This window comes from Rhodobacter capsulatus, assembly GCF_003254295.1.
Classification (GTDB): domain Bacteria; phylum Pseudomonadota; class Alphaproteobacteria; order Rhodobacterales; family Rhodobacteraceae; genus Rhodobacter; species Rhodobacter capsulatus.
The window spans coordinates 366730-423294 of sequence record NZ_QKZO01000002.1; the positions used below are offsets into that span (position 1 = coordinate 366730).

Consider the following 56565-nt stretch of genomic DNA (forward strand, 5'->3'; position numbering starts at 1 on the left):
CAGTCCCCATCCGCGGTGAACTTTGCCCGCGCCTCGGCTTCCGCGCCCCAATAGCCAAGGAAAAGCCCCGGATCGCTGCGATGCACCGACAGCACGCCCGGTTCGCCCCGGGGCACCGGGGCCCCCTCGGGCGACAGCACCGCGATCTGTCTGCCGGGTTGCGGCCAGCCCATCGTCCCCTCCGGCGCCGGATTGGCCGGGCAGGAAGAGATGAAGGTCGAACATTCCGACATGCCCAGCGCCTCGAAGATCGGGGTGCCGCTGGCCTCGGTCCAATGCTGCCGGGTCAGCCGGGGCAGCGCTTCGCCCGCCGAAAGGCCATGCCGCAGACGCGGCAGGTCAAGCGTTGCATGCTGCTTCAAAAGTTGCCGGTAAACACCTGGAACAGCCGCGAAAATTGTCACATCGAAGCGTCGCAGCAACAAGGGCAGCATGGCGGGCTCGACCCCCGGCGCAGGAATGAGCGCGGTGGCCCCGACCGTCCAGGGATCCATCAGCCCGGTGCCAAGCGTATAGGTCCAGTTGAACGCACCGGCATGCAAGATGCGGTCCGCGCCGCTCAGCCCATACCAGCCCTCGTGCATCATCTGCCGCGCCCAGATCGCACGATGGGCATGACAAACGGCCCGCGCAGAGCCCGACGTGCCGGAGGTGAAGATGATATAAGCAAGCCGATCGGCAGAACCGAGCGCATAATCACAGGGCGGCAGGGTCTCGAACCGCTTCAGATCGGCTTCGGTCAGGATCATCGGCGGATGATCGGGAAGCGAAACGCCGGTTCCGGCCACCACCGCGGCCGGGGCGATCTGCGCCGCCATCTTCGTGATCTCTTCCCCGGTTAGCTGCGCCGAGGTCGGCACCGGGATCAGGCCCGCTGCAATGGCCCCGAGGAAGGCCACCGGAAATTCGGGCGTGTTGCCAAGCCGCAAGAGCACGCGATCGCCGGGCACGAGACCCGCGCGCAAAAGCCCGGTCCCCGTGCCGCGCACCGCCGCGGCCAGACGGCCGAAAGACCAGCGTTCGGCCCCGGAAGGGCCGACGATCTGCAGCGCCGAGCGGTCGGCAAGCGCATCTGCGCGGGCAAGCACATGGGCCGCCATGTTGAAGGCGGCGGGCGGCGGGGCAAGCGGGGCGGAGGTATGGATCGACAGCATGCGTCTTGCTAAGCCGCGCCGCCTGCGGTTGCAAGCGGTGCGGGATCAGCTTGCCGTGCGCAGGATCATTCCTCGTCGCCGAAGCGCGAATCGTCGTCGTATTCGTCCTCGCCCTCGGGGACGTATTTTTTCGACAAGGCGATCGAGTGATTGTCGTGCCGCGGATCCATCACCACGTCCGAGGGCAATTCGCCGGTCAGCCATTCGCGGATCTCGGCCCGGGCTTCCTCGGGTTCCTGCCCGGTCAGCTCGATGATATAGGCGATGAAGGCGCGCTGATCGCCGTCGATCTCGTCAAGCTCGGCCTCGTCGGCATCGGGCCAACGGTCGATGATCGCCTCGAAGAAGGCAGGCCAGTTGTCCTGCACATGATGCCACTTCATCCCGACCTCCGTCTCCGAGCCCCTCCGCAGGGCTCGATCTTGCGCCGCAAATCGCGGTCTGAAAAGGGAAATTTCTGCCTGCGCCGCGGAATGCGGATCAGAACCAGCTTTGCACCTTGTGCGCGCCATCGGTCACGTCGGCGCCGACGCCCGCAACCGTGTTGCACCCCGCAAGCGCCGCGGCCAGCACCATCACAAGGATCGCTTTCTTCATTTCTTCGCCTCATGCCACCATGCATCGGGCGTCACGCCCGGCCAATCCCCGTATAGCGGACCCCGCGCCGGAAAGTGAAGCTCACGACTGTGTGCGACCCGCGCCACCGGCGCATACCAGATCGGAATCACGTAACGCCCCGCCGTCAGCACCCGATCGAGCGCCTGCACCGCGGCGGTGTAATCCTCGGGCGTCTGCGCGCCCAGCAGCGCCGCGATCATCGCATCGGCGGCCGGATCCTGCATCCCCATCAGGTTGCGCGATCCGGGCGCATCGGCGCCTTGCGCGCCCCAGTAAAGATATTGCTCGTTGCCGGGCGAGAGCGAGGTGGCGACGAACATCCAGGTCATGTCGAAATCGTAATCGGTCTTGCGCGCCTGAAACTGCGCGTCATCGACCACCGTCACCCGTGGGAAGATGCCCAGCCGCCGCAGCGACTCGAGATAGATGTCGACCACCGTCTGCGATTCGGAGGCGCCTTGCTGCAGCACGATTTCGAAGCGGAAAGGCATGCCCGCGGCGTTCTCCAAGACGCCGTCATCGCCCGCGGTCCAGCCCGCTTCCTCCAGCAATTGCGACGCCGCGCGCATGTTGCGCCGGTTTTGCGTCGTGCCATCGGCAACCGGCAGCGCATAGCCTTCCAGCGTGCCGGGCAGAAGATCCGTCGCGAAGGGGGCGAGCAGCTCGGCCACCTTGCCCGTCGCGGGGCCGGGCGGCATCGCCAGCGCCGAATTGGCGAAATAAGAGGAAATCCGCGGCTCGCGGCCGCCGGTCAGGGTCTTGTTCACGAATTCGAAATTGAAGGCGAGGATCATCGCCTGCCGCACCCGCCAATCGGCGAAAATCGGTTTGCGCGTGTTCATCACCAGCCCCTTGATCCCCGAGGGCAGCTGGTGGGCGATCTCTTCCTTGACGACCCGCCCCGCGGTCACCGCCGGGAAATCATAGTCGCTGTCCCAGTTCACGGCATTGGTTTCGCGGTAAAGGTCGATCTCGCCCGCCTTGAAGGCCTCGAACATCACGTTCTGATCGCCGAAATACTCCCAGCGCAGCTGATCGAGATGATGCAACCCCTGGGTGATCGGCAGATCCTTGCCCCACCAATCGGGATTGCGCCTGAGCGTGATCGACCGGCCCATGTCGACCTTTTCGATGACATAGGGCCCCGAGCCGATCGGGAACATCTGCATTTCAGACGCGAAATCATGGCCTTGCCACTGCTTCTTCGACAAGACCGGGCGCATCCCCATCAGCAGCACCAGTTCCCGGTTCGGCTCGGTGAAATCGATGCGCAGGCTGCGCGGCCCGGTCTGGCGGATCGATTTCACCTTTTTCCAGGCGGTCTGATAGCGCGGTCCGCCGCTGGTGCCAATCGTCTCGAAGGACCAGATCACATCTTCGACGGTGACCGGGCTGCCATCGGAAAACCGCGCCTGCGCGCGCAGGGTGAAGGCGACCCAGGAGCGGCTTTCATCGGTCTCGATGGTTTCGGCCAAGAGCCCGTAAAGGCTGAAGGGCTCGTCGAAACTGCGCAGCATCAGCGATTCGGTGACATAGCCGGAAATCCCCTGCGCCGGGCGTCCCTGCAGGATCCAGGGGTTGAGCGAATCGAAACTTCCCGATTCGCCCATCCGCATCCGCCCGCCGAAAGGCGCTTGCGGCTCGGCATAGGGCAGGTGCATCCGCCCGGGATCAAGCGCGGGCTGCCCCTGCATGGCGATTCCGCTCATTGGCCCGGCCTGCGCCGAAAAGCCTGCCCAAACCCCGCCAAAAGCCAATATCACAAGGGCGAGAGCGCGGAAAAACACCGATCCCTGCATCGCAACAATCTCCCGTTTGCCTGTCTTTTCAGGCGCCAAGCTAACGCCTGCCGATAGCCCAGGCAAACTTTTCCCTTGGAAGCAGCGCCGTGCGGGTCTATAAAGAGGTCACTGCTCGATAGGTTTCTTGCCTGTATGAAACCTGCCTCATGACTTGACGCCCGCCTTGCGCGGGCGTCTTTTTCTTTTTGCGCCGCTCTTCGCGGTTGCGGAACCGTGCGAGGGGGTTACTTCTTTCTGCGCAACAGCTGGAGGAGGGAACCATGAGCCTGAAGGGCAAGACGGCGGTGATCACCGGATCCAATTCGGGGATCGGGCTTGGGGTGGCGCGGGAACTGGCACGGGCCGGGGCCGATGTGGTGCTGAACTCGTTCACCGATCGTCCCGAGGATCACGCCCTGGCCGCGGCGCTGGCGAGCGAATTCGGGGTGACGGCGCGCTACATCAGGGCGGACATGTCGCAAGGCGCGGACTGCCGGGCGCTGGTGGCGCAGGCGGGGCGCTGCGACATTCTGGTGAACAATGCGGGCATCCAGCATGTGGCGCCGGTGGATCGGTTCCCGGCCGAGAAATGGGATGCGATCATCGCGATCAACCTCAGCTCGGCGTTTCACACCACGGCGGCGGCGCTGCCGCTGATGCGGGCGGCGGGTTGGGGCAGGGTGGTCAACATCGCCTCGGCGCATGGGCTGACCGCCTCGCCGTTCAAATCGGCCTATGTGGCGGCCAAACACGGCATTGTCGGCCTCACCAAGACGGTGGCGCTGGAAACCGCCGAGGAGCCGATCACCTGCAACGCGATCTGCCCGGGCTATGTGCTGACGCCGCTGGTCGAGGCGCAGATCCCCGATCAAATGAAGGTGCATGGGATGGACCGCGAGACGGTGATCCGCGAGGTGATGCTGACGCGCCAGCCCTCGAAACAGTTCGCGACGGTCGAGCAGCTGGGCGGGACGACGGTTTTCCTGTGTTCCGAGGCGGCGGCGCAGATCACCGGCACGACGATTTCGGTGGATGGCGGCTGGACGGCGTTGTGAGGGATTTCGCCTCGGGGCAAGCCCGAGGCGACCCGCCGGGGGCTCCGCCCCCGGACCCCCGAGGTATTTGAGGCAAGATGAAAGGACCGCGGCAGCGCGGAAGAAGGCCCTGCCTTTCCTTGGCAAAATACGCCGGGGGTGCGGGGGCGGAGCCCCCGTGAGTCGCCGCGCGCGCGGCGAAACCGGTTTCAGGCCGCCGCTTTCGGTGTCTTCGCTGACGGCTCCGCTTTCTTCTCCGACGGATAGACGAGACCGGCCGAGATGATCAGCTTGGCCGCATCCTCGACCGACATGTCGAGATAGGTGATCTGGCTTTCCGGCACATAAAGCAGAAAGCCCGAGGTCGGGTTCGGCGTCGTCGGCAGGAAGACCGAGATCAGCGGATCTTCCGGCGCGGCCTGCAGCGCGATCTCGCCCTTGGCCTTGGCCGAGACGAAGGCGATCGCCTTCAGCCCGGGGCGCGGATAGTCGATCATGCAGGCGCGGTCGAATTTCGTCTCGCCCTGGCTCAGCACGGTTTCGGCGATCTGCTTGACGCCGTTGTAGACCGAGCGCACCACCGGCATCCGGTCCACCAGCGCCTCGCCGAAGCGGATCACCGCGCGGCCGATGAAATTGCGCGCCAAGGCCCCCACCGTGAGGGTGAAGAGCAGGAAGATCACCACCCCCACGCCGCGCAGATTGGTGCCGACATAGGTTTCGGGGCGCATATGCGCCGGGATGAAGGGCAGCACCCAGCCATCGACCATGCCCGCCAGCGTCCACATCAGCCACAGCGTCGCGGCAATCGGCGCAATGACGATCAGCCCGGTCAGGAACGAGGCCCGCAGCCCGGCCAGAAATCCCCGCTTGTGCGGCTGCGGCATGAGCGAGAGCTGCTCTTGCGGCGTCGGATGCGGATCATGCTCGGTCATGCTGGGCCTCGTGTTTGCACCAGAGTTAGGATCGGCGGGCGGCGGAGGCAATGTGCCGGTCACCGCAAGGCCGCGATTTCGCGCGCGATGGCGGCGCCAAGGCGGGCGTTGTTCAGGACAAGGGCGATATTGGCCGCAAGCGAGCGTCCCTCGGTCAGCTCGAAGATCCGGGAGAGCAGGAAGGGGGTGACGGCTTTTGCCGCGATCCCCCGTGCCGCGGCCTCGGCCAGAGCGGTTTCGATGACGGGAAGGATGTCCTCGCGGGCGATCTCGGCCTCGGGCGGGATCGGATTGGCGACAAGCTGTCCGCCCGCAAGGCCGAGACGGGCGCGCAGCAGATGCGCTCGGGCGATCTCGGCGGCGGTCTCGGCGCGCAGCGGCGCGCGCAGGCCCGAGCTGCGCGACCAGAAGGCGGGGAAGTCGTCCTGGCCGAATGCGATTACGGGAACCCCATTCGTTTCAAGAACTTCCAGGGTTTTGTTCAGATCAAGGATGGCTTTGGCCCCGGCCGCGACGACGGTGACCGGGGTCAGGCCCAGCTCGGTCAGATCGGCCGAGATGTCGAAGCTGTCCTCGGCGCCGCGATGCACGCCGCCGATGCCGCCGGTGGCGAAGACCGCGATCCCGGCCAGATGCGCGCAGATCATCGTGGCGGCCACCGTGGTGGCGCCGATGCCCCCGGTGGCGAGGCAAAAGGCCAGATCGGCGCGCGAGAGCTTCATCACCCCCGTCGCCTGCGCCAGCGTTTCCAGCTCCGTCGCGGTCAGGCCGATGTGGATGCGCCCGCCCATCACCGCGATCGTGGCGGGGGTGGCCCCGGCGGTGCGGACCTCGGCCTCGACCCGGCGCGCGGTGTCGAGGTTTTGCGGCCAGGGCATGCCATGGGTGATGATCGTGCTTTCCAGCGCGACGACGGGGCGGCCCGCGTCAAGGGCGGCGCGGACTTCGGGGGAAAAGGCAAGCGGCAGGGCGGTCATATGGGTTTGTCTCCGGAGACGTAGCGAGCAGCGGCGGCAAGGGCGCGGTCAAGGGCGGTCTCGCGATCCGCGCCTTCGCGCTCGGCCACCAGATGGGCGGCCATGAAGGTGTCGCCCGCGCCGGTGACGCGGGTGACCAGCACGGGCGGCGGCGCGGCGGTGAGGACACCCGCGCCCTGCCGTCCGTCCGCCGCAGGCTTGCCGCCGTCGGTGACAAGCACATGACGGGCCCCGCGGGCGAGCAGGGCTTCTGCCGCGGCCCCGGCGCCCGCAAAGCTGCGCTGGCACAGGATCCCGGCCTCTTCGAGGTTCACATAGATCGTCGCATTGGGCTGCGAGAGCAGCGGCGCCAGCCGCTCCGCCTTGCCCGGGCTGGCCGGCGCCACCCGCAGATCGGCAGCGGCGAAGAGCGGCGAACGCGCGATCTCGGCCAGCAGCGCCTGGGTCAGGTTGCCGTCAAGCGCCACGGGCCCCGGCCAGGGCGCCGCGGCGCTGCCCAGACGGCCATCGCCGAGCGGGCGCAGAATCTTGTCGCCCGCCGCTTCAAGGCTGTGGGCATCGGCAATCGCCGCGACCAGACCATTCGCGCCCTCGATCGCCATGTAGCGATCTGTGGGCAGATCCTCCGAGCGATAGAGGAAGCGGCAGTCGATCCCCATCAGTTCGGCGGATTGAACCAGCTCCGCCCCCTGCGTGTCGCGGCCGATCGCGGTCAGGATGGCGGGGCGCAGGCCGAACCGGGTCAGCGTCATCGCGATGTTCATCGCCACGCCGCCGGGCAGGCGGGTGATCCGCCCGGGCACGTCGGAGCCCGCCCGCATGTGCACCGGCGCGCGGCCGATGATGTCCCACAGGACCGAGCCGATGCAAAGAATGTCGGGAGTGTCTTTCATGTCCCCCTTGGTGCTACGATGCCTTTCCGGGTGCAAGCGAAGAACGGGGGCGCTGCCCCCGCACCCCCGAGGTATTTCAGGCAAGTTGAACGGCAAGCGAAGAAAATGACATTCCTTGTGCCGAAAATATCCCCGCCGGAGGCATCCCTGGCCAAAGACGGGGGCGGGGGCTTGCCAGAGGGGGAAGGCTGGTCTATAGGGCGCGCACTTCACAGGCGGAGGCGGGCCGACGGCGGGAGACATCCCCGTTCGGTCCACCGGTTGGGGGCAACCCTGAAATTCCTCCGCTCAGGCGCAAACCGGAAAGGAAATGGACCATGGCGCTTCCCGATTTCTCGCTGCGTCAGCTTCTTGAAGCTGGCGTTCACTACGGCCACCAGACGCAACGCTGGAACCCGCGCATGGCGGAGTTCATCTATGGCGATCGCAACGGCATCCACATCATCGACCTGACCCAGACCGTGCCGATGCTCGACGCGGCGCTTAACGTGGTCCGGGACACCGTCGCCAAGGGCGGCCGCGTGCTGTTTGTCGGCACCAAGCGTCAGGCTGCGAAAGCCGTCGCCGATGCCGCGGAAAAATGCGCGCAATACTACATGAACCACCGCTGGCTGGGTGGCACGCTGACGAACTGGAAGACCGTGTCGCAGTCGATCGCCCGTCTGAAACAGATCGACGAGATCATGGCCTCGGGCGCCGAAGGCCTGACCAAGAAAGAACGTCTGGGCATGGAACGCGAGCAGGCCAAGCTGCAGGCCTCGCTGGGCGGGATCCGCGAAATGGGCGGTCTGCCGGACCTGCTCTTCGTGATTGACGTGTCGAAGGAAGACCTCGCCATCCTCGAAGCGCAGAAGCTGGGCATCCCGGTCGTGGCCGTGGTCGATACCAACTGCTCGCCCAAGGGCGTGGATTACATCATCCCGGGCAACGATGACGCCGCCCGCGCCATCGCGCTTTACTGCGACCTCGTCTCGCGCGCCGCGCTGGACGGCATGAGCGCGCAGATGGGCGCCGCCGGTGTCGACCTGGGCGCGCTGGAAGAAGCCCCGGTCGAGGTTGCCGCCGAGGCCTGAGCCCGGCCGTCACGCAAATGACATCGGGCGGGGGTAACCCCGCCCTCACCCCATTCCAAGGAGAGATCCGATGGCTGTCACCGCTCAGATGGTGAAGGAACTGCGCGAAACCACCGGCGCAGGCATGATGGACGCGAAGAAGGCGCTGACCGAATGCGACGGCAACATGGATGCCGCCATCGACTGGCTGCGCACCAAGGGGCTGGCGAAAGCCGCGAAGAAAGCCGACCGCGTTGCCGCGGAAGGTCTGATCGGCGTGGCCGTGACCACCGGCCGCGGTGTCGCGATCGAGATCAACTCGGAAACCGACTTCGTTGCGAAGAACACCGATTTCCAGGCGCTGGTGCGCGACGTGGCGAAAACCGCGCTGGAAGTGGGCGAATCGGTCGAAGTGGTGAAGGCCGCGGCGCTGAACGGCAAGACCGTTGACGAAGTGCTTGGCGAAGCCATCGCCCGCATCGGCGAAAACATGACCTTCCGCCGCCTGCACATTCTGGAAGGCGACACCATCGTTTCCTATGTCCACAATGCCGCCGCGCCGGAAATGGGCAAGATCGGCGTTCTGGTCGCGCTGAAGGGCGATGCCGCCAAGGCGCAGGAAATCGGCAAGCAATTCGCGATGCATATCGCGGCGACCGCGCCGATCTCGCTGAACGAAGCCAGCCTCGACCCGGCCGTGCTGGAGCGCGAGCTGCAGGTGCAGACCGCCAAGGCGCTGGAAGAGAACGCCACCTCGGCCAAGCCGAAGCCCGAGCAGGTGATCCACAACAACATCATCCCGGGCCGGATGAAGAAGTTCCTCGAGGAAGTGACCCTCGTGAACCAGAAATTCGTGATGAACCCCGATGTGACCGTGGCCCAGGCCGCGACCGAGGCGGGCGTGGAAATCACCGGCTTCGCGCGTCTTGCCGTGGGCGAAGGCGTCGAGAAGAAGGAAGAGGATTTCGCCGCCGAAGTGGCGAAGATGGTCGGCGCGTAAGCGCTGCCCCTTTGGCAAAAGACAGCGCCGCCCTTCGGGGCGGCGTTTTTCGTTGCGGCGTTGACGCGGTTCTTTGGGCGTTGACGTGACGGCAGGAGATGCATTTTTCATGCATGAAATTGAAACGGCCCAGACGGGTGACTATAAACCCGCTGGGCCGTACCGGAAAACCGGGTGGGATCTCGTCGGATCAATCTTCGACTGCTTCCCCGTTCTTGGCCGAAGCCACCACTCACGGAACACGTGTATCTAAGGCATTTCTATGGATTCGGAGTAGTCAGGTATTCCTTACCATGCCAGAATGTCGCAGTCTTTTGGATGGCTCGCCCGGGCTAGGGGGCGGAGGTGATGAAAAGCTGTTTCTGCATCGAGGCCTTGAGCAGGGCCTGCGCGGTGGTCTCGACCTCGAGGGCCTCGCGGGCAAGGCGCAGATGTTTCTCGACCGTGGCCGTGGTCAGGCCGAGGATTTGCGCGATATCGGCCGAGGTCTTGCCGTCGCCGACCCATTCCAGCACCTCGCGCTGACGCGCGGTCAGCGGCCGACGCGTGGTCGAAAAGGGCAGGGCGCTGATTTTCAGATGCATGATCGAATTCAGCACCCGCAGGTCGCGGCCATGTTCGTCCCAGATCGCATCGACATCGGCCTGTGTCAGGCCGGGCTGCGCGCAGAGGCCGATCGCCCCTTTGGCGCGGGCGGATGTGTCGGGAAAGCCGATCGAATAGCCCGCCAGCACCTGAAAGCGGCGGTTCAGTTCGATCACCTTGCGCTCGCCCTCGGTCAGCTCGCCCGCCGCCATCCGTTCGGCGACCATGCGCCACGAACAGGCCCCCACCGAGTCGATGGCCCATTTCACCATCGGCGCTTCCGAGAAGAGACCGGCGCCCAGAAAGGAATTCAGATAGGCCGGATCGTGGTTGGACAGGATCAGCGTGTCGTCGAGAGAGCCAAGGTTCTGCGTCGCGCTGAAACGGGTGAACCCGTAGATCAGACGATCAAAGCCGAACTTCGCCATCTGCGCACAATGCATGCTCCAGATGGTCGCGATGTCATCGGCGACCAGGAGTTTTTCAAGATGATCGAGCATTGCGCGCGTCTCACACCTCGCAAGCTTGCACAGATCACGGTTTTGCCATGCGTCGACCCTTCGGCGCAAGTCCGTTCCGCCCCGCAGCGCGTGGCATGTCACAAGGTCGCAGATCGCACCATCTTCGGGTGATCTGTGCGATTCTGCTTTTTTACCAAGTGTTTAAGTTTAGATCTTCACACAATGACGCCGCTGCTGTCGGCGGCTTTGGCGCGCAGCATCGGCACAAGGGCAGAGAGATCATAGCCCGCATTTTGGGCAGTCTGCACAATCTCCTCGAGCGGCCGCTGTCCGGCCTGGCTCAGGGCCCACAGATGCGAGGATCGCGTCCCGGACCGGCACCAGGCCAGAACCGGCGCGTCGGCCGCGGCAAGGGCCGCCTCGAAACCGGCGATCAGATCGGGGGTCAGTTCGCCCGGATAATAGGGCAGATGCACATAGGACAGCCCGGCGGCGGCGGCGGCGGCCTGCAGCGCGGCATTGAGACCGGATTCGACCTCTTCATCCGGGCGATTGTTGATCAGCGTGCGAAAGCCGAGGCGGGCGGCCTCGGCGATATCGTCAAGGGCGATCTGCGGCGCCACGGCGAAATCGGGCGTCAGGGTACGCAGGTCCATGTCTTCCTCCGGCAAGTTCCGCGGCCACTCTGGACCGCGCGGCCGGCAGGTGCAAGGGGCTCAGGGCAGCTCCGGGATCGCTTGGGTCGCGGCGGCGCTCAGATCGGGGATCCGCCAATCCGCGGCGGAAAAGTCATCCCCGCGGGTGTATTCCGAGGGCGTCAGGACGACCCGAAGCCCGGCGGCCCTGGCCGAGGCAAGACCGGCGCGGCTGTCTTCAAAGGCCAGGCAGGCCGCAGGCGGCAGGCCAAGCCCCTGCAATGCCCGCAGATAGACATCCGGGGCGGGTTTCTTTTGCGCCACCTCGTCCCCGGCGGCAATCACCTCGAAAATGTCCCCGGCAGGCTTGCTGAAAGTGGCGGCGATCAGCGCATCCACATTGGCCCGCGTGGTGGTGGTGGCAATGGCGAGGCGAAGTCCCGAGGCTTTCGCCCGGTCGATCAGCTCCGCGACGCCCGGCAGCAAGCCGACCTGCCCCGAAGCGATGATCTCGACATAGCGTTGCGTCTTGGCTTTGTGCAGATCGGCGATCTTGGCGTCCGAAGGCCCGGAACCCAGATTTTCGCGGTGTTTCGCCATCCGCTCCTTGCCGCCGGTGGTGCGCAGAAGCGTCCGATAATCTTCCTTCGACCAGTACCAGTCGAGCCCCTGCGCCGCGAAAGTCTCGTTGAAGGCTTGCCGATGGACTTCCTCGGTTTCCGCCAAAGTGCCGTCGACATCGAAAATCAGCGCCTTCAGCTCCATGTCCATCCCTCAACGATGCCCGGCAGGGCGCTGAAATCGTGAAACTTTGCGGCGTGGGGCAGCGCGTCGAGCGGGGTCTTGCGATAGCCCTCGGTATAGATCACGAAGGGCAGTCCCGCGTTTTGCGCCGTCTGTGCGTCGATCTCGCTGTCGCCGATGTAAAGCGCGTGTGGGCGGCGCAACACTCTGCGCGCCTCGTTCACCATCTCGGGGTTCGGCTTGCGGGTGGGCAGGCTGTCGCCGCCGATGACAAGCTGGAAATAATCCGTCAGACCGACATGGGCGATTGCGGCAAGAGCGGGCTTGTAGGGCTTGTTGGTGGTGATCGCCATCGGGCAGCCCATCTCCCGCAGACGCTGCAAGGCCGTGATCACACCCGGGTAAAGCGTGTTGCCCTCGACATCGGTCTCATAGCGGCTCACCAGATCGGCATAGATCGCGTCGAAAAGCGGCCCTTCCGGGTCTTCGCCCGCGGTGGTCAGCAGGCACCGCACCAGATGAGGGGCGCCTTGCCCAACGAAGCTGCGGATCTGATCAAGGCCGAGGGGCGCGTAGCCGCGTGCCCTCAGCACATCGTTCGAGACCTTGTGGATGGCGGGCGCCGAATCGATCAGCGTGCCATCGAGATCGAAAATCAGCGCTGGCGCCATCACTCTTTCCATTTGATCGAACAGCCCATCGAGGCGATCTGGTCCCGCGGTCCCTGACCCGTTTCGGCCACGCTCAGCATCGCCTCGTAAAGCTCGCGGCGCGCATCGGCCGGACCCGGGGTGCGGCCCGACGCGTCAAGACGGCCGCGATACTGCAGTTGACATTCGGCGTTGAACCCGAAGAAATCCGGCGTGCAGATCGCGTCGTAAGCCTTTGCCACCGCTTGCGTTTCGTCAAAAAGATAGGGGAAACGGAAGCCCCGTTCCGCCGCCAGACGCGCCATGTTTGCCGGGCTGTCCTCGGGATAGCTTGCGACATCGTTCGACGAAATCGCCGCCACGCCGATGCCCAGATCCATCAGCGCCTCGGCATCGCGTTGCAGCCGGTCGAGGATCGCCTGAACATAGGGGCAATGGTTGCAGATGAACATGATCAGCAGGCCTTTCGGCCCGCGGATGTCGTCGAGGCTCCAGAACCTGCCCGAGGTGTCGGGCAGGCGGAAATCCGGGGCTTTCCAGCCGAAGTCGCAGACCGGAGGGGATACGGCCATCGCGAACCTCAGAGGGCGGCTTGCGCCGCGGCGCGGATCGCGGCGATGTTCTTGCCATAGACCTCGGGGGTGGACACCGAGCCGCCCTTGAAGACGCCCGAACCGGCCACGAAGACATCGGCGCCCGCTGCCGCCATCAAGGGCGCGGTGACCGGGTCCATGCCGCCGTCGATCTCGATATGCACCGGACGGTCGCCGATCATCGCGCGCAGCTTGCGCACCTTGGCCGTCATGTCGATATATTTCTGCCCGCCAAAGCCGGGGTTCACCGTCATCACGCAGACAACATCCGCAATATCAAGCACATGCTCGATCGCTTCGGCCGGTGTGCCGGGGTTGATCGCCACGCCCGACTTCATCCCGGCGGCGCGGATCGCCTGCAGCGTGCGGTGGATATGCGGCCCGGCCTCGACATGGGCGGTCAGCACATCGGCGCCCGCCTGCGCATAAGCGTCGATATAGGCATCGACCGGCGAGATCATCAGATGCACGTCCATCACGGTTTTCACATGCTTGCGGAAGGCCGCGACGGCGGGCGGACCAAAGGTGAGGTTCGGCACGAAATGCCCATCCATCACGTCGACATGCACCCAATCGGCGCCCTGCGCCTCGATGGCCTGGATTTCACGGCCGAAGTCGGCGAAGTCGGCAGAAAGGATCGAGGGGGCGATCTTGATGGAACGGTCGAAGGTCATGTCGGTCTCCTGAGGGGTTGGGGCGGGGGTGTCCCCCCGCCCGACTATCACGGCGTTCAGTTCACGCCCAGAGCAACGCGCCAGCCCGGATAGAGCTTGTCGGCATCGTTCGGGAAGCTCTCGAACGCCCGGGCAAGTTCGCGATGCGATTTCGCATAGGTCACCAGATCCACGCCCGCCTTCCAGGCATCGCAGGATTGCCGCAGCGATTTCGCCCCGGCGGTGCCGCCGTCAAGGTGGCCAAAGGCGCCGCCGCCCGAGGTCTGGATCACGTTCGAATGGCCAAGGTTGTCGAAGAAGCCCGGCAGACGCAGCGCGTTCATGCCGCCCGAGATGATCGGCGTCGTGGCTTTCATGCCGAGCCAGTCCTGATGGTAGAACGGGCCCTGCGCCGCCTCGTCGGTCAGCATGTAGGCCATGATCTTGTCGGAAGCATCGCCTTCCATCTTGCCATAGCCCATCGTGCCGGTGTGGATTCCGCTAGCCCCTTGCAGACGCGACATCTTGGACAGAACGAAGGCGGTGTAGCCGCGCATCGACTGCGGCGAGGTCACGGCGCCATGGCCCGCGCGGTGGTAGTGCAGGAACTGCCGCGGGAAGGAGCGCCGCGCGGTGGTGATCGCCGCCGGGCCGGTGACGTAGCCATCCACGAGGAAGGCGACGTGATCGGCATTTTCGCCAAAGGTTTCAAGGATGTATTCGCCACGGGCGACCATTTCGTAATGATCGTCGGCGGTGATGTTGGCCGAGAAGAGCTTGGCTTCGCCGGTTTCGTCCTGCGCCCGTTTCATCGCATCCGCCACCAGACGGATGGTCTCCTTCAGCGGCGCGAAGGTCTGGTTGCCCTGCGGCTCGTCATTCTTGATGAAATCGCCACCCAGCCAGAATTCATAGCAGGCGTCCGCAAAGGGCTTCGGACGCAGACCCAGCTTCGGCTTGATGATCGTGCCGACGACCATGCCGCCATCGACCACCGGACGGCCCAGAACCCGCCACATGTCGGCGATGTTCATCGAGGGGCCGTCGAACAGGCGCAGATAGCAGGGCGGCACGTAGAAATCGTGCATCTTGGCGTATTCGACGTCGCCCATGCCCTGGTTGTTGCCGATCGTCAGCGTCAGGAACGAGCACAGCATCGCCCGGCCGTCGATGATGTTGCGGTCAAAGAGCTCGACCGGATAGGCGATCTTCATGATCTCTTTTTCCGGGTCGATCTCATAGACCAGCGCATCGACGCCGCGGGTGAAATCGTCGGTGGTGGACACTTCGACGTTGGTCCCGGTCGAGCTTTCGGCGGCGAAATGGGCGGCGGTTTCCAGATAGCCGTAGCCCGCCTTGGGCTTCATGATATAGGCGCAGAGCACATGGCGCCCGCCGGCGATGAGATCGGCTTCCTTGAGGTCAAGCCGGGCGTAACGGTTAGACTGATCCATGATGAGGGGTCCTTTCGATCAGTTGGTTTTCGGCGCAAGCGAGCCGCTGGCATAGCGTTTCGCCATGTCATCCATCGGGATGACCTTGATTTTCGAAGCATGGCCCGCGGTGCCGAAGGCTTCAAGACGCGCCTTGCACAGATCGCGCATCGCATCCATCGCGGGTTTGAGGAATTTGCGCGGATCGAATTCGGCCTTGTTCTGCTCGGCGATGCGGCGGAACTGCCCGGTCATCGCCATGCGGCAGTCGGTGTCGATATTGACCTTGCGCACGCCCATCTTGATGCCGCGCACGATTTCCTCGACCGGCACGCCGAAGGTTTGCGGCATCGCCCCGCCGAATTCGTTGATGATGTCCTGCAGATCCTGCGGCACCGACGACGAGCCGTGCATCACCAGGTGGGTGTTCGGCAGTTTCTTGTGGATCGCCTCGATCACCGACATCGCCAGGATCTCGCCATCGGGCTTGCGCGAAAATTTGTAGGCGCCATGCGAGGTACCGCAGGCGATGGCCAGCGCGTCCACTTGCGTTTTCTTGACGAAATCGACGGCCTGATCGGGGTCGGTCAGCAGCATCGAATGATCGAGCTTGCCCACCGCGCCATGGCCATCCTCGGCCTCGCCCTCGCCGGTTTCCAGCGAACCGAGAACGCCCAGTTCGCCCTCGACCGAGGCGCCGACCCAATGCGCCATCCGCGCAACGCGTTCCGAGATTTCGACGTTATATTCGTAGCTTGCGGGCGTCTTTGCATCCCCTTCCAGCGAGCCGTCCATCATCACCGAGGTGAAGCCGTGACGGATCGCGGTCATGCAGGTGGCCTCGTTGTTGCCGTGGTCCTGATGCATGCAAAGCGGAATGTCCGGATAGATCGCGGCCAAGGCTTCGATCATCTTCGCCAGCATGATGTCATTGGCATAGCTGCGCGCGCCGCGCGAGGCCTGGATGATGACCGGCGCATCGACGGCCTTGGCGGCCTCCATGATGGCGAGGCCCTGTTCCATGTTGTTGATGTTGAAGGCGGGCACGCCATAGGAATATTCTGCGGCGTGGTCCAGCAGTTGCCGAAGGGTGATCAGTGCCATTTTGGTTTCCTCAACTCGCGGAGCTTTTCATCTTGCTCCAAATACCTCGGGGGTCCGGGGGCAGAGCCCCCGGCTTGGTTCAGATCAGCTTGCCCATCGCGACGGCGGTATCCGCCATGCGGTTCGAGAAGCCCCATTCATTGTCATACCACGACAGGATGCGGACCATCCGGCCCTCCATCACCTTGGTCTGATCCATGTGGAAGACCGAGGAATGCGGATCGTGGTTGAAGTCGGTCGACACGTTCGGCTGGTCGGTATAGCCCAGCACGCCTTTCAGCGGGCCATCCGCCGCGGCACGGATCGCGGCGTTCACTTCCGCAACGGTGGTGTCGCGCGCGGCTTCGAACACCAGATCCACCACCGAGACATTCGGGGTGGGAACCCGGATCGCGACGCCGTCAAGCTTGCCCTTGAGTTCCGGCAGCACCAGCCCCACGGCCTTGGCGGCGCCGGTCGAGGTCGGGATCATGCTGAGCGCGGCGGCGCGGGCGCGGTAGAGATCCTTGTGCATCGTGTCGAGCGTCGGCTGATCGCCGGTATAGCTGTGGATCGTCGTCATGAAGCCTTTCGAGATTCCGATCGCGTCATTCAGCGCCTTGGCGACGGGGCTCAGGCAGTTGGTGGTGCAGGACGCGTTCGACACGACCATGTCTTCGGCCGTCAGCGTGGCGTGGTTCACGCCAAAGACGATGGTCTTGTCGGCGTTGTCGCAGGGCGCCGAGACCAGAACGCGTTTCGAGCCGTTTTGCAGGTGGGCAGCGGCCTTGTCCTTGGTGGTGAAGATGCCGGTGCATTCCAGCGCGACATCGACATTGCCCCAGGGGAGTTCGGCCGGGTTGCGGATCGCGGTGACCTTGATCGGGCCGCGGCCGACGTCGATCCAGTCCTCGCCGGTGGTCACGGTCGCCGGGAAGCGGCCGTGGACGCTATCGAAGCGCAGCAGATGGGCATTGGTCTCGACCGGGCCAAGGTCGTTGATCGCGACGACTTCGATATCGGTGCGGCCCGATTCGACGATGGCGCGCAGCACGTTGCGGCCGATGCGGCCAAAACCGTTGATGGCAACTTTGACGGTCATCTTTTCCCTCAGATCAGGTTTTTTGCTTCAGAGACAATCGCCTCTGCGGTGATGTTGAAGTGTTGATAAAGCTGCGGGGCAGGGGCCGAGGCGCCAAAGCCGGTCATGCCGACAAAGGCGTCGGTCGGCCCGAGCAGCAAGCACCAGCCCTGCCGGATCGCGGCCTCGCAGCCTACCCGCGGCGCCGTGCCCAGAACCTTGGTCACATAGTCACGCGGTTGCGCCGCGAAAAGTTCAAAGCAGGGGGCGGAGACGACGGCGGCGCGGATGCCTTCCTTCGCCAGCTGATCGGCGGCGGCGAGCGCAATCTCGACCTCGGAGCCGGTGGCGATCAGCGTCACCTGCCGGTCCTCGGGATCGCGCAACAGATAAGCGCCGCGCGCGGTCAGGTTCTCGGCCGTATGCGTGGTGCGCACCGTCGGCAGGTTCTGCCGCGACAGCACCAGCAGGCTCGGCGTCGCCTTCGAGGTCATGGCGATTTCCCAGGCCTCGGCGGTCTCGACCGCATCGGCGGGGCGGATCACGTTCAGGTTCGGGATCGCCCGCAGCGAGGCCAGATGCTCGACCGGCTGGTGCGTCGGACCGTCTTCGCCCAGACCGATCGAGTCATGGGTCATCACGTAAGTGACGGGAACCCCCATCAGCGCCGAAAGCCGGATCGCGGGGCGGCAGTAATCGGCAAAGGCCATGAAGGTGCCGCCATAGGGGCGCAGGCCGCCATGCAGCGCGATGCCGTTCATCGCCGCCGCCATCCCGTGTTCGCGGATGCCGTAGTGGATGTAATTGCCCGCAAAGGCGCCCGGCTTCACCGAAACCATCCCCTTCGACCGGGTCAGATTCGAGCCGGTCAGATCGGCCGAGCCGCCGACGGATTGGGGCAGGGTGGCGTTCACCACCTCAAGCGCCATTTCGCTGGCCTTGCGCGTCGCGACCTTCGGCTTGTCGGCCGAAAGACGCGCTTTATAGGCCGCGATGGCGGCGGGCAGGGCCGATGTGTCATCGGCCTCGGCCTTGATGAAGTCGGCGCGGGCAGCGTGGTTTTGCAACCGCGCCTCCCAGTTTGCCCGCGCCGAAGCCCCCCGTGCCGCAACCCGGCCCCAGGCCGCGGTGAGTTCGGAAGGGATTTCGAAAGGAGCATGCGGCCAGTCAAGGAAGGCCCGGGCCGCGGCGATTTCCTCGGCGCCGAGCGGCGCGCCGTGCACATCATGGCCGCCCTGCTTGTTCGGCGCACCAAAGCCGATCACGGTGCGGCAGGCGATCATCGAGGGACGCGGGTCGGCCTTGGCGGCCTCGATCGCGGCGGCGATGTCATTGGGCGCATGGCCGTCGCAGGATTGCACATGCCAGCCCGAGGCGGCAAAACGCGCCAGCTGATCGGTCGAGGTCGAAAGATCGGTGTCGCCGTCGATGGTGATGCGGTTGTCATCCCAAAGCACGATCAGACGGCCCAGCCCCAGATGCCCGGCCAGGTCGATCGCCTCGTGGCTGATGCCCTCCATCAGGCAGCCGTCCCCGGCGATGACATAGGTGAAATGATCCACAAGATCATCGCCATAGCGGGCGTTCTTCATGCGCTCGGCCAGCGCCATGCCGACCGCGGTCGCAATCCCCTGACCGAGCGGGCCGGTGGTCATCTCGATGCCGTCCGCATGGCCATATTCCGGGTGACCGGCGGTGCGGGCGCCAAGCTGACGGAAGTTCTTCAGCTGCTCGATATCCATGTCGGCATAGCCGAGCAGATGGTGCAGCGCGTAAAGCAGCATCGAGCCGTGCCCCGCGGACAGCACGAAGCGGTCGCGGTCGGGCCATTTCGGCGCGGCGGGGTCGATTTTCATGAAACGGTTGAAAAGAACGGTGGCAACATCGGCCATGCCCATCGGCATGCCGGGATGCCCGGATTTCGCCTGTTCCACCGCATCCATCGCCAGCGCCCGAATGGCATTGGCCATCCGCGTTTCCTGCGCCATATCCAGATCCTTCATGGCTCCTCCTCCCTGATGAGCCCTTCGTCCGAGCGGCGGGCCCGGTTTGCCGGACCTCGCCAATGTCTTGAAATCACGTCGTTTCAGGCGCGCGCGCGGCGGCCTTCGCGGACCAGCCGCTCGATCAGGGGCGTCAGGATCAGCTGCATCGCCAGATCCTGCTTGTTGCCCGGGATCACGATCGAATTCGCCCGGCTCATCCAGGATCCATGGATCATCGAGGTCAGATAGGGGAAGTCGATGCCGCGCGGGTTGCGGAACCGGATCACGATCAGGCTTTCGTCCGGCGTCGGGATCCAGCGGGTGATGAACGGGTTCGACGTGTCGACCACCGGCACGCGCTGGAAGTTGATGTCGGTCTGCGAGAATTGCGGCACGATGCAATGCACATAGGCATGCATGCGGCGCAAGATGACATCGGTGACGGCCTCGGTCGTGTAGCCGCGCTGCGCACGGTCGCGGTGGATCTTCTGGATCCATTCGAGGTTGATCACCGGCACGACACCGATCTTCAGATCGGCATGGGCGGCGATATTGATGTCCTCGGTCGAGACGCAGCCATGCAGGCCTTCGTAGAAGAGAAGGTCGGTGTCTTCCTCGAACGGCGCCCAATCGGTGAAATGGCCCGGTTCGACGCCGTATTTCGCCGATTCATTGGCGTCATGGACATAACGCCGGGTGCGGCCCTTGCCGGTTTCACCATATTCGCGGAAGACGCGTTCCAGATCTTCCAGCGCATTCGCCTCGTAGGAGAAATGCGAGAAGGTGGCATCGCCCGCGGCATAGCGGCGGTCCAGTTCCGCCTTCATGTCGGCGCGGTTGAAGCGGTGGAAGGCGTCGCCCTCGATCGAGACCGCGCGCACGCCTTCGCGGCGGAAGATCTGGTCGAAGGTGGCCTTGACGGTCGAGGTGCCAGCGCCCGAGGAGCCGACGACAGAGATGATGGGATATTTTTTCGACATGAGATCAGCTCCGGAAAAGACCGCGGGTGTTGAAGAGTGCCGAGGTCTCCTCCCCGGGCAGGTCGTGATAGGCGGTGACGCGCGCCACCTTGGCCGCGCAGCCAAAAACGAAGGGCGTGCGCGCATGCAGCTTGTCGGGCAGGGCCGAGAGGATGTCCTCGCAGCCGTCGGTGGCGCCGCCGCCCACTTGCGTGATCAGAAAGGCGATCGGCGCACATTCATAGACATGGCGCAGACGGCCGCGGGCATAGCCCTTGCGTTCGTCGCCCGGGTAAAGAAAGACGCCACCGCGCATCAGGATGCGGTGGGTTTCGGCAACGAGCGAGGCGATCCAGCGCATGTTGAAATTGCGCCCGCGCGGCCCCTCGGCGCCCGCCACCAGATCGTCGATGAAGGCGCGGATCGGCGAGGGCCAGTGCCGGTAGTTCGAGGCGTTGATCGCATATTCCGAGGTGTCTTGCGGCAGCATCTTGATGTCGGGCAGGCGCTTGAAGTTGCGGCTGTCGAGGTCAAGCACCCAGTGATGCACGCCGCGCCCGAAGCTGCAGACCAGCGCGCATTGCGGCCCGTAGATGATATAGCCGCCCGCCAGCTGTTCCGAGCCCTTGCGCAGGAAGCTGGTGTTCGGATCGTCGGTCGCCGGGAAGATCGAGAAGATCGTGCCGATCGACACGTTCACGTCGATGTTCGAGGAGCCGTCGAGCGGGTCGATGGCCAGCGCCAGCGTGCCTTCGCCCAGCGTCACCACCTCGTCCTGTTCTTCGGAAGCATAATAAGCGACGGCGGTGCCGGTCAGCGCCTCGCGGAAGGCGTCATCGGCCATCACGTCAAGCGCCTTTTGACCATCGCCCCCGGCATTGGTGCCGACGCCCGCTGCCAGGTCCGCATCCACCCCGTTGCGGGCAATAGTGCGGGCCAGATCCGCCCCCACACGCGCCAGCCGGGTCATCACATCCGCCAGTTCCGGGCTAAGCCCGAGACCTTCAAGCTCGATCGCCATGGCCTCCTCCTCATTCGGTTGGCCGGACGTTGCGCCGAAAGCGGTTTCATGCAAATTTGAAATTCGGCAACTCGCTTTCAGGAAAATTTAACATGGTCCGGCTGGACGGGATCACGATGAAGCAACTGCGCGCGCTCAGAGCGGTTGCAAAATGGGGCTCTCTGACCGCGGCGGGACAGGCGCTTGGCCTGACGACGCCCGCAATTCATACGCAAATCAAGGGCTTGGAGGATGCAGTTCAAGTGCGCCTGTTGCAGCGGGCGACGGATGGGGCGGGGTCGGACCTGACCGATGCCGGTCATGCGATGCTGGCGGCGGCGAAGCGGATCGAAGACGCTTTGTCGCAGGCCGGGGCCGATCTGGCAGCGCTATCACGCGGGAAAACCGGTCGGGTCACGCTGGGCGTGGTCTCGACGGCGAAATATTTCGCGCCAAGGCTGGTCAAGGCGCTGAGTCTTTCGCACCCGGATATCGAAGTGGCGCTGCGGGTGGGCAACCGCGAAACCACGATCGAGGGGCTGGAACGCGGCGCCTTTGAAATTGCGATCATGGGGCGGCCACCGCGGCGGCCGCCGGTGCTGGCCGAGCCGCTTGGTCCGCATCCGCATAGCTTGCTCGTGCCGCCGGGGCATCGGCTGCTGGGGCAGGGGGTCAGTGCGGATGCGCTGCTGGACGAGGTGTTCCTGACGCGCGAGCCGGGCTCGGGGACGCGGATCCTGATGGAGCGCTGGCTGGACCGGGTGGCGGACGGGCGCGCCTTCGAGACGATGGAGATGGAAAGCAACGAGACGATCAAGCAGGCGGTGATGGCGGGCCTTGGCATCGCGTTTCTCAGCCTGCATACGGTGACCGAGGAACTGGGCTCGGGGCGGCTGGTGGAACTCTCGGCGCCGGGTCTGCCGATCGTGCGCAACTGGTTCATGGTCCGGCGCGAGGACGAGGTGCCGCGTCCGGTGGCCGAACGGCTGTGGGAGGCGATCCTGGCGCTTCGGGGCAGTTATTTCCCAACGATTCCGATGATTGACGCATCGTGATCGCGGGGTCATTGTGAGCGCAAACGGTCCACTGGCCAAGGTTGGCTCAGGCCGTGGACCATCTGTCGGAAGGAGACTGCAATGCGCTATGCGATGGCCGTGACCGCCCCGGGCGGGGTGGAGAATTTTCGCCGGATCGACCGTGAGCTGCCGCCGCCGGGCCCGGGCGAGGTGGTGCTGCGCCAGACCGCGATCGGGTTGAACTATATCGACGTCTATTTCCGCACCGGGCTTTATCCCTGGGACGTGCCGGCGGATCTGATCCCCGGGGGCGAAGCGGCGGGGGTGATCGAGGCGGTCGGACCCGGGGTCGATCTGCCGCCGGGCCTGCGCGTCGCCTATACGGTGCGCAATGGCGCCTATGCCAGTCATCGGGTGATCGCGGCCGATGATCTGGTGCCGATCCCGGAGGGCATCAGCGACGAGATCGCGGCGGCGGTGATGCTCAAGGGGCTGACCGTGCATTACCTGATCCATCATTCCTATCCGGTGGCTGCGGGGGATTGCGTGCTGGTGCATGCGGCAGCGGGCGGTGTCGGGTTGCTGGCCGGGCAATGGCTGAAGCACAAGGGCGTGCGGGCGATCGGCACGGCGGGCACGCCCGAGAAATGCGCGCTGGCGCTGGCGCATGGTTATGATGCGGTGATCGACTACAAGACCACGGATTTCGTCGCCGAGACGATGCGGCTGACCGATGGCAAGGGCGTGCAGGCGGTTTATGACTCGGTCGGTGCGGTGACGGTGAAGAAATCGATCGAGGTGCTGGAGACCTTCGGCACGCTGGTCAGTTTCGGGCAAAGCTCGGGTCCGGCGCTGGATTTCCGCATCACCGATCTGGCGCGCGGCTCGCTGCGGCTGACACGGCCGACGCTGTTCCATCATACGGCGCAGCCGGGCTGGCTGCGCCAGGCCAGCCGCGAGATCTTCGATCTGATCCAGGACGGCACGATCCGGGTCGAGATCGGGCAGCGCTACGACCTGAAGGATGTCGCCGCCGCCCATACCGCGCTTGAGAGCCGAAAAACCATCGGCTGCACGATTTTGACCCCATGACGGATCTCGTACAGCACCTATATTTTACATAATACTGATTATGGGATTTGCTCGTGTGAGATCAAAGGCGCCACCTCTTCGAGGTGGCGCCTTTGATTGTCAGGTGATCACATCCGGGCCTTTCCGTCCCGTTCGGGCCCTGATCCCGACAAGATCCTCCGTCGCTGCGATGATCGGCGCCAAAGCGACCTGCGGATCTTCGGTCAGGCCCTCCGGTCCGGCGACATAACGTTCAAGATAGACACGCAACGTTGCGCCTTCGGTGCCGGTACCGGACAGGCGCAAGACAGCGCGAGAGCCCCCCTCGAACAGTATGCGAAAGCCCTGATGCGCCGAAATCGAGCCGTCGACCGGGTCCTCATAGCTGAACTCATCTGCATCTTGCACCACAAGCCCCTGAACTTGCGTCCCTTTCAGGGACGAAAGCCGATCGCGCAAATCACCGAACATGGCGTTGGCCAGATCGACCGGCAAGGCCTCGTAGTCGTGCCGGGAATAATAGTTCCGCCCGAAGGTCTCCCAATGGTCCGCCATGATCTCGGCCACGCCCATGTTTCGGGCCGCAATGATGTTGAGCCACATCAACACCGCCCAGAGCCCGTCCTTTTCCCGAACATGGTCGGACCCGGTGCCGAAACTCTCTTCCCCGCAAAGGCTGACGCGTCCGGCATCCATCAGATTGCCGAAGAATTTCCAACCCGTCGGCGTTTCATAGCACGGCAGCTTCAAGGCTTCCGCCACCCGATCGACCGCGGCAGAGGTCGGCATCGACCGCGCCACCCCCTTCAGACCTTGCGCGTAACCGGGCACCAGATGCGCGTTGGCGGCGATCACGGCAAGGCTGTCGGAGGGCGACACATAGATGCCGCGACCGACAATCATGTTGCGGTCCCCGTCTCCGTCCGAGGCCGCGCCGAAATCGGGCGCATCGGGCCCCATCATCTCGGCCATCAGCTCATGCGCCCAGGTCGGATTCGGATCCGGATGCATGCTGCCAAAATCCGGAAGCGGGTGTTCGTGAACGACCGTGCCTTTCGCCGCGCCCAGCCGGTTTTCGAAAATCTCGACCGCATAGGGACCGGTGATGGCGCACATGCTGTCCATCCGCATCGTGAAGCCTTCGTGAAAAAGACCTCTCAACGCCTTGAAATCGAAAATGGTTTCCATCATGTCGGCATAGGCCGAGACGGGATCGACAACTTCCACCACCATTTCGCCCAAGCGGCTCTCCCCGACCATCGTCAGATTGACATCTGGCGCTTCGAGCTTCCCGAAAGAGTTTATCACCTGCGTGCGCGCAAATATGGCGTCTGTCACCGCTTCGGGTGCGGGACCGCCATTGGCCATGTTGTATTTGACCCCGAAATCCTCCTCGGGGCCGCCGGGATTGTGACTGGCCGAGAGGATGATGCCGCCATCGGCCTTGCGAAGGCGGATCAAATTGGAGGCCGCGGGCGTCGAGAGCCAGGACCCCTGCCCCACGATCACCCGCGCCGCCCCGCCAGCCGCCGCGATCTTCAGGATCACCTGAGCGGCTTCGACGCCGAAATAGCGGCCATCGCCACCAAGCACGAGCGTCTTGCCCGCGACACCGCCGATCGCATCGAATGTGCTTTGGACGAAATTCTCGAGATAGCCCGGTTGCATGAAGACGGGCGTTTTCTTGCGCAACCCGGAGGTCCCGGGTTTTTGGCCCTCGAACGGGCGCGTCGGATGGGTGGTCATGGACTTGGCTCCTGCCGTGCAGTCGATCGGATGAACAGTTGAACGGATTGCGCGGCAACGCAAGTCGCTGCGGCAAAATGCGGGGCTTCTGGGCGATCAGGGTCGGCCGTATCGATCAGAAGCCGCCATTGGCCTTCGGGCAGATGCACCTCTGTCGCCCCCCCGGCGTTGAAGATGGCAAACATCGCCTCGCCCGCGGCAAGACCCCGGGGGCCCTCGGCAGCCCCCCGCACCTCGGCACAAAGACAGCGCGACTGGGCATCATGCCAATCTTGCGACGACAGCTCGGCACCGGAGGGCAGCCGCCAGATCAGGTCGCGGACCCCGTCCTGGGCGCGGATTTTGGCATGCAGGAAACGGGTCTGCCGCAGCACAGGATGATCGCGGCGCAGCCGGATGAGGCGCGCCACAAAGGCAATCAGCGCCTCGTCCGCAGTCTGCCAGTCGATCCAGCCGATCGGATTGTCCTGCGCATAAGCGTTGTTGTTGCCGCCTTGAGAATTGCCCAGCTCGTCGCCGGCAAGCAACATCGGAACGCCTTGCGACAGCATCAGTGTCGCCAGCATTGCCCGCTTTCGCGCCGCTTTCGCGCCCGCATCCTGCAACGCCTGCGAATAATTGGCGTTGTGACCGTCGCGGTTGTTTTCACCATTCGCTTCGTTTCGCTTTTCCGAATAGGAAACAAGATCATGCAGGGTGAAGCCATCATGTGCAGTCAGAAAATTCACCGAAGTCGTCGCAGGTCGACCACGATGATCGAAGATCTCTGCAGAGCCGGCAACGCGCCGCGCCAGTTCCGGAATCAACCCGGCATCGCCACGCCAGAACTGCCGCACGCCATCGCGGAAGCGATCGTTCCACTCAACGAACGGATACGGAAAAGCGCCAAGGCGATAGCCGCCGGGACCGATGTCCCAAGGCTCTGCAATCAGTTTCACCGCGTTCAGAACCGGATCTTGCCGAATCGCAGAAATCAGCGAGGCCAGTTCCTTGAATTCCCCCGTGGAGGCCCGACCAAGTGTGGTGGCCAGATCGAAGCGGAAGCCATCGACCCCCATTTCCTCGACCCAGTGACGCAGGGCATCCATCACCAGACGCAGAACCATTGGATGCGCAAGGTTGAGCGTATTGCCCGTTCCGGTGTCATTGACATAAGCGCGACCACCTTCGGACAGCCTGTAATAGGAATTATTGTCAATTCCGCGCAGGCTCACTGTCGGGCCGGCCCCGTCACCCTCGCCGGCGTGATTGAAAACGACGTCCAGGATGACCTCGATCCCGGCCGCATGCAAAGCCCGGACCATGGCACGAAAGCTTTCGCGGGTACCATACCGAGGATCGGGGGCCATGAATCCGATCGGCTGATACCCCCAGTAATTGCGCAGGCCTTTTTCGACCAGAAAGCGGTCATCGATGAAGGCCGCTACCGGCAACAATTCCAGCGCAGTGACGCCAAGCCGTTTCAGATGTTGGATGATCGGCGGCGCCGCCACGGCGTCATAGCCACCTCTCAAGGCGACCGGGATCTCTGGGTGCTGCATCGTCAGTCCGCGCACATGCGCTTCATAAATAACTGTTTGCGACCAGGTTCTTGTGGGCCGATCCCAAAATGGCTTTTGAATCTCGCAGACAATCCCGCGCGCCGTCACCGCGGCAGAATCGCGTCGATCCGGTCGGCTCGCACCGACGCCGCCCTGCATCGGCGCGCCCCAGACCAGAGGGCCTGTCAACGCGCGCGCATAGGGATCGACGAGCAGCTTGGACGGGTTGAACCGGTGCCCGATCTCGGGCGCCCAAGGTCCATGGACGCGATATCCGTATTCCGCACCGGGACGCAGACCAGGAACAAATCCATGCCAGACATCCCCGGCCCGCCCGGGCAGGACAAGTCTGGTCTCGCTGTCACCGTCGAACAGGCAAAGCTCGACCTTCTCCGCATGGGCGGAGAACAGAGCGAAGTTCACGCCGCCGAAAACCGGGATTGCCCCGAGGATCTCTGCCCTTCCCGGTCCGATCTTCATTGCGCCAGCAACCGGTCGTAAAGTGCCGCGTAACGTGCGGCAGAACGCGACCACCCAAGATCGGACTTCATTGCCCGCTTCATCATCGCCGTCCAGATCCTGCGATCGGCATGCAGCTTGCACAGCTGCCGCATCCCCTGTCGCAGTGCCAACGCATCGACCGGATGGAACACGACGCCCGTCGCCGCCTGCCCCGCCAAGCTTGCCGGGGAAGCCCCGATCACCGTGTCGGCAAGGCCTCCGACTGCTGAAACCAGGGGCAGGCAGCCGTAACGCAACCCATAAAGCTGCGTCAGACCGCAGGGTTCGAAGCGCGAGGGCACAAGCACCGCATCTCCGCCCGCAAACATTCGATGGCTCAGCGACTCGTCATAACCGATCCGAACTCCGACCCGGCCGGGGAAGCGCGCGGCCAGACCGCGCACGAGATCCTCGGCCCAGGAATCGCCAGAGCCGAGGATGGCAAGCGCCCCGCCTCTGGCGACCAATGCCTCGATCGCAGTCGGCAAAAGGTCGATCCCCTTTTGGGCCGTCAGCCGCGACACCAAGATCACCAAAGGTCCGTCGATCTTCTTCTCAAGTTGAAATTCAGCCTGTAACGCCTTGCGATTTCTTGACTTCCCGGAAATGTTCGTGGCCGAGAACGAAAGGCAATCCGGGTCGGTCTCCGGGTTCCAGACACCATCATCGATGCCATTCAGAATCCCGACAACCACACCGGCCCGTGCGGCGATCACCCCCTCGAGCCCTTGGCCATATTCACCGCGCATCAGTTCCTCGGCGTAGCGGGGGCTGACGGTTGTGATCGCATCGGCGGTCGTCAACCCGGCCTTCAGGGTCGAGATGTCCCCCCAGAACTCATAGCCATCGCGATGGAAGGCTTCGCGCGGCAAGCGCAAGGCTCCCATCTTGTCGGCCCCCACACGCCCCTGAAAGGCAATGTTGTGAATTGTGATCACACTTGGCAGGGATGCGCCTGCATAGCGCAGATAGGCAGGCGCAAGACCGCCTTGCCAGTCATGCGCATGCAGCACATCCGGTTGCCAGTCACCCAGCCCCTCACGAGAGACCGCGGCCGCCGCCCAGCACAAGGCAGCAAACCTCTCGGCGTTATCGCCGAAATCGCCATGGAGATCAGAATAGGGCCCGCCCGCCCGATCATAGAGATGCGGCGCATCCAGCGCCATCACCGCCATCGTCCCGACCTTGCCCAGATGCAATTCCGCCGGTCCGCCAAAAAGGTCCGGATCGCTCCGGACGACGGTCGTCGCCCCAAGCCGATCCAGCACGCCCCGATAGGCGGGGATCATCACCCGCATATCCCAGCCCTGTCCCGCCAAGGCTTCGGGCAAGGCCCCCACCACATCGGCCAAGCCGCCGGTTTTCACCAGCGGAACCGCCTCGGACGCAACGGAAAGAACGCGCTTCATCCCCGTCCCCTTGATTATACGCATCTGGTTGCAGTTTGACTCAAAGCTGTTGCCGCCTCAGTCCAGAGCCGCTGCCCTAGCGTCAAGCATGCTTTGCGTGATCAGCACAATCCCCCCCTCAGTGCGGCGGAACCACTTCGCATCTTCTTCCGGTTCCACCCCGACGACGAGCCCCGGCGGAACCTTCACGCCGCGGTCGATGACGCAATTCTTCAGCTGGGCACGTTCGCCGATATCGACATAAGGCAGCGCGACAACATGTTGAACTGTCGACCAACTATGGGCTCGGCATCCGGTGAACAGCAGCGAATTGCGCACTTCGGAACCCGAGACGATACAATCCCCCGAGATCAGCGAGCTGACCGCACTGCCGCGCCGCCCGTCTTCGTCATGGATGAATTTCGCCGGCGGCACGATCTCGGCATAGGTCCAGATCGGCCAGGCATTGTCATAAAGATCAAGCTTCGGCGTAAATTCGGTCAGGTCGATATTGGCCTGCCAGAAGGCGTCGATGGTGCCGACGTCGCGCCAATAAGGCTCGTGTTCCAGCCCGGAGGTCACGCAGCTTTCAGAAAAACGATGCGCCATCGCCTTGCCGTATTTCACGATCTGCGGGATCAGGTCATGGCCGAAGTCGTGGCTGGAATGCGGATCCTCTGCATCGCGGATCAGCAACTCGCGCAGGAACACCCAGTCGAAGACATAGATCCCCATCGAGACCAGCGAATGGGTCGGATCTTCGGGCAACCCCGGCGGATTGGTCGGCTTCTCGATGAACTGGGTGATGCGTCCGGTCTTGTCCGCCGCCATGCAGCCGAAGGCCGAGGCCTCGGCACGCGGCACGGTCAGACAACCGATCGTCACATCGGCCTTGCTCAGCACATGCTGCAGCAACATCACCTCATAATCCATCTTGTAGATGTGATCCCCGGCCAGAATGATCACGTATTTGACGTCATAATCCTCGATGATGTCGATATTCTGCGCGACCGCATCGGCCGTGCCAAGATACCATTTGCTTTCGTCAATCCGCTGGCTTGCCGGAAGAATATCAAGATATTCATTACGTTCCGCGCGGAAGAAGTTCCAGCCACGCTGCATGTGACGGATCAGGCTGTGCGCCTTGTATTGCGTCGCGATCGCCATTTTGCGAATGCCGGAGTTGAGCGCATTCGACAATGCGAAATCGATGATGCGCGTCTTGCCGCCGAAATAGACAGCGGGTTTCGCACGCCGGTCGGTCAGTTCCTTCAGACGGCTTCCCCGACCGCCCGCCAGAACGAAGGCCATGGCCTGTGACGAAAGCCTCTGGTTCGGTTGCGGTTTCATGCTTTCCTCCCTTACGCCTCAGGCGGGCGTGAACATCACCACGGAGAGTGGTGGCAGATAGACCTCGGCGCTGAACGGGCGTCGCGCGGTGGCGATCTCATCGGCCTCGATCGCGCCGAGATTTCCCCAGTTGGCACCGCCATAATAGCCGCTGTCGGAATTGAAGATCTCGCACCAGGTCCCCGCCTGGGGCAGGCCGATGCGATAGGTGCGGTCGAGAGGCGTCAGATTGGCTGCAACCACGACCGGATCCGCCCCCGGTGCACGACGTTCGAAGACATAAACCGAGGCTTCGGCATCATCCGCCTCGATCCAGTCGAAACCGGAGGGGTCGCAATCGCCCCAATGCAGCGCCGGGGTATCGCGGTAAAGCTTGTTCAGATCGCGCACCAGCGCCTGCATGCCGCGGTGCAGCGGGTCGTCCAGAAGGTGCCAGTCAAGGGCCCCCTGATGCGCCCATTCGCGGCCCTGCGCGAACTCCTGCCCCATGAAAAGCAGTTTCTTGCCCGGATGCGCCCATTGAAACGCATAAAAGGCCCGCAGGTTGGCGAATTTCTGCAACCCGTCTCCCGGCATCTTGCCCAGCATCGATCCTTTGCCGTGAACCACTTCGTCATGGCTGATCGGCAGGATAAAGTTCTCGCTGTAAGTGTATGAACTTGCGAATGTAAGTTCGTTGTGATGCCAGCGGCGATGAATCGGATCGCGAGAAAAATACCGCAGGCTGTCATTCATCCAGCCCATGTTCCACTTGTAGCCGAAGCCAAGCCCGCCCAGATGCACCGGCCGGGTCACGCCCGGAAAAGCCGTGCTTTCCTCGGCCACTGTCATGATCCCCGGGGCGCCGCCATAGGCCTCGGCATTGACGTCTTTCAGAAAATCGATCGCCTCCAGGTTTTCTCGACCGCCATGGATATTGGGCACCCATTCGCCATCCCGCCGCGAGTAGTCGCGATAGAGCATCGAGGCCACGGCATCGACCCTGAGCCCGTCGAGGTGATATTCCTCAAGCCAGAACAGCGCATTGGCCAGCAGAAAATTTTTCACTTCGCGCCGACCGTAATTGTAGATCAGCGTGTTCCAATCCTGATGGAACCCTTCTTTCGGATCGGCATGTTCGTAAAGCGGCGTTCCGTCAAAGCGGCGCAACCCGTGATCGTCGGTTGGAAAATGCCCCGGCACCCAATCCAGGATCACCCCCACGCCCCGGCGATGCGCGGCATCGACAAAGGCCGCGAATTCCTCGGGGCGACCATGGCGGATGGTCGGCGCATAAAGCCCGATCGGCTGATAGCCCCAGGATCCGTCAAAGGGAAATTCGGTTATCGGCAAAAGCTCGATATGCGTGAACCCTATCTCGACGACATAATCGACCAGTTGTCCGGCCAGTTCGTGATAGCTCAGAGGGCGTCCCCCCTGGTCCCAGACCCGCCGCCAGGACCCGAGATGCACCTCGTAAATCGAGATCGGCGCATGAATGTCCTGCATCTTCTGGCGTTGCCCGATCCAGGCGCCGTCGCCCCACAGATGCAGTCCAAGCTCGCGCACCTGAGACGCCGTCTGCGGCGGATGCTCGGCCCCGAAGCCGACCGGATCGGCCTTGAGCGGCTGAACGACGCCATCGGCCGACAGGATTTCATATTTGTAGACCTCGCCCGCCATCAGGCCGGGCACGAAGATTTCCCAGACCCCGGTGGCGCCACGCCGACGCATCTGATGCCGCCGACCGTCCCAGATGTTGAAATTGCCAACGACGGAAACCCGTCGCGCCGAGGGCGCCCAGACCGCGAAATGCACGCCGCGGATCCCCTCGTGCCAGATCACATGCGCGCCCAGAACCTGCCAGAGACGGCGGTGCGTCCCTTCTCCGATCAGATATTCGTCGATCTCGCCAAGCACCGGACCGAAGGCATAGGCATCCTCGAAATCCCAGGTGGATTGCGCGTTGCGAGCCCGAAGACGATATCTGCCCCCTTCCCATTTTCCTGAAAAGAGTCCGCCGGTTACATGTTGAAGCTCAGCTTCCGTCCCGGTTTCCCGGGAAATTGCCCAGACGTGTTCGGCCCCCGGCACGAGCGCCACGACACGGCCCCCCTCCGGGGTCTGATGCCAGCCCAGAACAGAAAAAGGATCGTCATGCCGGCCCTCGGCCAGCGCCAGCGCCTCGGCAGACAAGATCATCGACATTCCTTCACCTTCAAAGGGCGGATTCGGTCTCCCAGATATCCGTCATGTAACCACGAATGGCGCGGTCGGAGGAGAAAAACCCCATCCGCGCCGTGTTCAAGATCGCCATACGCCACCACCGATCCGGCTCGGCAAAGGTCTGGTCGACTTCCATCTGCGCATCGCGATAGGCCTCGAAATCCGAAGCCACCAGGAAATAATCGCTGTGCCACATGTTATGGACAAGACCGTGATAGCGGCTGGGCTCCTCGGGACAGAAACGCCCCTCGGCAATCATCTGCAAAACGTCCTGCAACGGCTGGCTTTTCAGGATCGCATGGCGGGCATGTTCGGGATCCTTGCGCCGCTCCACCACCTCTTCCGCGGTCAGGCCGAACAGGAAGAAATTCTCCGCCCCGACCTCGTCGCGGATCTCCACATTGGCGCCATCCAGCGTTCCGATGGTCAGCGCGCCGTTCAGCGCGAATTTCATGTTCCCCGTGCCCGAGGCCTCCTTACCCGCGGTCGAGATCTGTTCGGACAGATCCGCCGCCGGGATCAAACGTTCCGCCATCGAAACATTGTAATTCGGCGGATACACGATCTTCAGCCGATCCCCGACGTAAGGATCGTTGTTCACCACCCGCGCCACATCGTTGATCAGCCGGATGATCTCTTTCGCGGCCTGATATCCGGGCGCGGCCTTGCCGCCGAAAATCTTCACCCGCGGCACCACCTCGGCGGTCGGGTTGGAGCGGATCACATGCCATTCGGCAATCGTTTGCAGGATGTTCAGCAGTTGCCGTTTGTATTCGTGGATCCGCTTGACCTGAACGTCAAACAGTGCGTCCGGGTTGACCACCACCCCCTGTGTTTGCGCGATCCATTGCGCCAAAGCGATCTTGTTTTCTCGCTTGGCTTTCGCAAAGTCGTCGCGGAACGTCTTGTCTTCACTCAGTTTATCCAGTTCGCGCAGGCGATCGAGATCTGCCTCCCAGCCCGAGCCGATCGCCCCGGAAATCAACCGCGACAGCGCCGGATTGGCCATGCGCAACCAACGCCGCGGGGTGACCCCGTTGGTCTGGTTGATGATCCGCCCGGGATGCAGCTTGTCAAGTTCGGGGAACAGGTTCTTCTTCACCAGCTCCGTATGCAGCGCCGAAACCCCATTCACCTTGTGCGAGGTGATGAAGGCCAATTCGCCCATCCGCACTTCGTGATGCTTGACGATCCCCACATAATGCGGTCGCGTCGGGTTCATCCGCAAATGCCAGGCATCGATCGCCTCGATGATCTGCATATGCCGCGGCAGAACCGAGCTCATCAGATAGGTCGCCCAGCGTTCCAGCGCCTCGGGCAACAGCGTGTGGTTGGTATAGCCCAGACATTTGACGCCGATCTCCAGCGCCTCTTCGAAACTCATGCCATGCACGTCGCTGAGCAGCCGGATCAGCTCGGGACCGGCGATGGCGGGATGCGTGTCATTCATCTGGATCGCGACGTGATCGGGCAGATCGGTCAATGCCAGACCGGCCGTCAAATGACGGCGCAAGATGTCCTGCAACGCCGCCGAGGTCAGGAAATACTCCTGCTTCAGACGCAGTTCCTTGCCCTGGAACGTGGTGTCATCGGGATAGAGCACGCGGCTGAGGGTGCGCGCCAGGGCCTCCGGCTCCGCGGCGGCGGCAAAATCGCCATGGTTGAAGCGCGCCAGATCGAAAGGCGTCGTCGGCTTTGCCGCCCAAAGCCGCAAGGTGTTTGCCCAGCGTCCCTGCCAGCCGATCACCGGCATGTCATAAGCTTCGGCAATCACCGTTTCCGCCGGTGCCCAGACCGATTTGCCGTTCACGATCTCGACCGTGCCCTTGAAGCCGATCTCATAGCAGACTTCGGGCCGCTCGAATTCCCAGGGGTGGCGCTGCTTCAGCCAGTCTTCGGGGGTCTCCACCTGCCGACCGGCATCGAACCACTGCCGGAAAAGCCCGTGTTCGTAGCGGATGCCATAGCCATAACCGGCACAGCCCAGCGTTGCCATGCTTTCCATGTAACAGGCCGCAAGCCGCCCCAGACCGCCGTTCCCAAGCGCCGCATCCGGTTCGTCCTCGACGACCTGATGCCAGTCCTGCCCCAGCCCCTCGATGGCCTCGCGCGCAATCGCCCGCATGCCCAGATTGATCGCGGCATCCTCGAGCACCCGCCCGATCAGGAATTCCATCGACAGGTAATAGACCCGCTTGCGGCCCTGGTCATAGGTTTGCCGGGTGGCGTCGAACCAGGGCCCGACAATGTGATCACGCAGCGCAAGGCTCAGCGCCATGCGCCAGTCGTAAAGCGAGGCATGGCCCGCATCCTTGCCCATGGAATAGGTCAGATGGCGCAGGATTTCCGCCCGGAAAGCCTCGACGCTGGGCGCGCTTGCATCTCTCACTGTCAAACCCTTCTTCGTTCTCCCACCCCCTTGATGGGATGCCGCCCCGCCGCCGTCAAGCCGAACCCGCCCCATCGGACGTTCTGTCATTGCCGCGGCAAGGAATGCGCCTATGCTTGCTTCATATAGTGGCACGGAGATGACGATGGGCAGAGATTGGTGGCGGGGCGCAGTAATCTACCAGATTTATCCGCGCAGCTTTCAGGATTCGAACGGCGACGGCATCGGAGACCTGAAAGGCATCACCGAAAGGCTGCCGCATGTCGCAAAGCTCGGCGCCGATTCGATCTGGCTCAGCCCGATTTTCCGCTCGCCGATGGACGACATGGGCTATGACGTGTCGGATTATCGCGACATCGATCCGGTGTTCGGCACGCTTGCGGATTTCGACGCGCTGCTCGCGCGCGCCCATGAGCTTGGCCTCAAGGTGATCATCGACCAGGTGCTCAGCCATTCCTCGGACCGCCATCCCTGGTTTGCCGATTCGAAAAAGCGTGGCGCCAAGGCCGATTGGTATGTCTGGGCCGATCCGAAGCCCGACGGATCGCCGCCGAACAACTGGCAGTCGGTCTTTGGCGGATCGTCCTGGGAATGGGCGCCCGAGCGCGGCCAGTATTATCTGCACAATTTCCTGATCTCGCAGCCCGATCTGAACCTGCGCAACCCCGAGGTCCAGGACGAGATGCTTGATGTGCTGCGGTTCTGGCTCGACCGCGGCGTCGACGGCTTCCGGCTCGACACGGTGAACTACTACATCCACGATGGCGCGCTGCGCGACAACCCGCCGATGCCCCCCGATCCGGAGCGCTGGCCGCCGGTCTCGACCTATGACATGCAAGATCACGCCCATGACAAGAACCGGCCGGAAAACCTTGATTTCCTTGCGCGAATGCGCAAGCTTCTGGATCAGTACGAGAACCGCTGCATGGTCGGCGAGATCGGCGAAGTCCCCCATCGCGCGCTGCCCCTGATGGCCGAATACACCTCCGGGGCGGCGCATCTGCACATGGCCTACAGCTTTGACATGCTGGGGCCGAAATTCGCCCCGGCGCATTTCCGCAAGGTGCTTGACGGCTTTTTCCGCGCGGCCCCCGACGGCTGGCCGTCCTGGTCCTTCTCCAACCACGATGTCAATCGCCACGTCACCCGCTGGGCGAAACACGGCCAACAGGATGCGGTGGCGAAACTGGCCATTTCGATGCTGGCCTCCTTTGAAGGCACGATCGGGCTCTATCAGGGCGAGGAACTGGGCCAGACCGAAACCGAGCTCGCGTATGCCGAACTCACCGATCCGCCCGGGCTGCGCTTCTGGCCGGAAAACAAGGGGCGCGATGGCTGTCGGACGCCGATGGTCTGGGATGGCACGGCCGAGGGCGGCTTCAGCACCGTCAAGCCCTGGCTTCCGGTCAAGGCCCCGCAGCTGGCCCGCAATGTCGCGGCGCAGGAAGCCGATCCCGCCTCGGTGCTGCATCATTACCGCGCCGTTCTGGCCTTCCGCCGCAGCAATGCCGCGCTGCGGACCGGCCGCACCCGCTTCCTCGACCTGCCCGATCCGGTGCTGGGCTTCCGACGCGAGACCGACACCGAAAGCCTGACCTGCCTGTTCAATCTCGGCCCCGATCCGGTGACGCTCAGCGGGATGATCGGCACGCCGACCGGGCCGGTCGTGGCGGCAACGATCAGGGATGGCACCGTTCAGCTTGGCCCGAATGGCGTGCTCTGGCTGCGCTGATGCGCCTGGAACGGATAAGGAACATACTCCATCCCCTTGATCTTGCGGCAAATATCCTGGAGAGAGACGGGATGTGACAGAACTCCGGTGGAAGGCTTTCCCGTCGAACGGGCTGCCCCGCACCCCCCTTCGGGATCAGGACACCGGCAGCAGGATCAGGAACCGGCTGCCCTGTCCCTTTTCGCTTTCGATCTTCATCCGCCCGCGATGGCGCAGCACGATATGCTTGACGATCGCCAGCCCCAGCCCGGTACCGCCCTGTTCCCGCGAGCGATGGGTGTCGATGCGATAGAACCGCTCGGTCAGCCGCGGCAAATGGATCGGATCGATGCCTTCGCCGCGATCCGCCACCACGACCCGCAAGGCCGCGCCCCGCAGAACCGGCTCATAATCGATCTTATCGACAGAAATCCTCACCTCGCCGCCGCTGCCGCCGTATTTGATCGCATTCTCGATCAGATTGGTGAAAACCTGCGTCAGCTGGTCGGGATCGGCCGGGATCTTCAACCCCTCGGTCAAGCCCTCGCGAAGCAGCTGCACCTGCCGCGCCTCGGCCAGCGGCGCCAGCGCCTGCATCGCGCCGCGCAGCACCGCCCCCAGATCCGTGCCCGTCGTCGGCCGCCGCCGCTCCTCGGCCTCGACCCGGCTGAGCGACAGAAGATCGCCGACCAGCCGGTTCATCCGCCCGGCCTCCCGTTCCATGATCGCCAGAAAGCGGTCGCGCGCCACCGGATCATCCTTGGCCGCACCGCGCAGCGTCTCGACAAAGCCCATCAGCGCTGTCAACGGCGTGCGCAGCTCGTGGCTGACATTGGCGACGAAATCGCGCCGCATCGCCTCGGCCGTCTCGACCGCGGTGCGATCTTCGAAGGTCAGCACCAGGGAACCCTCGGCCAGCGCGGCGACCGTGACCAGCACCTGCGCCTCCCGCCCCTGACTGCCCAGCCGCAGCCGCACCTGCTGCCGTCCCTGCCCGTCCAGCACCGCCTCGACCGCCTCGATCAGCGCGGGCTGGCGCAGCACCGTCACCAGCGTCCGCCCCACCAGCCCCGTCCCCAGCAGCGTTTCGGCGCCGGAATTGGCATGCAGCACCCGCTGCGCGGGAGACACGAGCAGAATCGGAAACGGTAACGTTTCAGCCAAGGAGATTGTTGACGAATCCGCCATTTTTCGGTCACCCTGACATTTCCAATGCTTGACCCGAACAAGCTTCGGGGAAACGATACGCAAGTTCAAGGCCGCATGCAAAAGCCAGGGGGGCTAAGCTTTTGCACAATTCGCGGAGTAAAGTGTCATAAGCGATGGGGTTCCATCGCAATACCGGATGGAACGATGCCCCCGCCGATTGATGCACCAAAAGGCAGCCAACGTCTTGACCCCGCCGAGCTGTCGCTGGCCGGGCGCCGCATTCTGGTGGTCGATCCGTCGCAATCCCTGCCGCGTGCGCTGCGCGGCGTGCAGGGCGCCTCGATCACCATCGCGCGGCTGGCCATGATCGACGCCGAGATGCTGGCCCGCGTCTGCCCCGATGTCGTGCTTGCGCCGCTGTTCAGCCCGGGGCATGACATTCTGGACCTTGCCCGTCTGCTGGACCGGCTTGGCTATCAGGGGCCGCTGCGGGCCTATTCGCCGCCCCTGCCCAATACCGCGATCGTCTGCGCCGAAGTGCGGCAGATCTGGGGGCCGCGCGATTTCGACATCCTCGAAGTGCCGCCCGCGTGGAACTGATCAGACCGGCGTCAACCCGCGGGCGAACCGTGCCGCATTGGCGCGGTAATGCACGGCCGATTGCAACAGCCGCGCCTGCGCCACCGCGTCCAGCATCCGCACCACCTTGCCCGGCGCCCCCATCACCAGCGATCCGTCCGGGATCTCCTTGCCCTCGGTGATCAAAGCCCCGGCGCCGATCAGACAGCCCCGGCCGATCTTCGCGCCGTTCAGCACAATGGCCCCCATCCCGATCAGAGAGCCCTCGCCGATCGTGCAGCCATGCAGCATCGCCCGATGCCCGATGGTGCAATGCGCCCCGATGACCAGCGGAAAGCCGATGTCTGTATGGCAGATCACCGCTTCCTGCAGGTTCGTGCCGGCCCCGACCCGAATCTCCTCGTTGTCGCCGCGCAAAGTGCAGCCAAACCAGACCGAGGCGCCCTCCTCCAGCACCACCCGCCCGATCACATTCGCATCGGGCGCCACCCAGACATCCGGCCCCAGCACCGGGGCAACCCCGTCAAGCGCATAGATCATCGTGCCTCGAACTCCCTGTTCAGCCCGCGCACGAACTCGGTCAGCCCCGGCTGACGCACCGCCCGTGCCCGTTCCGCCTGCAAAATCGTCACCAGCTCGGCCTCAGAGGCCGCGATATCGCGGTTGATCACCACGTAATCATATTCGCCCCAATGGCTGATCTCGTCGCGGCTTTTCGCCATCCGCCCGGCGATCACCGCGTCGCTGTCCTGCGCGCGCATCCGCAACCGGCGCTCCAGATCGGCGATCGAGGGCGGCAGGATGAAGATCGACACCACATCCTGCGCCAGCTTCGAGCGCCGCACCTGCTGCCCGCCCTGCCAGTCGATGTCGAGGATCACATCCCGCCCCTCGGCCAGCCGCGCCTCGACCGGGGCCGAGGGCGTGCCGTAAAGATTGCCGAAAACCTCGGCATGTTCCAGCATCTCGCCCGCCGCCACCATCGCTTCGAATTCGGCACGGTTGCGGAAGTAATATTCGCGCCCGTCTTCCTCGCCCGGGCGCGGGTTGCGCGTCGTCGCCGAGACCGAAAACGACAGCGACGCATCCCAGGCCATCAGCCGCCGCGCCAATGTCGACTTCCCCGCCCCCGAAGGCGAGGACAGGATGATCAAAAGGCCCCGGCGCCGCATCTCGGCCATGACTTACTCCACGTTCTGAATCTGCTCGCGCATCTGGTCGATCACATGTTTCAGGTCAAGCCCGATCGCCGTCAACGCGGTCGATCCCGATTTCGAGCACAGCGTATTCGATTCACGCACGAATTCCTGCGTCAGAAAGTCGAACTTGCGCCCGATCGGCCCAAGATCAGTCAAAAGCGCCCGCGCCGCCGCCACATGCGCCCGCAGCCGGTCGATTTCCTCGGTCACATCGGCCTTGACCGCCAAAAGCGCCAGCTCCTGCGCCACCCGCTGCGGATCGCCCCCGGTCTCCAGCACCCGCGCCAGCGCCGCCTGCAGCGCCGCCGCCACCTCGGGCCGCCGCGCCGCGGCCACTTCGGCCGCGCGCTCGGTCAAGTCGGCGATTCTGTCGATCTGCGCCACAATTATGCCACCAAGCTGCCCGCCTTCCGCCGCACGCATTGCCAGAAAATCAACCAATAGCCGGTCCAGATCGGTCAGCAGCGCGTCGCGCAGCGGCCCTTGTTCCTCGGTCTCGGCACCGCTTTGATCCAGCACGCCGCGCAGCGACAGCAGGTCCGTGGCCCGGGCGGGCGCCAGATTGACCCCGTTCAGCCGCGCCGCTTCCTCGACCTCGCGCAGCGCCGCCAGCGCCGCCGCCAGACCCGGGCCGGAAAGGCGCAGCCGCTCTGCCCCACTTCCCCGCGCAAGCTTAAGAGAAAGCTGGATATTCCCGCGCGAGACCCGCTGCGTCAACGCCGTTCGCACCGCCGCTTCCAGCCCCTCCAGCTCGGGCAGGCGCAGCCGCAGATCCAGGCCCTTGCCATTGACGGAGCGGATTTCCCAGACCCAGTCGTGACCATGGCCGGAGCCAGAAACCGAGGCAAAGCCGGTCATCGAGAGCGGGCCTTGCGGCGTGCGGGCGATAGAGACAGGTTTAACCATTTAAGACTTTAGTTCCCCATGTGGCCGAAAAAAGGCGTATTAAGACTTCAGTAAGCATTTCACTCCCGGGGTCAACCAAAAGACCCGGAACGCCAAAGGCCGGGGGTGCAGGGGACAGCAGCCTCGGGCTGCGGGGACAGTCGCAGCCGCAAGCTGCATCGGGATGGCGCGGCTGCGGCCGCAAACACGGGAAGAATGACGATGGACCGCGACTTCGACACAGTTGAAAAAGTGGCACGGCTTGGGCAGGCTGGCGTCGGGCGGCGCATCGTGGCGCAGATGCGGGCCTATTGGGAGGGGCTGCGCGCCGGTCGCGACGTGCCCGCCCGGGCCGACATCGACCCGCGCGGTCTGGAAAACGCGCTCGAATATGCCTTCATCCTCGAACGCGTCGCCCCCGGCATGGGCCGCTTCCGTCTGGCCGGCATGCATCTGAACGATCTGATGGGGATGGAAATCCGCGGCATGCCGCTGACCGCGATGTTCACCCCCGAGGGCCGCAAGCGCGTGGCCGACGCGACCGAGGCGGTGTTTCAGGGCCCCGCCATCGCGGAACTGGTGCTGACCGCCGAGGCCGGGATCGGCAAGCCGCCGATGACGGCGCGGCTGCTGCTGCTGCCGATGACATCGGACATGGGCGATGTGACCCGCATCCTTGGCTGTCTGGTCGGCGAAGGCCAGGGCATCGGCCGCACCCCGCGCCGGTTCCTTGTCGATGCCGCGCATGTGCAGCCGATCACGCCCTGCGCTTCTGCCGCGCCGCTGCCCGCGCCGGTCCGTCCCGAGGCCTTCGGCCTGGGCAAGCGCCTGCCGCATCTGAACGCGCCGAAAACGCCGACGCTCGCCCCCGCGCCCGCCGCCCAGACCCCCGCCTCCCAGACCCCGGTGGCGCAGCCGCCGCGGCAGCCGGTTTCGGCGATGACGCCCGAGGAACGCCGGGCGATGTTCCGGGTGGTGAAGTAAGATCCCCGCAAGAAAAAGGCCCGGCGTCATTGCCGGGCCTTTTCTTTTGAACCAGGGACTTGCGGGGCGATCTTAAAGCCCCGCCGCCTTTTTCATCACGCGCAGGTCCTGCAGTTCCTCGGCCACAAGGAAGGCCAGTTCCAGCGATTGGCTGGCATTCAGCCGCGGATCGCAGGCGGTGTGATAGCGGCTCGACAGATCTTCATCGGACACTGCCCGCACGCCACCGGTGCATTCGGTCACATCCTTGCCGGTCATCTCGAAATGCACGCCGCCCGGGATCGTGCCCTCGGCCTTGTGGATCGCAAAGAACTCGCGCACCTCGCGCAGCACGGAATCGAACGGCCGCGTCTTGAAGCCCGAGGCCGATTTGATCGTGTTGCCATGCATCGGATCGCAGGTCCAAAGCACCTGCGCCCCCTCGGCCTGCACGGTGCGGATCAGCCGCGGCAGATGCTCGCCGACCTTGCCCGCGCCAAAGCGCGCGATCAGCGTCAGCCGCCCCGGCTCATTTTGCGGATTGAGCTTCGCCATCAACAGCTTGAGATCTTCCTCGGTGGTCGAGGGCCCGCATTTCAGCCCGATCGGATTCTGCACGCCGCGGCAGAATTCGACATGGGCGCCATCGACCTGCCGGGTCCGGTCGCCGATCCACAGCATATGCCCCGAGCCCGCGATCGGCAGCCCGGTCGTGCTGTCGATCCGGCACAAAGCCTCTTCATATTCCAGCAGCAGCGCCTCGTGGCTGGTGTAGAAATCCACCTTGCCCAGCTGATGCGCCGTTTCCGAGGTCACGCCCGCGGCGGTCATGAAATCCATCGCATCCGAGATCCGCTCGGCCACTTCGCGATAGCGCGCCGCATCGGCCTCGTCGGTAAAGCCGGAAATCCAGCTTTGCACCCGGTGAATATCGGCATAGCCGCCGGTCGAAAACGCCCGCAGCAGATTGAGCGAGGAGGCCGCCTGGGTATAGGCCTGCAGCATCCGGTTCGGATCGGGCAGCCGGGCTTCCTGCGTCGCCTCGAACCCGTTCACGATATCACCGCGGTAGCTCGGATATTCGACACCGCCGATGATTTCGGTGGGCGCCGAACGCGGCTTGGCGAATTGCCCCGCCATCCGCCCGACCTTGATCACCGGCACCTTCGCGCCCCAGGTCAGCACGATCGCCATCTGCAGCAGCACCTTGAAGGTGTCGCGCAGGTTGTCGGCGGAAAATTCGGTGAAGCTTTCGGCGCAATCGCCGCCCTGCAACAGGAAGGCCTCGCCCTTCGCGGCCTTGGCCAGATCGGCCTTGAGCCTGCGCGCCTCGCCGGCAAAGACCAGCGGCGGCATCTTGCCCAGCTGCGCCTCGACCGCGGTCAGGGCCGCAGCGTCGGGATAATCGGGCATCTGCACCCGCGGCTTCGCGCGCCAGTCCGATTTCATCCATGCCTTGGCCATAGTCCACTCCCTTCGGGGCTTTTCGTCGCCCGGCCTTATAAAGCGATGCGTGAAATAGAACAAACCCGTTTTTCGGCCTTGGTGCCCGGGCTGGCAGGCTCCTTGCCCTGCCCCAAAGGCCCCCTTGCGCTGCGATGCAAAGCCTGATTTCGTGCATGAAACGACATGAAAGACGTCGCAAAAATGCGCCTCCCCTCGACCACCCCCCGCACCCATACTCGTCCCGCGCCGTCGCAGGGCACCGTGCGCCTGACCGCGCCCGAACGCTCGCGCCGCTATGTGTTTTTGCTGCTCGACCGCTTCACCATGATGGCCTTTGCCAGCGCGATCGAGCCGCTGCGACTGGCCAATCAGGTCTCGGGGGTAAAGCTTTACGACTGGAAACTGGCCTCGGACGACGGCCAGGATGTCACCTGTTCGAACGGCACGGTGTTGCGCGTCGACATGGGGCTGGACGAGATCTCGCGCGATGACACCGTGCTGGTCTGCGGCGGCATCGATGTGGCCGAGGCGACGACGAAGCCGATCCTGAACTGGCTGCGCCGCGAGGCCCGGCGCGGCGCGGCGGTGGGCGGCCTGTGCACCGGCGCCTGGGCGGTGGCCAGGGCCGGTCTGCTCGAAGGCAAGCGCGCCACCATCCACTGGGAGAATCAGGACAGCTTCCTTGAGGATTTCGAAGGCGTGAAGCTGACGAAATCGGTCTTCGTGATCGACGGCAACCGGCTGACCTCGGCCGGGGGGACGGCCTCGATCGACCTGATGCTGAAGCAGATTGCCCGCGATCATGGCGAGGGTCTGGCCAATACGGTCGCCGATCAGTTGATCTACAACTCGATCCGCACCGACCAGGACACGCAGAGGTTGTCGATTCCGACCCGGATCGGCGTGCGCCATCCGAAACTGGCCCAGGTGATCGGCCAGATGGAGGCGAATATCGAAGAGCCGATCAGCCCGGCGAAACTGGCCGAGGATGTGGGCATGTCCACCCGCCAGCTGGAACGGCTGTTCCGCCGCTATCTGAACCGCTCGCCGAAGCGCTATTACATGGAGATCCGCCTGCAAAAGGCGCGCAACCTGTTGATGCAAACGGAAATGAGCGTGATCAACGTGGCCTTGGCCTGCGGCTTCGCCTCGCCCTCGCATTTCTCGAAATGCTACCGCGCGCATTACCAGACCACGCCCTACCGCGAACGCGGCACCTCGGGCGGGGGCGAGGAAGAGGCGGCTGAAATCTTCGCGGAAACCGCGTTGGAGGGGCTCGACGCGGATTTTCTTGACTGATGCGTCAGAATGTTGCGCAAAACAGGCCCGTTCCGACCGAAACTTGACCAACTGGCCTATTTTCTTTTCCAGTTTCCGGTTCTAACCTGCGCCGCCAGGACAATGTTCCAACTTGGGAGTGAACACATGAAGAAGCTTCTCCTGGCAAGTGCCACGCTGGCGCTGACCGCTGGCGGTGCCTTTGCCGACGAAGTGAAACTGGGCATCTCGCTCGGCTTCACCGGTCCGCTCGAATCGATGTCGCCCGCGATGGCGCAGGGTGCCGAACTGGCGATGAAGGAAGTGAGCGACTCGGGCAAGTTCATGGGCGGCGCGACCGTCGTGGGCGTGCGGGGCGACAGCACCTGCATCGACTCGGCGGCAGCCTCGGCCACCGTCGAAAAACTGATCACCGCCGATGGCGTCAAGGGGATCGTCGGCGGCATGTGCTCGGGCGAAACCGTCGCCTCGCTGCAAAACGTCGCCATGCCGAAGGGCATCGTGATGATCTCGCCCTCGGCCACCTCGCCCGCGCTGTCGTCGCTCGAGGACAACGGCCTGTTCTTCCGCACCTCGCCCTCGGATGCGCGCCAGTCCGAAGTGATGACCGACATCATCATGGAACACGGCATCAAATCGGTGGCGCTGACCTATACCAACAACGATTACGGCAAGGGCCTGGCCGACAGCTTCGCCGCGGCTTTCGAAGCCAAGGGCGGCAAGGTCACGATCAATACCGCGCATGACGACGGCAAGCCGGATTACTCGGCCGAAGTCGGCTCGCTGGCCTCGGCCGGCGGCGAAGCGCTGGTGATCGCGGGCTATGTCGATCAGGGCGGCTCGGGCATCCTGCGCGGCGCGCTCGACACCGGCGCGTTTTCGACCTTCGTCTTCCCCGACGGCATGGTCGGCGGCAAGCTCGAGACCGATTTCGGCAAGGAAGTGAACGGCTCCTTCGGCCAGATGCCGTCGTCGGAAGGCGAAGGCAAGGACAAGTTCCTCGCCCTCGCGACCGCCGCGGGCTTTGACGGCACCGGCGTCTATTCGGGCGAGGCCTATGATGCGGCCTCGCTGATCCTGCTGTCGATGGCGGCCGCCAATTCGACCGATCCGGCCGTCTACAAGGGCAAGGTGATGGATGTCGCCAATGCTCCGGGCGAAAAGATCCTTCCCGGCGAGCTGGGCAAGGCGCTGGACCTGATCGCCGCCGGTCAGGACATCGACTATCAGGGCGCGACCTCGGTCGAGCTGATCGGCGCGGGCGAATCCGCCGGCACCTTCCGCGAAATCGAGATCAAGGACGACAAGATCGAAACCGTCAAATACCGCTGAGGTTTCGAAAGAGATCGAAGCAGCCCGGAGAAATCCGGGCTGTTTCCTTTGAAAACAAAGCCGAAAACGGCACAGAGACCGGCCCTTCGGGGCCACCGAGGGGACTTCATGATCCGGGTCGAGAACCTGCACAAGCACTTTGGCGGCTTTCACGCCGTCGACGGTGCCTCGCTAGACATCGCCAAGGGGTCGATCACCGGGTTGATCGGTCCGAATGGCGCGGGCAAGTCGACGCTTTTCAACGTCATCGCCGGGGTGCACAAGCCCACCTCGGGGCGGGTGACGATGGCGGGCGAGGACATCACCGGCCTGAAACCGCATGAGCTGTTTCACAAGGGGCTGTTGCGCACGTTTCAGATCGCGCATGAATTCCCCACGATGACGGTGCGGGAAAACCTGATGATGGTGCCCTCGGGCCAGTCGGGCGAGCGGCTTCTGAACGCCTGGTTCGGCCGCGGAAGGATCGCCGAGGAAGAGGCGGCCCTTCTGAAGAAAGCCGATGAAGTCCTTGACTTCCTGACGATTTCGCACCTCAGGGATGAACGCGCCGGAAACCTTTCGGGGGGCCAGAAGAAGCTTCTGGAACTCGGCCGCACGATGATGGTCGAGGCGAAGATCGTTTTTCTGGACGAGGTCGGCGCCGGGGTGAACCGCACGCTTCTCAACACGATCGGCGATGCGATCGTGCGGCTGAACAAGGAACGCGGCTACACGTTCTGCGTGATCGAACATGACATGGATTTCATCGGCCGCCTGTGCGATCCGGTGATCGTCATGGCCGAGGGCAAGGTGCTGGCCGAGGGCAGCCCGGCCACGATCATGCAGAACGAAGCGGTGATCGAGGCCTATCTGGGCCGCGGGCTGAAGAACAAGATCAAGGCGGAGGCGCAAAAATGAGCTTTCTCGACGCCTCCGAGATGACCGGCGGCTATGGCGCCGCCGACATCCTGCACGGTTGCACGCTCAAGGTCGAAAAGGGCCAGATCGCGGTGATCGTCGGCCCGAACGGCGCGGGCAAATCGACCGCGATGAAGGCGGTCTTCGGCATGCTGCGTCTGCGCGGCGGCCGGGTGACGCTGGATGGCGAGGACATCACCGCGCTTTCCCCGCAGGAACGGGTGAAGAAAGGCATGGGCTTCGTGCCGCAGGTGAACAACGTCTTCCCGACGATGTCGGTCGAAGAGAACCTGGAAATGGGCGCCTTCATCCGGCAGGATGATTTTCGCGACACGATGGAGCAGGTCTATGAGCTGTTCCCGATCCTGCGCGAAAAGCGCCACCAGAACGCCGGGGAGCTTTCAGGCGGGCAGCGCCAGCAGGTCGCCGTCGGCCGCGCGCTGATGACGAAACCCAAATTATTGATGCTGGACGAACCCACCGCGGGGGTCTCGCCGATCGTCATGGACGAGCTTTTCGACCGGATCATCGAGGTGGCGCGGACCGGAATCTCGATCCTGATGGTGGAGCAGAACGCCCGTCAGGCGCTCGAGATCGCCGATCAGGGCTATGTTCTGGTGCAGGGCGCGAACAAATACACCGACACCGGGGCGGCGCTGATGGCCGATCCCGAGGTCCGCCGCACCTTCCTGGGGGGTTGAGATGAAAACGCCCCTTCTGGCAGCGCTGCTTTTGGCCGCGCCGGTGCAGGCCGAGACGATCCACCCCGACCGCGCGCTTGTGCTGAACTGTCACTTCACCCAGTCCTGCATCTCGGGCGGCTGCGGCGAGGAAGATTACAACGTGACCCTGGAAACCCGGGGCGCCGAGGCCACCTTTCGCGACCACCGCGCCAAGATCGCTTTGGCGGGTGGTTTCGATCCGGTCAGCGGACAAATGAGCTTTGCGTCGCAACCCTCTGACGGGTCTTCCTATTTCTTCTCCGACTTCGGCGCCTCCGGGGCCGTTTTGTCGATCCACACCCAATCCGAGGGACAAGCCCTCGTGATCGCCTTCGAAGGCCGCTGCGAGGAGGTGCAGTGATGGATATCCTCAATGCCCTCGTGGCGATCCTGAATTACATCATCGTTCCCGCCACCGCCTATGGCGCGCAACTGGCGCTGGGCGCGCTCGGCGTGACGCTGATCTACGGCATCTTGCGGTTCTCGAACTTCGCCCATGGCGACACCATGGCCTTCGGCACCGGGCTGACCATCCTTGTCACCTGGGGGCTGCAATCGATGGGCGTCTCCTTCGGGCCGTTGCCGACGGCGCTGCTGGCCCTGCCCTTCGGCATCGCGCTGACCGCGGCGATGGTGCTGGCCACCGACAAGGTGGTTTACAGCTATTATCGCAAAGTCCGCGCCGCGCCGATCTACATCACCATGGTTTCGGTCGGTGTGATGTTCGTGATGAACGGCCTCACCCGCGTGCTGATCGGCGTCGACGAGATCAAATTCGCCGATGGCGCCCGGTTCCTGATCTCGGCCGCCGATTTCAAGGCCGCAACCGGCCTGACCGAGGCGCTGGCGATCCGCGGCAGCACCGCGATCACCGTGATCACGGCCGGTCTGGTGGTCTGGGCGCTGTTCTGGTTCCTTGCAAAGACCCGCACCGGCAAGTCGATGCGCGCCTATGCCGACAACGAGGATCTGGCGCTGCTTTCGGGGATCGATCCGAACCGCGTCGTCGCCGTGACCTGGGTGATCGCCGCGGCGCTTGCCACCATCGCGGGCACGCTTTACGGCCTCGACAAGTCGTTCAAGGCCTTCAACTACTTCCAGCTGCTGCTGCCGATCTTCGCCGCGGCGATCGTCGGGGGCCTGGGCAATCCGCTGGGCGCCATCGCCGGCGGCTTCGTGATCGCCTTTTCCGAGGTCTCGATCACCTATGCCTGGAAGAAGGTGGCGATGTATCTGATCCCCGGCTACGAACCCGAGGGTCTGCTGCAACTGCTGTCCACCGAATACAAATTCGCGGTGAGCTTCGCGATCCTGATCATCGTGCTGCTGTTCAAGCCCACCGGTCTGTTCAAAGGAAAATCGGTATGAGCACGCATCAACCGAAAGCCGCGAAGGGCGGCAAATGGCGCGCCCCCGCGATGTTCGGGGCGCTTGCGGTCCTGTTCCTGCTGGAAGGCACGGTCTCGAACAGCTTCTTCTCGGGGCATTGGGACAATGCGCTCGGCATCCTGCGGGTGGGGCTGATCTCGGCGATCCTCGCGCTCGGCGTGAACATCCAATGGGGCTATGCGGGGCTCTTCAACACCGGCGTCGTCGGTTTTCTGGCGCTGGGCGGCCTTGCGCCGGTGCTGGTCTCGATGCCGCCGACCCTGGGCGCCTTTTCTGCCGGGGGCTGGGGCGTGCTCTTCGCCATGGTCATCGCCATGGCCACCCTCGTCGCCGCCGTCTTCCTGCATGGCCGTCTTGACACGAAGCTGCGCGGCTGGGCGGTGGCCGGGGTTCTGCTGCTGGGCTTCATCGCCTATCGCACGCTCTTCGACCCGGCGGTCGAGGCGATTCAGGCGATCAACCCCTCGGCCTATGGCTATCTGGGCGGCATCGGCCTGCCGGTGCTGATCTCCTGGCCGGTGGGCGCGCTTCTGGCCGCCGCCGCCGCCTGGGTGGTGGGCAAGACGGCACTTGGCCTGCGCTCGGACTATCTCGCCATCGCCACGCTCGGCATCGGTGAAATCATCGTCGCCGTTCTGCGCAACGAGGAATGGCTGGCCCGCGGCGTTTTGAACGTGAACGGGATTCCGCGGCCCTGGCCCGTGCCTTACGAGACGAACCTGCAACAGGATCCGGGCTTTGTCGCGCGCGCGACCAGCTTCGGGCTTGACCCGATGACCGGCTCGACGCTGCTGGTGAAGGTGCTTTATTGCCTGCTTTTCGTCGCGGTTCTGGGCCTTCTGATCTGGGCGGCGCAGCTGGCGCTGAACTCGCCCTGGGGCCGGATGATGCGGGCGATCCGCGACAACGAAGTCGCCGCCGCCGCGATGGGCAAGAACGTCACCGGGCGGCATCTGCAGATCTTCATCCTCGGCTCGGCGGTGCTGGGCCTGGCGGGGGCGATGCTGATCTCGCTTGACGGACAGATGACGCCTTCGGGCTACAACCCGCTGCGCTACACCTTCCTGATCTGGGTGATGGTGATCGTCGGCGGCTCGGGGAACAACTGGGGCTCGGTGCTGGGCGGCCTGCTGATCTGGTTCGTCTGGATCAAGGCGGGCGAATGGGGCCCGACGCTGATGGGCATGGTCTCGACCCATCTGGCCGAGGGCACGCTGAAGACCCATCTGCTCGACTCGGCGCCGCACATGCGCCTGGTGATCATGGGGCTGATCCTGCTTGCCGTGCTGCGCTTCAGCCCACGCGGCCTGCTGCCCGAACGCTAAGACCGAAAAGGGGCCCTCACCGGCCCCTTTTCCGTTCAATCACAGGCGCAGCCGGGCCCTTTGTGGCAGCTTTTGGAGCGGCTGATACAACTGTCGCCGCAAGCCTTGCCTTTGCTGCAATGCTTGCAACAGCCCGCATAAATTGCCTCGGGCGGCGCGGGGGTCAAAAGCGCGACCGCCGCCCGCGTGTCCTGCAAGGACCCGGTCTCGGCGCCCCGATCATCGGCAAAAGCCGGAGAGCACAGAAAGACGCCCAACAATACCGCGGCGACAACAGATTTCATGTTCATGGCGAGAATATCCGATCAAGAAGATTAACCAAGGTTAAGGCGCCGCGCCGCGACTGTCACGCCGGAACTTCTGCGCTCTTGCTTTCCGGCCCTTCCCCCCCTATTCCCCAGCCATGACCCAGCATCAGCGCCTTCTCATCATCGACTTCGGCTCGCAGGTGACCCAGCTCATCGCCCGGCGCCTGCGCGAGCTTTCCATCTATTGCGAAATCCACCCCTATCAGAAGGTGACCGACGCCTTCCTTGCGGATTTCGCCCCCAAGGCCATCATCTTCTCGGGCGGCCCGGATTCGGTCACCCGGGAGGGTTCCCCCCGCCCGCCGAAATCCGCCTTCACCCTTGGCGTGCCGATCCTTGGCATCTGCTACGGCCAGCAGGTGATGATGCAGGAGCTGGGCGGTCTTGTGGAAACCGGCCACGGCACCGCCGAGTTTGGCCGCGCCTTCGTGACCCCCACGGAAAATGTCCTGCCGCTTTTGCGCGGCTGGTTCGACGAGGGCCCCGAGCAGGTCTGGATGAGCCACGGCGACCATGTCTCGCGCATCGCCCCGGGCTTTGAAGTCTACGGCACATCGCCCGGCGCGCCCTTTGCGATCACCGCCGATGTCTCGCGCCATTTCTACGCCGTGCAATTCCACCCCGAAGTGCACCACACGCCGAAAGGCGCCAAGCTTTACGAAAACTTCGTGCGTCTGGCGGGCTTCACCGGCGACTGGACGATGGCGTCCTACAAGGACGACGCGATTGCGAAAATCCGCGCGCAGGTGGGCGACAAGCGGGTGATCTGCGGCCTTTCGGGCGGCGTCGACAGCTCGGTCGCGGCCGTGCTGATCCATGAAGCCATCGGCGATCAGCTGACCTGCGTTTTCGTCGATCACGGTCTGATGCGGCTCAACGAGGCCGACGAAGTCGTGACGATGTTCCGCGACAATTACAACATCCCGCTGATCCACGCCGACGAGGCCGATCTTTTCATCGGCGCGCTCGAAGGCGTCTCGGACCCGGAAGTGAAGCGCAAGACCATCGGCAAGCTCTTCATCGATGTCTTCCAGCGCGAGGCGAACAAGATCGAGGGCGCCGAATTCCTGGCCCAGGGCACGCTTTACCCGGACGTAATCGAATCGGTCAGCTTCTCGGGCGGCCCCTCGGTCACGATCAAGTCGCACCACAATGTCGGCGGCCTGCCGGAAAAGATGGGGCTGAAGCTGGTCGAGCCCTTGCGCGAACTTTTCAAGGATGAAGTCCGCGCCCTTGGCCGCGAGCTTGGCCTGCCGGAGAAATTCATCGGCCGCCATCCCTTCCCGGGCCCGGGTCTCGCCATCCGCTGCCCCGGCGAAATCACGCGGGAAAAACTCGATATCCTGCGCAAGGCCGATGCGGTCTATATCGACCAGATCCGCAAGCACGGGCTTTACGACGCGATCTGGCAGGCTTTCGTGGCGATCCTGCCGGTGAAGACCGTCGGCGTGATGGGCGACGGGCGCACCTATGATTACGCCTGCGCGCTGCGCGCGGTGACCTCGGTCGATGGCATGACGGCGGATTACTACCCGTTCAGCCATGAGTTCCTGGGCGAAACCGCGACGCGGATCATCAATGAAGTCAAGGGCATCAACCGGGTGACCTACGACATCACCAGCAAGCCTCCGGGCACGATCGAATGGGAGTGACCCGCAAGGGTCGCTTCTGCAAGGCCTGACCGCCCGGCGCGGTCAGGCCTTTTTCATGGCTTACCGCCGCGCCAAGGCCTCGGTCAGCAGGTCTTTCAGCACCTCGCGCGGCACCTCCGAGGTCACGAAAGCCGCGCCGATCCCCCGCGCCAGAATGAAGCGCAGCTTGCCATCCAGCACTTTCTTGTCTTGCCCCATAAGCGCGATCAGCCCCTCGGCATCCGGCAAATCCCCCGGAATATCAGCCAGTTCCACCTTCATCTTCATGTCGCGCAAATGCGCCCGCACGCGCGAGGGCGCCTCTTGCGAACACAGCCCCAAGCGTTGGCTCAGCTCGAAGGCCAGCGCGCAGCCGATCGCCACCCCCTCGCCATGCAAAAGCCGGTCGGAATAGCCCGTCGCGGCTTCCAGCGCATGGCAGAAGGTGTGACCCAGGTTCAAAAGCGCCCGGTCGCCTTCCTCGGTCTCGTCGCGCGCGACGATCTCGGCCTTCATCTCGACGGATCGGCGCACCGCATGTTGCCGCAAGGCCCGGTCGCCCGCCGCCATCGCCGGGCCGTTCGTCTCGAGCCAGTCGAAAAACGCGGCATCCCCCAGAAGCCCGTATTTCACCACCTCGCCGTAACCGGCCAGAAAATCGCGCGGCGGCAGCGTGTCGAGCAGCCCGATATCGGCCAGAACCAGCGCGGGCTGATGAAAGGCGCCGATCAGGTTCTTGCCCGCCGCGACATTGATCCCGGTCTTGCCGCCGACCGAACTGTCGACCTGCGCCAGAAGCGTCGTCGGGATCTGCACAAACCGCACGCCGCGCCGCAGCACCGCCGCGGCAAAGCCCACCAGATCGCCGATCACCCCGCCGCCAAAGGCCACGACGATATCCTTGCGCTCGACCTTTTGCGCCAGAAGCCATTCGCAAACCCGTTCGAAATGCGGCCAGCTTTTCGTGCCCTCGCCCGAGGGCAGCGTCATCGACACCATCTCGACATCGCCCAACCCCGCCCGCAAGGCCTCCAGATGCAACCGGGCCACGGTCTCGTCGGCGACCACCGCCACCTTGGGCTTGCGCAACAAGGGCGCGATTTCCGCCCCCGCCCGCGCCAGCAGCCCGGCACCGATCCGCACCTCATAGGCGCGCGCGCCCAGCTCCACCTTCACCACTTCGGTCATTCAATCCTCCGCGAACAGCCCCGGGTGGCCCCGAAGCGCTTCGATCACCTTTTGCGCCATCTGCTCGATCGACAGCCCCGGCTCGGCCGCCACCGCCACCTGCGCCAGCGCATAGACGGGATAGCGCCGCTCGATCAGCTCGGCGAGCGTCCCCTTCGGGTCGGGCGTGCGCAACAGCGGCCGCGTCGTCTTGCCCTTGACCCGGGTCCAGAGCAGCTCCAGATCCGCCTGCAGCCAGACCGAAACCCCCAGCCGCGCGATCATCGCCCGGTTCGCCTCCGACAAAAACGCGCCGCCGCCGGTCGAGACCACCCCGGGCGTGCCCGCCAGCAGCCGCGCGATCACCTCCGATTCGCGGGCGCGAAAGAACGGCTCGCCATCGCGTTCGAAAATCTCCGCGACCGAGCGTTGCGCCGCCTTGACGATTTCCTCGTCGCTGTCGTGAAACGGCACCCGCAGCGCCCGCGCCAGCGCCGTGCCCACCGCGGTCTTGCCCGCGCCCATCATGCCCACCAGCACGATCGTCTTTTGCAGATGCGGATGCACTTGCTCTTGCCCGGTCACGCAGCCCTCCCCGGCCCGGCGCCCGCGGGCGCTTGCGCATTCGTGATCTTTGCGCCCCTCAATGGCGTGAACTTTGTCGAAATGCCATATATAATCTTGCCAGCGCGACGTTTCGGCGGCATCCCCGCAGCAACGGCGCGCCGCCGGTGCAGGCGATCGCGGACGAGCATAAGAAAAGAAAGCAGACACATGGGGCGCATGTTCAAGGCCATTTTCGTTCTTCTTCTGACGGCGGTGCTGGGCACGCTCGGCTATGCCTATTTCGGCGACATGCAGGCCGATCCGGTCGAGATCCGCAGCCCCGTCGCCCTGCCCGATCTGGCCCCGGCGCCGGCCCCCGCCGCCGCTTCGCCCGCCGCCCCGGCCCAGACGTCCCCGGCCCCGCAGGCCCCCGCGCAACCGGCCCCGGCGACCGAAGCTGCGGGGGCGGGGCTTGACGATTGATCGCCGCCTGCTTCTGGCCCTGACGCTGGGGCTTTGCCCGGCCTCCGCGGCGCTGGCCGAGGCGCCGATGTCGGCGATCGACTGGCTGTCGACCTCGGTCAGCGGCGTGCCGGTCCGCCCCGGCGGCGGCTCGGTGGCGGTGCTGCCCCCCGTCGCGGGCGAGGCCCCGGTTTCGGGCGGGGGCACGGTGGAGCGCATCGGCGTCGCCTCGCTGGATTCTGCGCGCAATGCCGACAGTCTCGGGCTATTGCCCGCCAGCCGTCTGGGCCTGCCGCGCGGGCTTTGGGGCGCGACGCCCGAGGTCGATCTGGCCGCGGCGCTGCGCAAGGAGCGGCTCGACACCCTGCCCGCGGTGCAGGCGTTCCTGCTCGAACTGATGCTGGCCGAGCTGGACCCGCCGATCACCCCCGCGCCCGAGGGGAAGAACGTGCTGTTTCTGGCCCGCATCGACCGGCTGCTGGATCTGGGCGCGCTGGATCAGGCGATGGCGCTGCTGGAACAGGCCGAGCCTTCGGACCCCGAGATTTTCCGGCGCCGCTTCGATGTCGCCCTGCTTCTGGGCGAAGAAGACCATGCCTGTGAAATCATGGAGAAAACCCCCGCGGTCGCGCCCTCTTATCCGGCCCGGATCTTCTGCCTGGCGCGGCGGTCGAAATGGGATGCGGCGATGCTGACGCTGGGCACCGGGCGGGCGCTTGGGCAGATCGACAGCGAAACCGCGCTGCTTCTGGAACGGTTTCTCGATGACGAGGGCGCCGATGGCGCCGACGATCTGCCGCCGCCCGCGCGGCCAACGCCGCTCAAGTTCCGGCTGATGGAGGCGATCGGCCAGCCGATGGCGACGACAACCCTGCCCGTCGCCTTTGCCCATTCCGACCTGCGCGCCAATGCCGGCTGGAAGACCCAGATCGAGGCGGCCGAGCGGCTCTCGCGCATGGGAGTGCTCGATCCGAACCAGCTGCTGGGGCTTTACACCCAGGACCGCGCTTCTGCCTCGGGCGGGGTGTGGGACCGGGTTTCCCTTGTTTCCCAAATGGATGCGGCCCTTTCTGCAAGTGATGTCGGGCGCGTCGAGCAGATCTTGCCCGCCGCCTGGGATCTGATGCAGGCGCAGGAGCTGGAAACCGCTTTCGCCGCGATGTTTGCCACGCGTCTGCTGGATCTGCCGCTGACCGGCGAGGCCAGGCGGCTGACGCTGCGGCTGGCGTTGCTGACCGGCGCTTTCGAGCGTGTCGCGCTGACCCGGGCGGAGGCCGCGGCCGAGGAGCCGCTTCTGATCGCGCTCGCCCGCGGCAACACCGCGCAGGTGGAGGCGCAGGATCTTCTGGGGCTGACGGTGAAGCGGGTCTTCGACGCCGCGCCCGCCGCCCTGCCCGAGGCCTATGCGGGCCTCGGGCCCGACCGGCTGGGCGAGGCGCTGCTGGCGGCGGTCGATGACATTTCCGAAGGCGCCAAGGGCGATGCGCGGCGGCTTGAATCCGGGCTGACGCTGTTGCGCAAGGCCGGGTTCGAAAGCCTGGCGCGGCGCACGGCCTTGCAGCTGATCATTCTGGAGCGGCGCGGATGATCCCGATGCTGCCGCGCGAACGCATCGCCGTCTTCCTTGAGGCGCAGGCGGCCGAGGCCGGGGCGGCGCGCAACACGATCGCCGCCTATGGCCGCGATCTGAGCGATTTTCTGGACTTCACCACGGCGAAGGGCCTTGATCTGGTCACGCTTGACCGCGCCGCGGTGGAGGATTGGCTGGTCCGGCTCGAAGCCGAGGGGTTGGCCAAGGCGACCCGGGCGCGGCGGCTTTCGGCGGTGAAGCAATTCTACCGCTTCGCCTATGACGAGGGCTGGCGGGTGGACAATCCGACCTTGCAGATCTCGGGGCCGGGCAAGGCGCAGCGGCTGCCGAAGACGCTGAGCATCGAGGAGGTCGAGGCGCTTTTGGAGGCCGGACGCGATCAGGGCCGCAGCCCGGCCGAGCAGATCCGCAACCGCTGCCTGATAGAGCTGCTTTATGCTACCGGCATGCGGGTGAGCGAGCTGGTCGGCCTGCCGGTGGCGGCGGCGCGCGGCAATCCGGCGATGCTGATGGTGCGCGGCAAGGGCGACAAGGAACGGATGGTGCCGCTCTCTGCCCCGGCGCGCGAGGCGCTGGCAGCCTGGCTGGTCACCCGCGACGCGGCCGAGGAGGCGGCGCGGATCGCCCGCCGCCTGCCGCCCTCGCGCTATCTTTTCCCGTCCTCGGGCAAGGAGGGGCATCTGACGCGGCAGGGATTTCATGCGCTGCTGAAAGAGATCGCGCTGGCGGCGGGGCTGGATCCGGCGCGGGTGACGCCGCATGTGCTGCGCCATGCCTTTGCCACGCATCTGTTGCAGGGCGGCGCCGATCTGCGGGTGATCCAGACGCTTCTGGGCCATGCCGATCTTTCCACCACCGAAATCTATACCCATGTGCTGGAGGAGCGGCTGAAGGATCTGGTGCTGGGCCACCACCCGCTGGCGCGCAGGGATGATCCTCCCGCTTGATCCCGGCGCCGCAACGCGCCATCATCGGTCATCATGACAGACATCTCCATTCTTGCCGCCCTTTCCGCCTTTGCCGATCGCCTCGACATGGCGTTCTGGCTCAATGCCGGGGCCATCGTCGTTCTGCTGATGCTCTCGGCGTTCTTTTCGGGCTCGGAAACCGCGCTGACGGCGGCTTCGCGCCCGAAGCTGCGGGCCCGCGCCGACAAGGGCGACAAGGGCGCCGAGGCCGCGCTGAACATCACCGAGGACAGCGAGCGGCTGATCGGCGCGCTGCTTTTGGGCAACAATGTCGTCAACATCCTCTCGGCCGCGCTGGCGACGGCGCTTTTGACGCGGCTGTTCGGGCAGTCCGGGGTGGCGCTGGCGACGCTGGTGATGACGGCTTTGGTGCTGATCTTTTCCGAGGTGCTGCCGAAGACCTGGGCGATCAGCAACCCCGAGACGGTGGCGGCGCGGGTGGCGCGGATCGTGCGGGTGCTGATCCGGCTGCTGATCCCGATCGTGACGGTGGTGCGGATGATC

The 56565-nt window shown here is 64.4% G+C and carries 52 protein-coding genes (2 of these 52 cut by a window edge); 20 read left to right on the forward strand and 32 right to left on the reverse strand.

Annotation, left to right across the window (positions count from 1 at the left end; translation table 11 throughout):
* The 4 genes from LY44_RS04100 to LY44_RS04115 all read right to left on the reverse strand — a co-directional run.
* Nucleotides 1-1154, reverse strand: the 5' portion of a protein-coding gene (locus LY44_RS04100) for a class I adenylate-forming enzyme family protein (protein WP_055208368.1). The gene continues 385 nt to the left of window position 1, outside the view; 1154 of the gene's 1539 nt are visible here — the first part of the coding sequence; its start codon is at nt 1152-1154; its stop codon lies beyond the left edge, outside the window.
* 65 nt (nt 1155-1219) lie between these two features.
* Nucleotides 1220-1537 carry a hypothetical protein gene (locus tag LY44_RS04105; protein WP_055208365.1) on the reverse strand — a complete coding sequence of 106 codons (318 nt, stop codon included), beginning with the start codon at nt 1535-1537 and terminating at the stop codon, nt 1220-1222.
* 97 nt (nt 1538-1634) lie between these two features.
* Nucleotides 1635-1751: a lipoprotein gene (locus LY44_RS04110; protein WP_055208362.1), complete on the reverse strand. Its 117-nt coding sequence runs from the start codon at nt 1749-1751 to the stop codon at nt 1635-1637.
* The gene (locus LY44_RS04115; protein WP_081024317.1) at nt 1748-3571 is read right to left on the reverse strand and encodes an extracellular solute-binding protein; all 1824 of its coding nucleotides are present in this window, start codon (nt 3569-3571) and stop codon (nt 1748-1750) included. Before LY44_RS04115 ends, LY44_RS04110 begins: the two co-directional genes overlap by 4 nt.
* 263 nt (nt 3572-3834) lie before the next feature.
* Between LY44_RS04115 and LY44_RS04120 the strand changes: the two genes are divergently transcribed.
* The gene (locus LY44_RS04120) at nt 3835-4608 is read left to right on the forward strand and encodes a 3-hydroxybutyrate dehydrogenase (RefSeq protein WP_055208358.1); all 774 of its coding nucleotides are present in this window, start codon (nt 3835-3837) and stop codon (nt 4606-4608) included.
* Between the two features lie 188 nt (nt 4609-4796).
* Here the strand turns inward: LY44_RS04120 and LY44_RS04125 are convergent, their stop codons facing one another.
* Genes LY44_RS04125 through LY44_RS04135 form a run of 3 tightly spaced genes read right to left on the reverse strand, consistent with a single transcriptional unit; the run spans nt 4797 to nt 7392 of the window.
* Nucleotides 4797-5522, reverse strand: coding sequence for a DUF502 domain-containing protein (locus LY44_RS04125; RefSeq protein WP_055208356.1), 726 nt, complete (start codon nt 5520-5522; stop codon nt 4797-4799).
* Nucleotides 5523-5581: 59 nt separating this feature from the next.
* On the reverse strand, nt 5582-6499 hold the full coding sequence (locus tag LY44_RS04130) for a pseudouridine-5'-phosphate glycosidase (protein ID WP_055208354.1): 918 nt from the start codon (nt 6497-6499) through the stop codon (nt 5582-5584).
* Complete coding sequence (locus LY44_RS04135; RefSeq protein ID WP_055208352.1) at nt 6496-7392, reverse strand: PfkB family carbohydrate kinase; 897 nt, start codon at nt 7390-7392, stop codon at nt 6496-6498. Before LY44_RS04135 ends, LY44_RS04130 begins: the two co-directional genes overlap by 4 nt.
* A gap of 317 nt (nt 7393-7709) precedes the next feature.
* On the opposite strand from LY44_RS04135, the gene rpsB reads away from it, so the two are divergent.
* Nucleotides 7710-8465, forward strand: coding sequence for a 30S ribosomal protein S2 (rpsB, locus tag LY44_RS04140; RefSeq protein WP_055208350.1), 756 nt, complete (start codon nt 7710-7712; stop codon nt 8463-8465).
* A 70-nt stretch (nt 8466-8535) separates the two neighbouring features.
* Nucleotides 8536-9444 (forward strand): translation elongation factor Ts, encoded by a 909-nt coding sequence (tsf, locus tag LY44_RS04145; RefSeq protein ID WP_013067546.1) that lies wholly within the window; start codon nt 8536-8538, stop codon nt 9442-9444.
* 332 nt (nt 9445-9776) lie between these two features.
* Here the strand turns inward: tsf and LY44_RS04150 are convergent, their stop codons facing one another.
* From LY44_RS04150 to LY44_RS04205, 12 genes are all read right to left on the reverse strand, one after another.
* Nucleotides 9777-10529 carry a LuxR family transcriptional regulator gene (locus LY44_RS04150; RefSeq protein ID WP_055208348.1) on the reverse strand — a complete coding sequence of 251 codons (753 nt, stop codon included), beginning with the start codon at nt 10527-10529 and terminating at the stop codon, nt 9777-9779.
* A 176-nt stretch (nt 10530-10705) separates the two neighbouring features.
* On the reverse strand, nt 10706-11146 hold the full coding sequence (locus LY44_RS04155) for a TIGR01244 family sulfur transferase (RefSeq protein WP_055208344.1): 441 nt from the start codon (nt 11144-11146) through the stop codon (nt 10706-10708).
* Nucleotides 11147-11206: 60 nt separating this feature from the next.
* Nucleotides 11207-11890, reverse strand: coding sequence for an HAD family hydrolase (locus LY44_RS04160; protein ID WP_055208341.1), 684 nt, complete (start codon nt 11888-11890; stop codon nt 11207-11209).
* Nucleotides 11881-12540 (reverse strand): phosphoglycolate phosphatase, encoded by a 660-nt coding sequence (locus LY44_RS04165; protein ID WP_055208338.1) that lies wholly within the window; start codon nt 12538-12540, stop codon nt 11881-11883. Before LY44_RS04165 ends, LY44_RS04160 begins: the two co-directional genes overlap by 10 nt.
* Nucleotides 12540-13091, reverse strand: coding sequence for a thioredoxin family protein (locus LY44_RS04170; RefSeq protein WP_055208335.1), 552 nt, complete (start codon nt 13089-13091; stop codon nt 12540-12542). The genes LY44_RS04165 and LY44_RS04170 overlap by 1 nt, the downstream gene beginning before the upstream one ends.
* Nucleotides 13092-13099: 8 nt before the next feature.
* Complete coding sequence (gene rpe / locus LY44_RS04175; RefSeq protein WP_055208329.1) at nt 13100-13786, reverse strand: ribulose-phosphate 3-epimerase; 687 nt, start codon at nt 13784-13786, stop codon at nt 13100-13102.
* 56 nt (nt 13787-13842) lie between these two features.
* Nucleotides 13843-15219 (reverse strand): ribulose-bisphosphate carboxylase, encoded by a 1377-nt coding sequence (locus tag LY44_RS04180; RefSeq protein ID WP_055208325.1) that lies wholly within the window; start codon nt 15217-15219, stop codon nt 13843-13845.
* Nucleotides 15220-15237: 18 nt separating this feature from the next.
* A complete protein-coding gene (gene fba, locus LY44_RS04185; RefSeq protein WP_055208323.1) occupies nt 15238-16302 on the reverse strand; it encodes a class II fructose-bisphosphate aldolase in 1065 nt (354 codons plus the stop codon).
* A gap of 79 nt (nt 16303-16381) precedes the next feature.
* Nucleotides 16382-17383, reverse strand: coding sequence for a type I glyceraldehyde-3-phosphate dehydrogenase (gap, locus tag LY44_RS04190; protein ID WP_055208322.1), 1002 nt, complete (start codon nt 17381-17383; stop codon nt 16382-16384).
* Between the two features lie 8 nt (nt 17384-17391).
* Complete coding sequence (tkt, locus tag LY44_RS04195) at nt 17392-19365, reverse strand: transketolase (protein WP_055208320.1); 1974 nt, start codon at nt 19363-19365, stop codon at nt 17392-17394.
* A gap of 83 nt (nt 19366-19448) precedes the next feature.
* The gene (locus tag LY44_RS04200) at nt 19449-20327 is read right to left on the reverse strand and encodes a phosphoribulokinase (RefSeq protein ID WP_055208318.1); all 879 of its coding nucleotides are present in this window, start codon (nt 20325-20327) and stop codon (nt 19449-19451) included.
* Nucleotides 20328-20331: 4 nt separating this feature from the next.
* Nucleotides 20332-21327, reverse strand: a complete 996-nt coding sequence (locus LY44_RS04205; RefSeq protein ID WP_055208941.1) for a class 1 fructose-bisphosphatase — start codon at nt 21325-21327, stop codon at nt 20332-20334.
* Nucleotides 21328-21419: 92 nt separating this feature from the next.
* Here LY44_RS04205 and cbbR point away from each other — a divergent pair, with 92 nt between their 5' ends.
* Together cbbR and LY44_RS04215 are read left to right on the forward strand one after the other, a co-directional pair.
* Nucleotides 21420-22361 carry a LysR family regulator CbbR gene (cbbR, locus tag LY44_RS04210; RefSeq protein WP_055208316.1) on the forward strand — a complete coding sequence of 314 codons (942 nt, stop codon included), beginning with the start codon at nt 21420-21422 and terminating at the stop codon, nt 22359-22361.
* Between the two features lie 81 nt (nt 22362-22442).
* A complete protein-coding gene (locus LY44_RS04215) occupies nt 22443-23414 on the forward strand; it encodes a quinone oxidoreductase family protein (RefSeq protein WP_055208314.1) in 972 nt (323 codons plus the stop codon).
* A 99-nt stretch (nt 23415-23513) separates the two neighbouring features.
* On the opposite strand, the gene LY44_RS04220 is transcribed toward LY44_RS04215, so the two are convergent.
* The 6 genes from LY44_RS04220 to LY44_RS04245 are packed head-to-tail and all read right to left on the reverse strand — an operon-like array spanning nt 23514 to nt 34519.
* Entirely contained in the window at nt 23514-25139 is a 1626-nt protein-coding gene (locus tag LY44_RS04220; RefSeq protein WP_055208312.1) for an alpha-D-glucose phosphate-specific phosphoglucomutase, read from the reverse strand.
* On the reverse strand, nt 25136-27160 hold the full coding sequence (gene glgX, locus LY44_RS04225) for a glycogen debranching protein GlgX (RefSeq protein WP_055208310.1): 2025 nt from the start codon (nt 27158-27160) through the stop codon (nt 25136-25138). Before glgX ends, LY44_RS04220 begins: the two co-directional genes overlap by 4 nt.
* Complete coding sequence (gene glgA, locus LY44_RS04230) at nt 27157-28590, reverse strand: glycogen synthase GlgA (protein WP_055208308.1); 1434 nt, start codon at nt 28588-28590, stop codon at nt 27157-27159. The genes glgX and glgA overlap by 4 nt, the downstream gene beginning before the upstream one ends.
* A gap of 57 nt (nt 28591-28647) precedes the next feature.
* Nucleotides 28648-29919, reverse strand: a complete 1272-nt coding sequence (gene glgC, locus LY44_RS04235; RefSeq protein WP_055208306.1) for a glucose-1-phosphate adenylyltransferase — start codon at nt 29917-29919, stop codon at nt 28648-28650.
* A gap of 18 nt (nt 29920-29937) precedes the next feature.
* Nucleotides 29938-32106, reverse strand: a complete 2169-nt coding sequence (gene glgB / locus LY44_RS04240; RefSeq protein WP_055208304.1) for a 1,4-alpha-glucan branching protein GlgB — start codon at nt 32104-32106, stop codon at nt 29938-29940.
* A gap of 10 nt (nt 32107-32116) precedes the next feature.
* Nucleotides 32117-34519, reverse strand: a complete 2403-nt coding sequence (locus LY44_RS04245; RefSeq protein WP_055208303.1) for a glycogen/starch/alpha-glucan phosphorylase — start codon at nt 34517-34519, stop codon at nt 32117-32119.
* A gap of 139 nt (nt 34520-34658) precedes the next feature.
* Between LY44_RS04245 and LY44_RS04250 the strand changes: the two genes are divergently transcribed.
* Complete coding sequence (locus tag LY44_RS04250; protein WP_055208940.1) at nt 34659-36245, forward strand: alpha-amylase family glycosyl hydrolase; 1587 nt, start codon at nt 34659-34661, stop codon at nt 36243-36245.
* A 135-nt stretch (nt 36246-36380) separates the two neighbouring features.
* Here the strand turns inward: LY44_RS04250 and LY44_RS04255 are convergent, their stop codons facing one another.
* The gene (locus tag LY44_RS04255) at nt 36381-37412 is read right to left on the reverse strand and encodes a sensor histidine kinase (RefSeq protein WP_055208301.1); all 1032 of its coding nucleotides are present in this window, start codon (nt 37410-37412) and stop codon (nt 36381-36383) included.
* Nucleotides 37413-37577: 165 nt separating this feature from the next.
* Between LY44_RS04255 and LY44_RS04260 the strand changes: the two genes are divergently transcribed.
* Nucleotides 37578-37973 (forward strand): hypothetical protein, encoded by a 396-nt coding sequence (locus LY44_RS04260; protein WP_055208299.1) that lies wholly within the window; start codon nt 37578-37580, stop codon nt 37971-37973.
* Here LY44_RS04260 and LY44_RS04265 read toward each other — a convergent pair whose 3' ends face one another.
* Genes LY44_RS04265 through LY44_RS04275 form a run of 3 tightly spaced genes read right to left on the reverse strand, consistent with a single transcriptional unit; the run spans nt 37974 to nt 40057 of the window.
* Nucleotides 37974-38492 carry a gamma carbonic anhydrase family protein gene (locus LY44_RS04265; RefSeq protein WP_055208297.1) on the reverse strand — a complete coding sequence of 173 codons (519 nt, stop codon included), beginning with the start codon at nt 38490-38492 and terminating at the stop codon, nt 37974-37976.
* Nucleotides 38489-39124 (reverse strand): guanylate kinase, encoded by a 636-nt coding sequence (gmk, locus tag LY44_RS04270; RefSeq protein WP_055208939.1) that lies wholly within the window; start codon nt 39122-39124, stop codon nt 38489-38491. The genes LY44_RS04265 and gmk overlap by 4 nt, the downstream gene beginning before the upstream one ends.
* 12 nt (nt 39125-39136) lie before the next feature.
* The gene (locus LY44_RS04275; RefSeq protein ID WP_055208295.1) at nt 39137-40057 is read right to left on the reverse strand and encodes a YicC/YloC family endoribonuclease; all 921 of its coding nucleotides are present in this window, start codon (nt 40055-40057) and stop codon (nt 39137-39139) included.
* A 201-nt stretch (nt 40058-40258) separates the two neighbouring features.
* Between LY44_RS04275 and LY44_RS04280 the strand changes: the two genes are divergently transcribed.
* The gene (locus LY44_RS04280; protein WP_055208938.1) at nt 40259-41020 is read left to right on the forward strand and encodes a PAS domain-containing protein; all 762 of its coding nucleotides are present in this window, start codon (nt 40259-40261) and stop codon (nt 41018-41020) included.
* Nucleotides 41021-41092: 72 nt separating this feature from the next.
* On the opposite strand, the gene LY44_RS04285 is transcribed toward LY44_RS04280, so the two are convergent.
* Nucleotides 41093-42463 carry a class II 3-deoxy-7-phosphoheptulonate synthase gene (locus LY44_RS04285; RefSeq protein WP_055208293.1) on the reverse strand — a complete coding sequence of 457 codons (1371 nt, stop codon included), beginning with the start codon at nt 42461-42463 and terminating at the stop codon, nt 41093-41095.
* Nucleotides 42464-42628: 165 nt separating this feature from the next.
* On the opposite strand from LY44_RS04285, the gene LY44_RS04290 reads away from it, so the two are divergent.
* The 8 genes from LY44_RS04290 to guaA all read left to right on the forward strand — a co-directional run bounded on the left by LY44_RS04290 (nt 42629) and on the right by guaA (nt 51348).
* Complete coding sequence (locus LY44_RS04290; RefSeq protein ID WP_111395958.1) at nt 42629-43744, forward strand: GlxA family transcriptional regulator; 1116 nt, start codon at nt 42629-42631, stop codon at nt 43742-43744.
* A 126-nt stretch (nt 43745-43870) separates the two neighbouring features.
* A complete protein-coding gene (locus tag LY44_RS04295; protein WP_055208291.1) occupies nt 43871-45055 on the forward strand; it encodes an ABC transporter substrate-binding protein in 1185 nt (394 codons plus the stop codon).
* 108 nt (nt 45056-45163) lie between these two features.
* Nucleotides 45164-45952 carry an ABC transporter ATP-binding protein gene (locus tag LY44_RS04300; protein WP_055208289.1) on the forward strand — a complete coding sequence of 263 codons (789 nt, stop codon included), beginning with the start codon at nt 45164-45166 and terminating at the stop codon, nt 45950-45952.
* Complete coding sequence (locus tag LY44_RS04305) at nt 45949-46653, forward strand: ABC transporter ATP-binding protein (protein ID WP_023913032.1); 705 nt, start codon at nt 45949-45951, stop codon at nt 46651-46653. The genes LY44_RS04300 and LY44_RS04305 overlap by 4 nt, the downstream gene beginning before the upstream one ends.
* A 1-nt stretch (nt 46654) precedes the next feature.
* Nucleotides 46655-47035, forward strand: coding sequence for a hypothetical protein (locus LY44_RS04310; RefSeq protein ID WP_055208287.1), 381 nt, complete (start codon nt 46655-46657; stop codon nt 47033-47035).
* Nucleotides 47035-48042 (forward strand): branched-chain amino acid ABC transporter permease, encoded by a 1008-nt coding sequence (locus LY44_RS04315; protein ID WP_055208285.1) that lies wholly within the window; start codon nt 47035-47037, stop codon nt 48040-48042. Before LY44_RS04310 ends, LY44_RS04315 begins: the two co-directional genes overlap by 1 nt.
* On the forward strand, nt 48039-49388 hold the full coding sequence (locus LY44_RS04320) for a branched-chain amino acid ABC transporter permease (RefSeq protein ID WP_055208283.1): 1350 nt from the start codon (nt 48039-48041) through the stop codon (nt 49386-49388). Before LY44_RS04315 ends, LY44_RS04320 begins: the two co-directional genes overlap by 4 nt.
* Nucleotides 49389-49791: 403 nt before the next feature.
* Nucleotides 49792-51348, forward strand: coding sequence for a glutamine-hydrolyzing GMP synthase (gene guaA, locus LY44_RS04330; protein WP_055208279.1), 1557 nt, complete (start codon nt 49792-49794; stop codon nt 51346-51348).
* Nucleotides 51349-51408: 60 nt separating this feature from the next.
* Here the strand turns inward: guaA and aroB are convergent, their stop codons facing one another.
* Complete coding sequence (aroB, locus tag LY44_RS04335) at nt 51409-52515, reverse strand: 3-dehydroquinate synthase (RefSeq protein WP_055208277.1); 1107 nt, start codon at nt 52513-52515, stop codon at nt 51409-51411.
* Entirely contained in the window at nt 52516-53079 is a 564-nt protein-coding gene (locus tag LY44_RS04340; RefSeq protein ID WP_055208936.1) for a shikimate kinase, read from the reverse strand.
* A gap of 198 nt (nt 53080-53277) precedes the next feature.
* On the opposite strand from LY44_RS04340, the gene LY44_RS04345 reads away from it, so the two are divergent.
* The 4 genes in view from LY44_RS04345 to LY44_RS04360 are tightly spaced (at most 33 nt apart) and all read left to right on the forward strand, a layout consistent with a single transcriptional unit that may run on beyond the window.
* On the forward strand, nt 53278-53523 hold the full coding sequence (locus tag LY44_RS04345) for a hypothetical protein (RefSeq protein ID WP_081024340.1): 246 nt from the start codon (nt 53278-53280) through the stop codon (nt 53521-53523).
* Nucleotides 53513-55090 carry a hypothetical protein gene (locus LY44_RS04350; RefSeq protein ID WP_055208273.1) on the forward strand — a complete coding sequence of 526 codons (1578 nt, stop codon included), beginning with the start codon at nt 53513-53515 and terminating at the stop codon, nt 55088-55090. The genes LY44_RS04345 and LY44_RS04350 overlap by 11 nt, the downstream gene beginning before the upstream one ends.
* Nucleotides 55087-56040 carry a site-specific tyrosine recombinase XerD gene (locus LY44_RS04355; RefSeq protein WP_081024314.1) on the forward strand — a complete coding sequence of 318 codons (954 nt, stop codon included), beginning with the start codon at nt 55087-55089 and terminating at the stop codon, nt 56038-56040. The genes LY44_RS04350 and LY44_RS04355 overlap by 4 nt, the downstream gene beginning before the upstream one ends.
* Before the next feature lie 33 nt (nt 56041-56073).
* Nucleotides 56074-56565: the start of an HlyC/CorC family transporter gene (locus LY44_RS04360; protein WP_055208271.1), read on the forward strand. The gene runs 858 nt beyond the window's last position; only the first 492 of its 1350 coding nucleotides appear in the window; its start codon is at nt 56074-56076; the stop codon falls past the right edge of the window.

Bases quoted from the DNA above. Each gene is read 5' to 3' on its own strand.
- LY44_RS04105 (WP_055208365.1), bottom strand. From the start codon at position 1,537: ATGAAGTGGCATCATGTGCAGGACAACTGGCCTGCCTTCTTCGAGGCG.
- LY44_RS04110 (WP_055208362.1), bottom strand. From the start codon at position 1,751: ATGAAGAAAGCGATCCTTGTGATGGTGCTGGCCGCGGCGCTTGCGGGG.
- LY44_RS04115 (WP_081024317.1), bottom strand. From the start codon at position 3,571: ATGCAGGGATCGGTGTTTTTCCGCGCTCTCGCCCTTGTGATATTGGCT.
- LY44_RS04120 (WP_055208358.1), top strand. From the start codon at position 3,835: ATGAGCCTGAAGGGCAAGACGGCGGTGATCACCGGATCCAATTCGGGG.
- LY44_RS04125 (WP_055208356.1), bottom strand. From the start codon at position 5,522: ATGACCGAGCATGATCCGCATCCGACGCCGCAAGAGCAGCTCTCGCTC.
- LY44_RS04130 (WP_055208354.1), bottom strand. From the start codon at position 6,499: ATGACCGCCCTGCCGCTTGCCTTTTCCCCCGAAGTCCGCGCCGCCCTT.
- LY44_RS04135 (WP_055208352.1), bottom strand. From the start codon at position 7,392: ATGAAAGACACTCCCGACATTCTTTGCATCGGCTCGGTCCTGTGGGAC.
- rpsB (WP_055208350.1), top strand. From the start codon at position 7,710: ATGGCGCTTCCCGATTTCTCGCTGCGTCAGCTTCTTGAAGCTGGCGTT.
- tsf (WP_013067546.1), top strand. From the start codon at position 8,536: ATGGCTGTCACCGCTCAGATGGTGAAGGAACTGCGCGAAACCACCGGC.
- LY44_RS04150 (WP_055208348.1), bottom strand. From the start codon at position 10,529: ATGCTCGATCATCTTGAAAAACTCCTGGTCGCCGATGACATCGCGACC.
- LY44_RS04155 (WP_055208344.1), bottom strand. From the start codon at position 11,146: ATGGACCTGCGTACCCTGACGCCCGATTTCGCCGTGGCGCCGCAGATC.
- LY44_RS04160 (WP_055208341.1), bottom strand. From the start codon at position 11,890: ATGGAGCTGAAGGCGCTGATTTTCGATGTCGACGGCACTTTGGCGGAA.
- LY44_RS04165 (WP_055208338.1), bottom strand. From the start codon at position 12,540: ATGGCGCCAGCGCTGATTTTCGATCTCGATGGCACGCTGATCGATTCG.
- LY44_RS04170 (WP_055208335.1), bottom strand. From the start codon at position 13,091: ATGGCCGTATCCCCTCCGGTCTGCGACTTCGGCTGGAAAGCCCCGGAT.
- rpe (WP_055208329.1), bottom strand. From the start codon at position 13,786: ATGACCTTCGACCGTTCCATCAAGATCGCCCCCTCGATCCTTTCTGCC.
- LY44_RS04180 (WP_055208325.1), bottom strand. From the start codon at position 15,219: ATGGATCAGTCTAACCGTTACGCCCGGCTTGACCTCAAGGAAGCCGAT.
- fba (WP_055208323.1), bottom strand. From the start codon at position 16,302: ATGGCACTGATCACCCTTCGGCAACTGCTGGACCACGCCGCAGAATAT.
- gap (WP_055208322.1), bottom strand. From the start codon at position 17,383: ATGACCGTCAAAGTTGCCATCAACGGTTTTGGCCGCATCGGCCGCAAC.
- tkt (WP_055208320.1), bottom strand. From the start codon at position 19,365: ATGAAGGATCTGGATATGGCGCAGGAAACGCGGATGGCCAATGCCATT.
- LY44_RS04200 (WP_055208318.1), bottom strand. From the start codon at position 20,327: ATGTCGAAAAAATATCCCATCATCTCTGTCGTCGGCTCCTCGGGCGCT.
- LY44_RS04205 (WP_055208941.1), bottom strand. From the start codon at position 21,327: ATGGCGATCGAGCTTGAAGGTCTCGGGCTTAGCCCGGAACTGGCGGAT.
- cbbR (WP_055208316.1), top strand. From the start codon at position 21,420: ATGGTCCGGCTGGACGGGATCACGATGAAGCAACTGCGCGCGCTCAGA.
- LY44_RS04215 (WP_055208314.1), top strand. From the start codon at position 22,443: ATGCGCTATGCGATGGCCGTGACCGCCCCGGGCGGGGTGGAGAATTTT.
- LY44_RS04220 (WP_055208312.1), bottom strand. From the start codon at position 25,139: ATGACCACCCATCCGACGCGCCCGTTCGAGGGCCAAAAACCCGGGACC.
- glgX (WP_055208310.1), bottom strand. From the start codon at position 27,160: ATGAAGATCGGACCGGGAAGGGCAGAGATCCTCGGGGCAATCCCGGTT.
- glgA (WP_055208308.1), bottom strand. From the start codon at position 28,590: ATGAAGCGCGTTCTTTCCGTTGCGTCCGAGGCGGTTCCGCTGGTGAAA.
- glgC (WP_055208306.1), bottom strand. From the start codon at position 29,919: ATGAAACCGCAACCGAACCAGAGGCTTTCGTCACAGGCCATGGCCTTC.
- glgB (WP_055208304.1), bottom strand. From the start codon at position 32,106: ATGTCGATGATCTTGTCTGCCGAGGCGCTGGCGCTGGCCGAGGGCCGG.
- LY44_RS04250 (WP_055208940.1), top strand. From the start codon at position 34,659: ATGGGCAGAGATTGGTGGCGGGGCGCAGTAATCTACCAGATTTATCCG.
- LY44_RS04255 (WP_055208301.1), bottom strand. From the start codon at position 37,412: ATGGCGGATTCGTCAACAATCTCCTTGGCTGAAACGTTACCGTTTCCG.
- LY44_RS04260 (WP_055208299.1), top strand. From the start codon at position 37,578: ATGCCCCCGCCGATTGATGCACCAAAAGGCAGCCAACGTCTTGACCCC.
- LY44_RS04265 (WP_055208297.1), bottom strand. From the start codon at position 38,492: ATGATCTATGCGCTTGACGGGGTTGCCCCGGTGCTGGGGCCGGATGTC.
- gmk (WP_055208939.1), bottom strand. From the start codon at position 39,124: ATGCGGCGCCGGGGCCTTTTGATCATCCTGTCCTCGCCTTCGGGGGCG.
- LY44_RS04275 (WP_055208295.1), bottom strand. From the start codon at position 40,057: ATGGTTAAACCTGTCTCTATCGCCCGCACGCCGCAAGGCCCGCTCTCG.
- LY44_RS04280 (WP_055208938.1), top strand. From the start codon at position 40,259: ATGGACCGCGACTTCGACACAGTTGAAAAAGTGGCACGGCTTGGGCAG.
- LY44_RS04285 (WP_055208293.1), bottom strand. From the start codon at position 42,463: ATGGCCAAGGCATGGATGAAATCGGACTGGCGCGCGAAGCCGCGGGTG.
- LY44_RS04290 (WP_111395958.1), top strand. From the start codon at position 42,629: ATGAAAGACGTCGCAAAAATGCGCCTCCCCTCGACCACCCCCCGCACC.
- LY44_RS04295 (WP_055208291.1), top strand. From the start codon at position 43,871: ATGAAGAAGCTTCTCCTGGCAAGTGCCACGCTGGCGCTGACCGCTGGC.
- LY44_RS04300 (WP_055208289.1), top strand. From the start codon at position 45,164: ATGATCCGGGTCGAGAACCTGCACAAGCACTTTGGCGGCTTTCACGCC.
- LY44_RS04305 (WP_023913032.1), top strand. From the start codon at position 45,949: ATGAGCTTTCTCGACGCCTCCGAGATGACCGGCGGCTATGGCGCCGCC.
- LY44_RS04310 (WP_055208287.1), top strand. From the start codon at position 46,655: ATGAAAACGCCCCTTCTGGCAGCGCTGCTTTTGGCCGCGCCGGTGCAG.
- LY44_RS04315 (WP_055208285.1), top strand. From the start codon at position 47,035: ATGGATATCCTCAATGCCCTCGTGGCGATCCTGAATTACATCATCGTT.
- LY44_RS04320 (WP_055208283.1), top strand. From the start codon at position 48,039: ATGAGCACGCATCAACCGAAAGCCGCGAAGGGCGGCAAATGGCGCGCC.
- guaA (WP_055208279.1), top strand. From the start codon at position 49,792: ATGACCCAGCATCAGCGCCTTCTCATCATCGACTTCGGCTCGCAGGTG.
- aroB (WP_055208277.1), bottom strand. From the start codon at position 52,515: ATGACCGAAGTGGTGAAGGTGGAGCTGGGCGCGCGCGCCTATGAGGTG.
- LY44_RS04345 (WP_081024340.1), top strand. From the start codon at position 53,278: ATGTTCAAGGCCATTTTCGTTCTTCTTCTGACGGCGGTGCTGGGCACG.
- LY44_RS04355 (WP_081024314.1), top strand. From the start codon at position 55,087: ATGATCCCGATGCTGCCGCGCGAACGCATCGCCGTCTTCCTTGAGGCG.